52 protein-coding genes and 1 pseudogene (1 of these 53 running past the window's edge) are annotated in these 56,188 nt (G+C 71.0%); 31 read left to right on the top strand and 22 right to left on the bottom strand.

Annotated elements, in window-relative coordinates; translation table 11 throughout:
• Window positions 1-135 precede the first annotated feature (135 nt).
• The 5 genes from ACIBJG_RS29120 to ACIBJG_RS29140 all read right to left on the bottom strand — a co-directional run bounded on the left by ACIBJG_RS29120 (window position 136) and on the right by ACIBJG_RS29140 (window position 4,028).
• Window positions 136-630, bottom strand: a complete 495-nt coding sequence (locus tag ACIBJG_RS29120; RefSeq protein ID WP_399311890.1) for an FBP domain-containing protein — start codon at window positions 628-630, stop codon at window positions 136-138.
• 56 nt (window positions 631-686) lie between these two features.
• Window positions 687-1,199, bottom strand: coding sequence for an NUDIX hydrolase (locus ACIBJG_RS29125; RefSeq protein ID WP_399311892.1), 513 nt, complete (start codon window positions 1,197-1,199; stop codon window positions 687-689).
• A gap of 72 nt (window positions 1,200-1,271) precedes the next feature.
• The gene (locus ACIBJG_RS29130; protein WP_399311894.1) at window positions 1,272-2,171 is read right to left on the bottom strand and encodes a hypothetical protein; all 900 of its coding nucleotides are present in this window, start codon (window positions 2,169-2,171) and stop codon (window positions 1,272-1,274) included.
• Window positions 2,168-3,181, bottom strand: a complete 1,014-nt coding sequence (locus tag ACIBJG_RS29135) for an SPFH domain-containing protein (protein WP_399311895.1) — start codon at window positions 3,179-3,181, stop codon at window positions 2,168-2,170. Before ACIBJG_RS29135 ends, ACIBJG_RS29130 begins: the two co-directional genes overlap by 4 nt.
• A 217-nt stretch (window positions 3,182-3,398) precedes the next feature.
• Window positions 3,399-4,028: a TetR/AcrR family transcriptional regulator gene (locus ACIBJG_RS29140; RefSeq protein WP_399311897.1), complete on the bottom strand. Its 630-nt coding sequence runs from the start codon at window positions 4,026-4,028 to the stop codon at window positions 3,399-3,401.
• Window positions 4,029-4,190: 162 nt separating this feature from the next.
• On the opposite strand from ACIBJG_RS29140, the gene ACIBJG_RS29145 reads away from it, so the two are divergent.
• Complete coding sequence (locus tag ACIBJG_RS29145; protein WP_399311899.1) at window positions 4,191-5,030, top strand: phosphatase PAP2 family protein; 840 nt, start codon at window positions 4,191-4,193, stop codon at window positions 5,028-5,030.
• Complete coding sequence (locus tag ACIBJG_RS29150; RefSeq protein ID WP_399311901.1) at window positions 5,027-5,992, top strand: hypothetical protein; 966 nt, start codon at window positions 5,027-5,029, stop codon at window positions 5,990-5,992. Before ACIBJG_RS29145 ends, ACIBJG_RS29150 begins: the two co-directional genes overlap by 4 nt.
• Window positions 5,993-6,017: 25 nt before the next feature.
• On the opposite strand, the gene ACIBJG_RS29155 is transcribed toward ACIBJG_RS29150, so the two are convergent.
• Both ACIBJG_RS29155 and ACIBJG_RS29160 read right to left on the bottom strand, forming a co-directional pair.
• On the bottom strand, window positions 6,018-6,569 hold the full coding sequence (locus ACIBJG_RS29155) for a PadR family transcriptional regulator (protein ID WP_399311903.1): 552 nt from the start codon (window positions 6,567-6,569) through the stop codon (window positions 6,018-6,020).
• Between the two features lie 63 nt (window positions 6,570-6,632).
• A complete protein-coding gene (locus ACIBJG_RS29160; RefSeq protein WP_399311905.1) occupies window positions 6,633-8,648 on the bottom strand; it encodes an FAD-dependent oxidoreductase in 2,016 nt (671 codons plus the stop codon).
• 235 nt (window positions 8,649-8,883) lie between these two features.
• On the opposite strand from ACIBJG_RS29160, the gene ACIBJG_RS29165 reads away from it, so the two are divergent.
• Window positions 8,884-9,408 carry a DoxX family protein gene (locus tag ACIBJG_RS29165; protein ID WP_399311906.1) on the top strand — a complete coding sequence of 175 codons (525 nt, stop codon included), beginning with the start codon at window positions 8,884-8,886 and terminating at the stop codon, window positions 9,406-9,408.
• Window positions 9,409-9,441: 33 nt separating this feature from the next.
• On the opposite strand, the gene ACIBJG_RS29170 is transcribed toward ACIBJG_RS29165, so the two are convergent.
• From ACIBJG_RS29170 to ACIBJG_RS29185, 4 genes and pseudogenes are all read right to left on the bottom strand, one after another.
• Window positions 9,442-11,088, bottom strand: a complete 1,647-nt coding sequence (locus ACIBJG_RS29170) for an FAD-dependent oxidoreductase (RefSeq protein WP_399311908.1) — start codon at window positions 11,086-11,088, stop codon at window positions 9,442-9,444.
• A gap of 115 nt (window positions 11,089-11,203) precedes the next feature.
• Window positions 11,204-12,118, bottom strand: a complete 915-nt coding sequence (locus tag ACIBJG_RS29175) for a diiron oxygenase (RefSeq protein ID WP_399311910.1) — start codon at window positions 12,116-12,118, stop codon at window positions 11,204-11,206.
• 950 nt (window positions 12,119-13,068) lie between these two features.
• Window positions 13,069-13,300: pseudogene (locus ACIBJG_RS29180) on the bottom strand (transposase family protein); the annotation flags it as partial.
• A gap of 70 nt (window positions 13,301-13,370) precedes the next feature.
• The gene (locus ACIBJG_RS29185; protein ID WP_399311912.1) at window positions 13,371-14,948 is read right to left on the bottom strand and encodes a PQQ-binding-like beta-propeller repeat protein; all 1,578 of its coding nucleotides are present in this window, start codon (window positions 14,946-14,948) and stop codon (window positions 13,371-13,373) included.
• 760 nt (window positions 14,949-15,708) lie between these two features.
• Between ACIBJG_RS29185 and panD the strand changes: the two genes are divergently transcribed.
• The 3 genes from panD (at window position 15,709) to ACIBJG_RS29200 (ending at window position 17,286) form a co-directional block, all read left to right on the top strand.
• Window positions 15,709-16,134, top strand: coding sequence for an aspartate 1-decarboxylase (gene panD, locus ACIBJG_RS29190; RefSeq protein ID WP_399311914.1), 426 nt, complete (start codon window positions 15,709-15,711; stop codon window positions 16,132-16,134).
• 30 nt (window positions 16,135-16,164) lie between these two features.
• A complete protein-coding gene (locus ACIBJG_RS29195) occupies window positions 16,165-16,527 on the top strand; it encodes a GNAT family N-acetyltransferase (RefSeq protein ID WP_399311916.1) in 363 nt (120 codons plus the stop codon).
• A gap of 120 nt (window positions 16,528-16,647) precedes the next feature.
• A complete protein-coding gene (locus tag ACIBJG_RS29200; protein WP_399311918.1) occupies window positions 16,648-17,286 on the top strand; it encodes an arylsulfatase in 639 nt (212 codons plus the stop codon).
• Between the two features lie 337 nt (window positions 17,287-17,623).
• Here ACIBJG_RS29200 and ACIBJG_RS29205 read toward each other — a convergent pair whose 3' ends face one another.
• The 5 genes from ACIBJG_RS29205 to ACIBJG_RS29225 all read right to left on the bottom strand — a co-directional run bounded on the left by ACIBJG_RS29205 (window position 17,624) and on the right by ACIBJG_RS29225 (window position 22,027).
• Complete coding sequence (locus tag ACIBJG_RS29205) at window positions 17,624-18,139, bottom strand: hypothetical protein (protein ID WP_399311920.1); 516 nt, start codon at window positions 18,137-18,139, stop codon at window positions 17,624-17,626.
• A complete protein-coding gene (locus tag ACIBJG_RS29210) occupies window positions 18,136-18,621 on the bottom strand; it encodes a MarR family winged helix-turn-helix transcriptional regulator (protein ID WP_399311922.1) in 486 nt (161 codons plus the stop codon). The genes ACIBJG_RS29205 and ACIBJG_RS29210 overlap by 4 nt, the downstream gene beginning before the upstream one ends.
• Window positions 18,622-18,683: 62 nt before the next feature.
• On the bottom strand, window positions 18,684-20,048 hold the full coding sequence (locus ACIBJG_RS29215) for a diaminopimelate decarboxylase (RefSeq protein ID WP_399311924.1): 1,365 nt from the start codon (window positions 20,046-20,048) through the stop codon (window positions 18,684-18,686).
• Between the two features lie 111 nt (window positions 20,049-20,159).
• Window positions 20,160-20,957 carry a family 1 encapsulin nanocompartment shell protein gene (locus ACIBJG_RS29220; protein ID WP_399311926.1) on the bottom strand — a complete coding sequence of 266 codons (798 nt, stop codon included), beginning with the start codon at window positions 20,955-20,957 and terminating at the stop codon, window positions 20,160-20,162.
• Entirely contained in the window at window positions 20,957-22,027 is a 1,071-nt protein-coding gene (locus ACIBJG_RS29225; RefSeq protein WP_399311928.1) for a Dyp-type peroxidase, read from the bottom strand. The genes ACIBJG_RS29220 and ACIBJG_RS29225 overlap by 1 nt, the downstream gene beginning before the upstream one ends.
• A 192-nt stretch (window positions 22,028-22,219) precedes the next feature.
• Here ACIBJG_RS29225 and ACIBJG_RS29230 point away from each other — a divergent pair, with 192 nt between their 5' ends.
• Window positions 22,220-23,218 carry a MerR family transcriptional regulator gene (locus ACIBJG_RS29230; RefSeq protein ID WP_399311930.1) on the top strand — a complete coding sequence of 333 codons (999 nt, stop codon included), beginning with the start codon at window positions 22,220-22,222 and terminating at the stop codon, window positions 23,216-23,218.
• A 19-nt stretch (window positions 23,219-23,237) separates the two neighbouring features.
• Here ACIBJG_RS29230 and ACIBJG_RS29235 read toward each other — a convergent pair whose 3' ends face one another.
• Complete coding sequence (locus tag ACIBJG_RS29235; protein WP_399311932.1) at window positions 23,238-24,197, bottom strand: LysR family transcriptional regulator; 960 nt, start codon at window positions 24,195-24,197, stop codon at window positions 23,238-23,240.
• Between the two features lie 140 nt (window positions 24,198-24,337).
• On the opposite strand from ACIBJG_RS29235, the gene ACIBJG_RS29240 reads away from it, so the two are divergent.
• From ACIBJG_RS29240 to ACIBJG_RS29250, 3 genes are all read left to right on the top strand, one after another.
• A complete protein-coding gene (locus tag ACIBJG_RS29240) occupies window positions 24,338-25,033 on the top strand; it encodes a type 1 glutamine amidotransferase domain-containing protein (RefSeq protein WP_399311934.1) in 696 nt (231 codons plus the stop codon).
• Window positions 25,034-25,137: 104 nt separating this feature from the next.
• The gene (tnpB, locus tag ACIBJG_RS29245; protein ID WP_399311936.1) at window positions 25,138-26,658 is read left to right on the top strand and encodes an IS607 family element RNA-guided endonuclease TnpB; all 1,521 of its coding nucleotides are present in this window, start codon (window positions 25,138-25,140) and stop codon (window positions 26,656-26,658) included.
• Between the two features lie 212 nt (window positions 26,659-26,870).
• Window positions 26,871-27,533 carry a hypothetical protein gene (locus tag ACIBJG_RS29250; RefSeq protein ID WP_399311938.1) on the top strand — a complete coding sequence of 221 codons (663 nt, stop codon included), beginning with the start codon at window positions 26,871-26,873 and terminating at the stop codon, window positions 27,531-27,533.
• A 67-nt stretch (window positions 27,534-27,600) separates the two neighbouring features.
• On the opposite strand, the gene gndA is transcribed toward ACIBJG_RS29250, so the two are convergent.
• Window positions 27,601-29,040 (bottom strand): NADP-dependent phosphogluconate dehydrogenase, encoded by a 1,440-nt coding sequence (gndA, locus tag ACIBJG_RS29255; RefSeq protein ID WP_399311940.1) that lies wholly within the window; start codon window positions 29,038-29,040, stop codon window positions 27,601-27,603.
• A 319-nt stretch (window positions 29,041-29,359) separates the two neighbouring features.
• On the opposite strand from gndA, the gene ACIBJG_RS29260 reads away from it, so the two are divergent.
• Window positions 29,360-29,953 (top strand): TetR-like C-terminal domain-containing protein, encoded by a 594-nt coding sequence (locus tag ACIBJG_RS29260; protein ID WP_399311942.1) that lies wholly within the window; start codon window positions 29,360-29,362, stop codon window positions 29,951-29,953.
• A 29-nt stretch (window positions 29,954-29,982) separates the two neighbouring features.
• Here the strand turns inward: ACIBJG_RS29260 and ACIBJG_RS29265 are convergent, their stop codons facing one another.
• The gene (locus ACIBJG_RS29265) at window positions 29,983-30,690 is read right to left on the bottom strand and encodes a TetR/AcrR family transcriptional regulator (protein WP_399312128.1); all 708 of its coding nucleotides are present in this window, start codon (window positions 30,688-30,690) and stop codon (window positions 29,983-29,985) included.
• Between the two features lie 93 nt (window positions 30,691-30,783).
• Window positions 30,784-31,710: an NADP-dependent oxidoreductase gene (locus ACIBJG_RS29270; protein WP_399311945.1), complete on the bottom strand. Its 927-nt coding sequence runs from the start codon at window positions 31,708-31,710 to the stop codon at window positions 30,784-30,786.
• 165 nt (window positions 31,711-31,875) lie between these two features.
• Between ACIBJG_RS29270 and ACIBJG_RS29275 the strand changes: the two genes are divergently transcribed.
• Together ACIBJG_RS29275 and ACIBJG_RS29280 are read left to right on the top strand one after the other, a co-directional pair.
• Window positions 31,876-32,973 carry an NAD(P)/FAD-dependent oxidoreductase gene (locus tag ACIBJG_RS29275; protein WP_399311947.1) on the top strand — a complete coding sequence of 366 codons (1,098 nt, stop codon included), beginning with the start codon at window positions 31,876-31,878 and terminating at the stop codon, window positions 32,971-32,973.
• A gap of 143 nt (window positions 32,974-33,116) precedes the next feature.
• On the top strand, window positions 33,117-33,920 hold the full coding sequence (locus ACIBJG_RS29280; protein ID WP_399311948.1) for an SDR family NAD(P)-dependent oxidoreductase: 804 nt from the start codon (window positions 33,117-33,119) through the stop codon (window positions 33,918-33,920).
• A 99-nt stretch (window positions 33,921-34,019) separates the two neighbouring features.
• On the opposite strand, the gene ACIBJG_RS29285 is transcribed toward ACIBJG_RS29280, so the two are convergent.
• Window positions 34,020-35,555 (bottom strand): FAD-dependent oxidoreductase, encoded by a 1,536-nt coding sequence (locus ACIBJG_RS29285; RefSeq protein ID WP_399311949.1) that lies wholly within the window; start codon window positions 35,553-35,555, stop codon window positions 34,020-34,022.
• Window positions 35,556-35,995: 440 nt separating this feature from the next.
• Here ACIBJG_RS29285 and ACIBJG_RS29290 point away from each other — a divergent pair, with 440 nt between their 5' ends.
• From ACIBJG_RS29290 to ACIBJG_RS29375, 18 genes are all read left to right on the top strand, one after another.
• Window positions 35,996-36,325 carry a TcmI family type II polyketide cyclase gene (locus ACIBJG_RS29290; RefSeq protein ID WP_399311951.1) on the top strand — a complete coding sequence of 110 codons (330 nt, stop codon included), beginning with the start codon at window positions 35,996-35,998 and terminating at the stop codon, window positions 36,323-36,325.
• Window positions 36,322-37,593, top strand: a complete 1,272-nt coding sequence (locus ACIBJG_RS29295) for a beta-ketoacyl-[acyl-carrier-protein] synthase family protein (RefSeq protein WP_399311952.1) — start codon at window positions 36,322-36,324, stop codon at window positions 37,591-37,593. The genes ACIBJG_RS29290 and ACIBJG_RS29295 overlap by 4 nt, the downstream gene beginning before the upstream one ends.
• Window positions 37,590-38,828: a ketosynthase chain-length factor gene (locus tag ACIBJG_RS29300; RefSeq protein ID WP_399311954.1), complete on the top strand. Its 1,239-nt coding sequence runs from the start codon at window positions 37,590-37,592 to the stop codon at window positions 38,826-38,828. Before ACIBJG_RS29295 ends, ACIBJG_RS29300 begins: the two co-directional genes overlap by 4 nt.
• 95 nt (window positions 38,829-38,923) lie before the next feature.
• Window positions 38,924-39,193 carry an acyl carrier protein gene (locus ACIBJG_RS29305; RefSeq protein ID WP_399311955.1) on the top strand — a complete coding sequence of 90 codons (270 nt, stop codon included), beginning with the start codon at window positions 38,924-38,926 and terminating at the stop codon, window positions 39,191-39,193.
• Window positions 39,194-39,209: 16 nt separating this feature from the next.
• Window positions 39,210-40,007 (top strand): 3-oxoacyl-ACP reductase FabG, encoded by a 798-nt coding sequence (fabG, locus tag ACIBJG_RS29310; protein ID WP_399311957.1) that lies wholly within the window; start codon window positions 39,210-39,212, stop codon window positions 40,005-40,007.
• Window positions 40,008-40,083: 76 nt separating this feature from the next.
• A complete protein-coding gene (locus tag ACIBJG_RS29315; protein ID WP_399311959.1) occupies window positions 40,084-41,031 on the top strand; it encodes an aromatase/cyclase in 948 nt (315 codons plus the stop codon).
• A gap of 1 nt (window position 41,032) precedes the next feature.
• Window positions 41,033-42,520: an FAD-dependent monooxygenase gene (locus ACIBJG_RS29320; RefSeq protein WP_399311961.1), complete on the top strand. Its 1,488-nt coding sequence runs from the start codon at window positions 41,033-41,035 to the stop codon at window positions 42,518-42,520.
• A 79-nt stretch (window positions 42,521-42,599) separates the two neighbouring features.
• Entirely contained in the window at window positions 42,600-43,280 is a 681-nt protein-coding gene (locus ACIBJG_RS29325; RefSeq protein ID WP_399311963.1) for an antibiotic biosynthesis monooxygenase family protein, read from the top strand.
• 5 nt (window positions 43,281-43,285) lie between these two features.
• Entirely contained in the window at window positions 43,286-44,821 is a 1,536-nt protein-coding gene (locus ACIBJG_RS29330) for an FAD-dependent monooxygenase (protein WP_399311964.1), read from the top strand.
• A gap of 63 nt (window positions 44,822-44,884) precedes the next feature.
• A complete protein-coding gene (locus ACIBJG_RS29335) occupies window positions 44,885-45,373 on the top strand; it encodes a nuclear transport factor 2 family protein (RefSeq protein WP_399311965.1) in 489 nt (162 codons plus the stop codon).
• 156 nt (window positions 45,374-45,529) lie between these two features.
• Window positions 45,530-46,552: a methyltransferase gene (locus ACIBJG_RS29340; protein WP_399311967.1), complete on the top strand. Its 1,023-nt coding sequence runs from the start codon at window positions 45,530-45,532 to the stop codon at window positions 46,550-46,552.
• Window positions 46,553-46,680: 128 nt separating this feature from the next.
• Window positions 46,681-47,595 (top strand): LLM class flavin-dependent oxidoreductase, encoded by a 915-nt coding sequence (locus tag ACIBJG_RS29345; protein ID WP_399311968.1) that lies wholly within the window; start codon window positions 46,681-46,683, stop codon window positions 47,593-47,595.
• Window positions 47,596-47,708: 113 nt separating this feature from the next.
• A complete protein-coding gene (locus ACIBJG_RS29350) occupies window positions 47,709-49,313 on the top strand; it encodes an ABC transporter substrate-binding protein (RefSeq protein ID WP_399311970.1) in 1,605 nt (534 codons plus the stop codon).
• A gap of 14 nt (window positions 49,314-49,327) precedes the next feature.
• Window positions 49,328-50,287 (top strand): ABC transporter permease, encoded by a 960-nt coding sequence (locus ACIBJG_RS29355; protein ID WP_399311971.1) that lies wholly within the window; start codon window positions 49,328-49,330, stop codon window positions 50,285-50,287.
• A complete protein-coding gene (locus ACIBJG_RS29360) occupies window positions 50,284-51,213 on the top strand; it encodes an ABC transporter permease (RefSeq protein WP_399311973.1) in 930 nt (309 codons plus the stop codon). Before ACIBJG_RS29355 ends, ACIBJG_RS29360 begins: the two co-directional genes overlap by 4 nt.
• Window positions 51,210-53,003: a dipeptide ABC transporter ATP-binding protein gene (locus ACIBJG_RS29365; protein ID WP_399311975.1), complete on the top strand. Its 1,794-nt coding sequence runs from the start codon at window positions 51,210-51,212 to the stop codon at window positions 53,001-53,003. The genes ACIBJG_RS29360 and ACIBJG_RS29365 overlap by 4 nt, the downstream gene beginning before the upstream one ends.
• Window positions 52,994-54,046, top strand: coding sequence for an LLM class flavin-dependent oxidoreductase (locus ACIBJG_RS29370; protein WP_399311976.1), 1,053 nt, complete (start codon window positions 52,994-52,996; stop codon window positions 54,044-54,046). The genes ACIBJG_RS29365 and ACIBJG_RS29370 overlap by 10 nt, the downstream gene beginning before the upstream one ends.
• The gene (locus ACIBJG_RS29375) at window positions 54,039-54,890 is read left to right on the top strand and encodes a sulfurtransferase (RefSeq protein WP_399311978.1); all 852 of its coding nucleotides are present in this window, start codon (window positions 54,039-54,041) and stop codon (window positions 54,888-54,890) included. Before ACIBJG_RS29370 ends, ACIBJG_RS29375 begins: the two co-directional genes overlap by 8 nt.
• 78 nt (window positions 54,891-54,968) lie before the next feature.
• Here ACIBJG_RS29375 and ACIBJG_RS29380 read toward each other — a convergent pair whose 3' ends face one another.
• Window positions 54,969-56,188: the 3' portion of an LLM class flavin-dependent oxidoreductase gene (locus ACIBJG_RS29380; protein ID WP_399311980.1), read on the bottom strand. 358 nt of this gene lie beyond the right edge of the window; the window shows 1,220 of its 1,578 coding nt (coding positions 359-1,578); the start codon falls outside the window, past its right edge; the stop codon is at window positions 54,969-54,971.

Here is a 56,188-nt window from a genome sequence, read left to right on the forward strand (position 1 = left end):
CGGGGGCCCCGGGGGGGGGGGGGGGGGGGGGGGGGCCCCGGCGGGGGGGGGGGGGGGCGGCGGGGGGGGGGGGGGGGGGGGCCCCCCCCCCCGGGGGGGCGGGGGGGGCCCCCCCCCGCCCGTCCGGTATCCGGCTCAGCCGAAGAGCTTGGCGACGTACGCCGAGAGGTTGGCCCTCGTACGGTCGATCTGCTCCTCCACGGTCAGCGACTCCTTGAAGCGGGCGCCCGAGGCCACGGCCTTCTTCCCCCGTACGTAGAGCGAGCAGGCCAGGTCGGTACACATGTACAGGCCGACCGAGTTGCCCTCGCGCCCGGCCGGGCCCGCCTTGCGGGCGGTCTGCAGGGACACCCCGCTGCCCGGGTGCGTGGTCAGACAGAGTGAACACATGCTGCGGTGGAGGAAACCCCGCTGCTGGGAGGGGTAGCGCAGCGAGATGCCGGTCAGCCTGCCCTCGTGTTCGGTGACGATGTAGCTGCGCCCGGGAGCGGAGAGATCACGCCACCCCAGGAAGTCGAGATCGTCCCACGGCAGCTCGTCGAGATTGCGGGGCATCGGCAGGCGCCCGGCTTCTCCCTTGGAACAATTGACGAACGATGTGCGGATGTCCTGCTCGGTCACGGCCTTCATACCGACGACGCTAACTCTGCCTATGAGCCCTAGGCAAATGATTAATGGATGTAGGGCTATGCCTGTGAAGTATCGGTACTCTCGGTCACGATGTCCAGCCGGTGCACGGGCGGGTGCGCGATGCCGAGGTCGGGGCGCCAGGCCGCGAGGATCTGCGCCGAGGGGTCGAAGAGCGGCACCGGCAGGTCCTCGGGCCGGATCCATCGCCAGGTGCTGATGAGATGGGGTTCGGTCACCCGGGCGGTGACGTCCCCGACGGTCACCAGCGCGGCCATCGTCACCCGGTTGATCCCGTGGACCGCGTCGTGCAGCATCGCGAGGACGCGCACCTCGTGCTCGGCCGCCTCCAGCCCCGTCTCCTCACGCAGCTCACGCACGGCCGCCGCCGCGATCGACTCGTGCGTCGGGTCGACCTTGCCGCCGGGCAGCTCCCAGGTACCGCTGTGATGCCGCCCGAGCAGGATCCGCCCCTGCCCGTCCTGCGCGATCACGCCGACGCCCAGCGCCGCCTGGGCCAGGGGCGGGCGGGAGTTGCGGGCGGGGACCGGGGGTGTGGCGGTGCTGTCCATGGTGCTCCTCATGAGGTTCGGCAGCCGGTACGAGGCGTAGAGCTTACGGGCGGGGCCGGCGTCCGAGCGCGGTCATCCGGCCAGCCGCAGTGAGGTGGCCGAGATGGAGAGCCGTACGGTCTGGCCCCAGGTCAGCTCCAGCGCGTCCGCCTCCATGCCGTCGCCGAAGACGACGAGGCGGTCGGACTCGACGGTCAGCCGCAGACCCTGCTCGCGGCCCAGCTCACCCGAGACGAGCGAGGTGCCCGTCGCCGGTGACGGCCAGGCTTCCCGGACGAACCAGAGCAGGCGGGGGTCGGTCGGGCCGGGCAGGGCGAGAGGGCTGTGGCGCTCCTGCCACAGGGAGCGCAGCCACCCGGTGGCGCCGGTGCCCGTGCCGACCAGGACCCCGGACGAGGCCTGCGACTCGGCGGGGGAGTCCGCCGGGCCGGTGCCCAGCCGGTAGCGGGCCGTCTGGTGGCCGGAGGGGCCGAGGTAGATCTCGTTGAGAGCCAGGAGCCGCTGGGTGTCGTCGGCCACCGCCTCGACCATGGTGAGCTCGTCCGCAGGGGCGCCCGGCGCCACGGCCGCCCGCAGCAGGGCCGCCGCGTCGGCCGGGCGGTGGCGCACCAGGACGCCGGGGTTGCGGCCGGGGTCGGTGTCGATGCCCACGACCGGCTGGCCGGAGAGGTACTTGGCGGAGTTGGCGACCAGCCCGTCCTGGCCGACGACGACCACCACGTCCTCGGGTGCGAACAGGAACCGGTCCAGGTCCGCCCGCTCCACCCGGGAATGGCGCCACTGGAGCGGAACGGCCGCCGCCACATCCGCCAGCGCCTGCCGGGTCCGCTCGTGCCGCCGGGCCACCTCGTCGATGGACCGGCCCCGGCTGGAGAGGAAGAACGCCGCCTGGCCGTGCGTCCCGTGCCGGGCCAGCAACTCCTCGTACTCGGTGGTGCGGTGCACCAGGACCGCCCGCGGGGCCAGGCTCACGCCCGGGTCTCCGGCGCGGGCCGGCCGAGCTTGGTGAGCAGACCGGTGAGGACGTCGGGGGAGAGGGTGAGGCTCTCGATGCGCGGCAGGTTCTCGGCGAGCCGGGTCGCGGCCAGCGCGTGCAGGGTCGCGGGGGCCGCCTCGCCGTGCACCCGCAGCCACGCCGCCTGCGACTCGGCACGGGCCGCGCCGATCTCACGGGCCGCTTCCGCCTCGGCGCGGGCGAGGCGCACCTTGCGCGCGGCTTCGGCCTCGGCGCGCACCCCGTCGGCCGCGGCGTGCTCCTCCGCCTCGCGGCGGGTGTTGGTGCCGCGCTGCTCGACCAGCTGCTCCTCGCGGCGGGCGAGCTCGATCTGGCTGGCCAGCTCGTTCTCGGCGATCGTCCGCTCGCGCTCGACGGCCACGGCCCGGCGTTCGTAGGTGGCCCGGTCGGCCTCCTGCTGGATCTGCTCGCGGGCGGGCGTGCGCAGTGCGCGTTCGACCTCGGCCTCGGGGCGGATGGCGACGACGCGCACCGCCACCACGTCGATGCCGGTGGCGGGCAGCCGGGGCTCGCCGCCCAGGCCGGCGGCCACCCGTTCGCGTACCGCGGCGACACCGTCCACCAGCGCGGCGGCCAGCGGGGTGCGGGCCAGGACGTCCAGGGTGTGCTGCTGGGCCGTCTCGGTGAGCAGCGTCGCGATCTGCTCCAGCGGGGCGCCGCGCCAGGCTCCGGTGTCGGGATCGACAGAGAAGTCGAGGCGGGCGGCCGCCTCGGCCGGATCGCTGATCCGGTAGGTGACGGTGGCCTGCACGGTGACGTCCTGGAAGTCGGCCGTACGGGCGTGGAACGCCATGGCCAGCTCGCGGTCGTTGACCGGTACCTCGGAGAGCGCGGCGCTCAGCGACCGGTACCAGAAGCTCAGCCCCGCCCCGTCGTGGGCCAGCTGCCCGCGCTTGTGGTGGCGGATGTGGGCGGTGGGAGCTGAGCGCAGATGACGCCAGCCGAACCGCCGGGTGATGTCGGCCATGATGGATCCCCTCGTTTTCGTCATGACGACGATAACGCTGCTCGCTCTATATCGTCAAGAGGACGAGAAGGGGTGGGTTCAGGGGCCCGGCGGGCAAACGCGGGCGGCCGGTGGCTTCCGTAGAAGCCGCCGGCCGGCCGGGTTGTGCGCCGCCCCCGTCCCCACGGTGCGGCGCAGGCGGACCGTCGTCATCCGCTGGGACGACGGCCCACGTCCTTCAGGATCCGGACGCCTGTGCGTCCAGACCGAGTGCGGGAAAGACCGCGCCCTCCACGAAGCGGATGAGGAACGTCTCATCCGCGTAGGCGCACTCCAGCAGCGGGCGGGCGCGCATCACGCCGAGCAGCTGGGCGGAGACGAACTCCGTGGCCGGGTTGTCCGCACCCACCTCGCCCCGCTCCACGCCGCGCGCGACCATGGCGTCGATCGCCGCCAGCTCGGGCAGGATCAGCGACTCGCGCAGCGCGCACAGCAGCTCGGGGCTCTGCAGTGCGGCATGGCTCAGCGCAAGCATCAGGGGCGTGTCGCGCCCGGATCCCTCGCCGATGGCGCGTGCCGCCTCGCGCAGGTCCCCGGCCAGGGTGCCCGTGTCGATCCGGCCGAGCAGCCCGCGCCGGGTCCCGTGCAGCGCGGCGACGACCAGTTCGGGTTTCGAGCCCCACTGGCGGTAGAGCGTGGACTTGCCGCAGCGGGACCGGGAGGCGACCCCCTCCATGGTGAGCGATTCGTAGCCGCTCTCCCTCAGCATGTCGAGAACGGCCGTGTAGAGCTCCTGGGCCCGTTCCGGCGTGATCTTCGAGCGGCGCGACGCGGTGGCCCGCTCGGGCTCCGTTTCCAGCGACGACATGCGCTTTCCCTCTCTGCGACTCTGCGACGAGGTCCATCGATACGCCAGTGTACCGATACGCGAGTGTTCCGATACGCCTCCGTATCGGTACACTGGCGTATCGATACGGCACGGACCCGTCCCTGCCACCGAAACACCGCTTCGTCAGCAAAGGGGCACCGGATGATGTTCGCCGGTAGCAGGCCCGCCGATCGGGAGCCGGACAGTTCTGCCCGACCGCCCCTCGTCCGCGAGCTTCTTCTCGTCGTAGGACTCTTCGTGATCTACAAGTTCGGCCGCCAGGCGGCCAACGGTCACGTCGACGAGGCGTTCCACAACGCCGGACGCGTATGGGATCTCGAACGCGCCGTGCACCTGCCCGGCGAAGGCGCCGTACAGGGGCTGCTGCTCCACGACGGGACGCTCATCCACCTCGCGAACACCTACTACGCGACCGTGCACTTCCCGGCCACCCTGCTCTTCCTCGGCTGGCTGTACTGGCGCCGCCCGCGCCACTACGTCTGGTCGCGCCGCATCCTCGCCGTGCTCACCGCCGCCGCGCTGGCCCTGCACCTGCTCTTCCCGCTCGCCCCGCCGCGCCTGCTCGCGGCGACCGGCCTGATCGACACCGGCCAGGTCTACGGACCGACGGTGTACGGGTCCACGCCCGCCACGGACTCCATGGCGAACCAGTTCGCCGCCATGCCCTCGCTGCACTTCGGCTGGGCGGTCATGGTCGGCGTCGGCCTCGTCGTCGCCACCCGCTCGCGGTGGCGCTGGATTTGGCTGCTGCACCCGGCGATCACGCTGCTCGTCATAGTCGGCACCGCCAACCACTACTGGCTGGACTCGATCGTGGTGGCCGCGCTGCTCTCCGTGGCGTTCGCGGCGCTGCGGCTGCCGCGCGCGGAGCCGGTCCGGGCCCACCTGCCGTGGCCGACCACGGCCGGCGTCGCCACCCATGTCGTTGCCGCGCCTCGCGTTTCCGCTCGTTCCTACGCTTCCTCCGGGGCCGGGCGATGAACGCCACCCTTGTCGCGGTCGCGCTGTCACTCGTCTCCGCCGCCGCGTACGCCTCCGCCGCGGTGGCACAGGCGCGGCTCGCGGGACGCACGGCACCGGGCACCGGGACACTGCGCCTGCTCGGCAGCGGCGCGTGGTGGTCGGCCGTCGGGCTGAACGCCGGCGGCGCCCTGCTGCACGTCGCCGCACTGAAGTACGGTCCGCTGACCCTCGTCCAGCCGCTCGGCGCACTCACCCTGGTCGCCGCCGTACCGCTGGGCGCACGGGCCGCGGGCCGCAAGGTCTCGACGATCGAATGGCGCGGGACGCTCCTGACCCTGCTGGGCCTGGGGGCCCTGCTGACGACGGCCGGCGGATCCGCCCCGCACGAGACGCTGAGCCTGGCCGAGGCGCTGGCCGTCGGCGCAGCGACCATGGCCGTCGTCGCCGGACTCAGCCGCCCGGGCACCCGCCCCGGTCTGCGGCACGCCGCCGCCTCCGGCATCACCTCGGGCGTCGCCTCCGCACTGACCCAGACGCTGACCGTCGCCGTCACCGACCACACCACGGGCCCGCTGTTCAGCTGGCGCCTGGTGGTCGTCGCGGTGCTCGTGTCGGCCTTCGCGATGGGCGGACTGCTCCTCTCCCAGACCGCCTACCGGGGCGGCCTCGGCGCACCGCTCGCCGTCGTCACCCTCGCCAACCCGGTCGCCGCTGCGGCCATCGGCCTGGCCCTGCTGGGGGAGCGGTTCCAGGGCGGGACGATCAGCCTGGTTCCGGCGCTGCTCGGCACGGCCGCCGCCGTACGGGGCGTGATCCTGCTCAGCCGCGCCCAGGCACAGACCGCGCCCGCCGCCGAGGCGGCCGTGGCAGGACCGGCTCCGAGCGTTCCGTCGAGGGTGGTCATCAAGAGCCCGCGGGCCGTGCTCCACCAGGAGCACGGACACGGACACCTGCGGCGGATCCGGGCCGGTCGCTCGTAACGACCCCGAACGCGGTCACCGGAACCTACCCGAGGTCGGCCGCCGCGGCGCCGGCGTCCTCGGCCAGCGCCCTGGTCAGCCAGCCGATCCAGAAGTTCTCCAGATCGATGCCGCCGCGCAGCACGAGATGGCGCAGCCGGTCCTGGGCAGCGTCGCGCCCGGGCGGGAAGTCCCGCTCCTCGATCTCCAGATACTCCGCGAGCCGGAGCCGGTGCAGAGCGAGGTGGCGGCGCAGCTCCGCGTCAAGACCGGGCGCACCGACGACCGCCGCCGCCCGCATCCGCAGCAGCAGGGGATCGCGGATCTGCTTCGGGTCCTCCGGGCGGGCCACCCAGGCGGACAGCGCCTCGCGGCCCGCGGGCAGCACCTCGTACTCCTTCTTCTGTCCCCGGGCCGGCTGGGCGGTCGCCAGCGCCCTGATCTGCCCGGCCTGCTCCAGCTTTCCCAGCTCCCGGTAGATCTGCTGGTGCGTGGCCGACCAGAAGTAGCCGATCGACCGGTCGAACCTACGGGTCAGCTCCAGCCCCGACGAGGGCTTCTCGAGCAGGGCGGTCAGGATCGCGTGCGGGAGTGACATGGGGTGCATCCTAAGGACAGGACCGCAGCGGCGGACGGACCGTCCGCCGCTGCGGTGCCCCGGTCAGAGTGAGGCGGCGAGTTCCGTGCCCTGGCGGATCGCCCGCTTCGCGTCCAGCTCGGCCGCGACGTCCGCACCACCGATCAGATGCGCGGGACGGCCCGCGGCGAGCAGCTCCTCGTACAGCTCCCGCCGGGGCTCCTGGCCCGCGCAGAGCACGATCGTGTCGACCGGCAGCAGATGCTGCTCGCCGTCGACCGTGACGTGCAGACCGTCGTCGTCGATCCGGTCGTAGCCGACTCCCGCGATCATGGTGACGCCGCGGTGGCGGAGTTCGGTGCGGTGGATCCATCCCGTCGTCTTGCCGAGACCTGCGCCGACCTTGCTCGCCTTGCGCTGGAGAAGATGGACGGTGCGCGCGGACTTCGGGCGCTCCGCGGTGCCGAGTCCGCCCCGCTCGCGGTACTCGGTGTCGACGCCCCACTGCCGGAAGAACGCCTCCGGGTCGAGGCTCGCCGCGTCCCCGCCGTCGGTCAGGAACTCGGCCACGTCGAAGCCGATCCCGCCCGCCCCGACGAGCGCCACCCGGTCGCCCACCGGGGCCCCGTGCCGCAGCACGTCGAGGTAGCTGACCACGCTCGGGTGGTCCACGCCCGGGATTGCCGGCGTACGCGGGGTGACCCCCGTCGCCAGGACCACCTCGTCGTAGCCTTCGAGCTCCCCGGCGCCGACCGGGGCGCCCAGCCGTAGCTCGACCTTCTCCTCCGCCAGCCGGGTACGGAAGTAGCGCAGCGTCTCGTTGAACTCCTCCTTGCCCGGCACCCGGCGCGCCACGTTGAGCTGCCCGCCGATCTCCTCGGCCGCGTCGAAGAGCGTCACCGCGTGACCGCGCTCGGCGGCCGTCACGGCGCAGGCGAGTCCGGCCGGACCGGCACCGACGACCGCGACGCGCTTACGGGTGCGGGTCGGCGACAGCGTGAGTTCCGTCTCGTGGCAGGCGCGCGGGTTGACCAGGCAGGAGGTGACCTTGCCGCTGAAGATGTGGTCCAGACAGGCCTGGTTGCAGCCGATGCAGGTGTTGATCGCGTCCGCGCGGCCCTCGCTCGCCTTCGCGACGAAGTCCGGGTCCGCGAGGAACGGCCGGGCCATCGACACCATGTCCGCGCGGCCCGCCGCCAGGATCTGCTCGGCGACCTCGGGGGTGTTGATGCGGTTGCTCGTCACCAGAGGTACGGAGACGGCGCCGCGCACCTTCTCGGTGACCCAGGTGAAGGCGCCGCGCGGTACCGACGTCGCGATGGTGGGGATGCGGGCCTCGTGCCAGCCGATGCCGGTGTTGATGATGGTGGCCCCGGCCGCCTCGATCTCCCGGGCCAGCTGCACGACCTCCTCCAGCGACGATCCGCCGGGCACCAGGTCCAGCATCGAGAGCCGGTAGATCAGGATGAAGTCGCTCCCGACCCGCTCCCGGACCCGGCGCACGATCTCGACGGGGAAGCGGATGCGGTTCTCGTACGAGCCGCCCCAGCGGTCCTCGCGGTGGTTGGTCGCCGAGGCGATGAACTCGTTGATCAGGTAGCCCTCGGAGCCCATGATCTCGACGCCGTCGTACCCCGCGCTCTGCGCCAGCGCGGCCGCCGTGACGAAGTCCTCGATGGTCGACTCGACCTCGTCGTCGGTCAGGGCGTGCGGGACGAACCCGCTGATCGGCGCCTGGATCGCACTCGGTGCCACCAGACCGGGATGGTGCGCGTAGCGCCCGAAGTGCAGGATCTGCATAGCGATCCGGCCGCCCGCCTCGTGCACGGCCGACGTCACCGCGGCATGCTGTGCGGCCTCCGCCTCGGTGGTCATCTTGGCACCGCCGGGCAGTGAGCGGGCCCGCTCGTTCGGCGCGATGCCACCGGTGACCATGAGGCCCACGCCGCCGCGGGCGCGGGCGGCGTAGAACGCGGCCATGCGCTCGAAGCCGTTCTCGACCTCCTCCAGGCCGATGTGCATCGACCCCATCAGCACCCGGTTGGGGAGGGTGGTGAACCCGAGGTCGAGCGGGCTCAGCAGATGCGGGTACGGGCTCATGCGGGGGCTCCTCGCGCGGTGTGGTTACGCCAGTTCTAGACCACCGAATCGTCATTGTGCAACAAGTTGCATAATGACGTACGTCGCACTGTGGCCCGGGTCACGTGCCGCTGCGGCCTGCCCGGACGGCGTAACAACGTGACCCGTCGGCACCCCGGTGCGCGGAGAGTGGTTTGCGTACTGCACCCGGGGCACCGCCTTCCGGCCGGGCCCCCGAACCCTCCCGGAGACCCTCATGGGCAGCGTCAACCGTCGTGACCTCGGCCTGCTTGTCCTTCGCGTCGGCACCGGCGCGGTGCTGGCCGCGCACGGCAGTCAGAAACTCCTCGGCTGGTTCGGCGGCGGGGGCATCGAGGGCACCACGGCCGGGATGGAGGCCATGGGCTTCCATCCGCCGAAGCACAGCGCGATCGCGGCCGGTCTCGGCGAGGCGGGCGGCGGCGTCCTGCTGGCCCTGGGCCTGGCCACGCCCGCGGCCGGAGCCGCCGCCGCGGGCGCCATGGCGGGAGCCGTGGCCGTCCACGCCCCCGCCGGGTTCTTCGCGCAGGGCGGCGGCTACGAGTACCCCGCCTTCCTCGGCTTCACCGCGGCCGCGATCGGCCTGACCGGCCCCGGCCGCTACTCGGTGGACCACGCCACCCGGCATGCGTTCAACCAGCCCTGGATGGTCGCCCTGGCCTTCGTGGGCAGCGCCGCGGCCGCGGCCGCCGTCGTCGGCAAGCGGGCCAAGGGGCAGGCCGCGGAGCCGGACGAGGGCTGAGCCCGGCCCCGCGGGTGGGACCGGGCGCCCGGGTCAGCGCGGCGACCTCCACAGGCTTCCCTTCGACGCGGCGATCAGCGCGGGGACCGTGTCGAACTTGATCCGCGGCCGGCCCTGTTCGCGCCCCCGGGCCTGCTCGGCGCGGTCGATGGCGGCCAGCCCCCGGGCGTCGACCACCCGGCGGCCACGGCTCCGGGCCAGCCGCCCGAACGCCCTCGCCGGGTACGCGGGCGAGCGCAGGGCGCCCGCGACGGCGTCGGCCAGGAGGGTGCCGACGGTCTCGGCGGCGCAGGTGCGGTTCGCCCCGATGCCGCCCGAAGGGCCGCGCTTGATCCAGCCCACGACGTAGCTGCCCGGCATGCCCGCCACCCGGCCGCCCTCGTGCGGCACGGTGCCGGTCGCCTCGTCGAAGGGCAGACCGGGAACCGGCACACCCCGGTAACCGATCGCCCGCAGGAACAGGCCCGTGGGTATCTCCTGGTCACCGGCGGCGGCCGTCACCCGCACCGCCTCGACGCCCTCGTGGCCGAGCACCTCCACGGGCGCGGAGTGGAAGCGGAAGACGATACGACGCCCCGGCGGCGGGGACTGCGACCAGTCGACCGTCTCCCGGGTCAACTCCCGCAGCAGCGCGGCCTTCTCGCCCGCCGCCGCTCCGTCGATCGCCACGCCGGTCCGCGGGTCGCCGTCGTCGACCACCAGGTCCACGCCCGGCAGATGGCGGAGGGCGAGCAGCTCGGACCCGGTGCAGGCGAGATCGTCGGGGCCGCGCCGCCCCAGCAGGACGACCTCGCGCACCTTGGATTCCCGCAGCGCCGCCAGCGCGTGGCCGGCGATATCGGTGCCGGCCAGTGCGGCGGGATCCGTGACGAGGATGCGGGCCACATCCAGCGCGACGTTCCCGTTGCCGGTGACGACCACCCGCTCCGCGGTCAGATCGACGGTCTCCGGCGGGACTTCCGGGTGGGCGTTGTACCAGGACACGAACGACGTGGCCGGAATGCTGGCCGGCAGATCCTCGCCCGGGATGCCGAGCCGGCGGGAGGCGGAGGCGCCGACCGCGTAGATCACCGCGTCGTGATGGGCGGTGAGCTCCTCGACGGTGAGGTCCTTGCCGACCTCGACCCCCAGGTGCATCCGGACCCGGGGGTGGGAGTGGAACCGCGAGAAGGTCTCGCCGACCCCCTTCGTCGCGGGGTGGTCGGGCGCCACGCCGTACCGGACGAGGCCGCCCGCCACCGGCAGCCGGTCGATCAGCGTCACCTCGGCGTTGGTGTGCAGCAGCAGGTCCTCGGCCGCGTACATCCCGGCCGGGCCGGTGCCGACGACGGCCACCCGGATCGGAGCGAAGTCGGACGGCAGACTGCGGACGAACGACGGCTCTCCCCAGGCGTGGAAGTTCGGCCCGGCGGCCGGCTCCGGCTCCCGGTCCGCGTAGTACGCCGCGTTGATGCCGGCGTACTCCTTCTGCGCCCCGGACAGGCTGTCCACAGGGAAGACCGCGTCGACCGGACAGGCGTCGGCGCAGGCACCGCAGTCGATGCAGGTCGCCGGGTCGACGTAGAGCATCTCCGTACTGCCGAAGGCCTGTTCCTCCGGAGTGGGATGGATGCAGTTGACAGGGCACACGGCGACGCAGGTGGCGTCGCTGCAGCAGGTCTGGGTGATGGCGTAGGTCATCGCGTCAGCTCGGGCTCTCGGCTCGGATCAGATCGGGGCGGCGCGCTTGCACAGGGCTCTGGTCGGATCAGGTGGGCAGGCTCGCAGAGGGCTGCCTCCGGTCGGACCAGGTGGGTCAGATCAGGTGGGCGCGCCTGTAGAAGAAAAGGGCCGGTTTGGTGAGGAGGCGGGCCGAGGCCAGGAACTCCATCAGGCCCGAACAGCTGGAACGCATCAGGGACTTGTGGTGCTCATTGGCCCTCGCCTCGGCACGGGCGCGTGGACTGTCCAGCCCCGCGTTCGCGTAGACGTCCCGGTTCACCATGCTCGTGACGATGTAGTACGAGGCGATGGCGACCACGAGCGAGTTGATCTGCCGGCGAAGCGGCCCCGCGTTGCGCAGGCGCCTGCGGGTCTCGTCGCGGGCGAACTTCATGTGCCGCGACTCCTCCACCACATGGATGTTGTTGATCGTCCGGACGAACGGTGCCACCCGCTCGTCCCGCATCCAGTCCCGCTGCATCACGTCCAGCACCTCCTCCGCCACGAGGATCGCCGCGTACGCCGCCTCGCCGAAGGCAAGTGTCTTGAAGGCGCGGCCCAGTTCGACCACCGCGCGGCGCGGCCGGTAGGCAGGGGCGCCCAGCTTCGCGGCGCCGCGCGCGAACATGATGGAATGTCGGCACTCGTCGGCGACCTCGGTGAGCGCCCACTGGAACCGCGGGTCCGTGGGGTCCTTGGCGTACATATCCCGCAGCACCATCTGCTGGAGGATCATCTCGAACCAGATGCCGGTGCTGGCTACGGACGCCGCCTCCTGGCGTGTCAGTGCCTTGCGCTGACTGTCGGTCAACTCCTGCCAGTACGCGGTGCCGTAGAGGGTGCTCCACTCAGGGCTGGCGCCGTGGTGGCCGGTGTCCAGCGGTGTGTTCCAGTCCACCTCGGTGGCCGGGTCGTACGACAGCTTCGCGGCCGAATCGAGCAGGCGCCGGGCGACGTCCTGCTCGGCGAGCCGGTCCTGGTCCTCCGGCCGAACGGTGCTGCTTGCCATGCTGCTGCTCCTTGAATCGAGACAGATCGACCCGACGGCTGCCCGGCCTCTTCTCCCATCCCGTGTCTGCCCGATGAGATCGACGGCCGCCGGGCGCCGCCCCGCTTGTTAGACGTCGCGTCTAGCAAGCTGTTAGACGGAAGGTATAGCAAGAGGGGTGCGCGGGCCTACCCCCGCGTAGCGAATCCGTACGATCTCTCCACGACGAGGCGTACTTCGGGGCCTCGAGCGGGTCCTTGCGGCCCATGTCTGCCGGACCCGCACCCGGGGGGCTGTGCCGCTCGCTCCAGGGCGCCCGGCCGTCATGCGGGGCGGGCGCCGGACCGGACCCAGCCTGGAGAGTCATGGCTATGGCTGTCGTCTGCTTCGTCGTCGCTGTGACCGCGGCCTCGGGTTTCGCCATGGTCCTGGACCGGCGCCCCAGGGGTCGAGACTGCGCACCGCCTGGGACAGCCTCATGGCTCATGCCCGGGTGCGGGGGTGCGTACGGGGGAGACCCGGGACGCCGAGGGTCTCCCGAGAAAAGGCTGTTCAAGCAGCTCAAGTCCCTACATCCGCGACACCACCTTCACCGAAGACGCCTCACACCTCCGGACCGGCAACGCACCACGCGCGATGGCCACCTACCGGCGCTCTCCGGACGGCCGGAACGAAGAACATCGCGGCCGGCCTCCGCCGTAATGCCCGCGACACCCCCGCCGCCCCCTCACCTGCCTCGGGATCACATGATCACGAACTGGACATCACGCGACAACGCCGAAGCCTTGGGGGCTGGGTCCGGCCCTGCCGGACAGTCACCCATAAGACCGAAACCGACTGCCCCTGCTCCACCGCCGAAGCCATAAGCGCGCACCCCGGCAGCTACTTCCGCCTGCGAGCTCTCCGCCGCGGGGCGGGCCCTGTGCGCGCCCGCGGCGCGCGACTTCCACCAGCAGGCGCACAAGGTTGTCGAGCGCGGGGCCGAGGTGGTCGATGATTCGATCGGCCGCAGAGTTCGATGCACCGGAGAGCGGAGCGAGTTGGCGCATCGTCAAGTTCGTGCGCCAGTACGCTGCCACGAGCAGCACCCGATCCTCCAGGAAGACCCCACGGTCGGCGCTCGGGAACCGGATCCGCACTTCGTGGCGCAGCGCGGTCCCGAACTTGCCGGGCTGTCCAGGACAGCTCCGACGCCGCGATCACACACCGGAAACCGCGAAGTCATCTCACGTGTGCCCGGCGTACGTGGGCGGTCGGCCCGCCCGGTGCCCGGTCAGGGCGGGCCGGGAGCGAAGGACAGCATGCGGGCTTCATGCTGATCGTCGTCGCCGCTCACGCCCGCCGACGTGAGGACGACCCGTCCGCCGACATAGGCCAGCCGCCCGCCGGCCATCTCGAACTCCTGCGTCGTGGTCGATGCGGGGTGTCGCAGCACCACCTTCTCCGTACCTGCGCCACCCGGGCCCATCAGGAAGGTCCGGCCGGGGCGGCTCGGTGTGGCCGACTCGTAGACGAGCACCGCCTTGCCCTTCTCCGCACGCAGGGGGTGCAAGGTGCGCAGCTCGTTGCTCTTGACCCCCCAGAGGAACTTCCCGGTGGCCAGGTCGTACAAGCGGATCCTGTCGTTGCCGCCCAGAATGATGTGGCCGTGACCGACCGCGGTGCCGCGACAGGGCTGGATGTCGCCGCCGCCGGTCCCGTCCCCGGCGCATCGTTCGAGACTCGTGCCCCGTGGGTCGATGGTGGCGCCGGGCTTTCCTCCCGGACCCAGGGTCACGACTCGCCAGTCTTCGAGGCGGTCCACAGCGTTTTCCGTGGTGAAGACGACCGGATCGACGGAGATCATGTTTCCGACCTTCCATCCGGTCCTGGTCCGGTGGCGCCACAGGACCTTGCCGGTGAGTGGGTCGATCTCGCGGAGCTGGCTGTAGTTCTTGCTCGAGTCGATGGCGATCGCGCAGTCGGACTTCACCAGAAGCCGGGAACCGCCCGCCACGTCGTCGGGGAAGCACTTCCCCGGGTTCTCCCAGGGGATGTCGAACAACTCGGTACCGTCATCGACCCGATAGGCGGTCGCCTTCATGCTCCGGGCGATCGCGAAAGTACCGGCGCTGATGGCGCTGTGCACGATGAACGTGCTGTCCCCGTCACCGGTCTCGGGAAGCTCCTTGTGCCATCCCGGCTTCCCGGTCTTCAGATCGATCATCTGCAGTTGGTTGCACCGGTTGTTCCTCCCGGAGTCGGCCCTCTTGTGGTGGACGAGCACGACCTTGCCGTCGGGCGTGGGGTTGACCGGTGTCTCGCAGACGGGAGTGGGCAACGGCATGCTCCAGACCTCGGCGCCGTCCGAGAGACGGTAGGCCGCGACCTTTCTGTGCAGGGCCTGGACAACGGTGTCGCCGACGATCCACAGGTCGTAGAGCCTCCGGCTCCCCCCGGGAAGATCGGTCTTGTCGTCGACGATCCACGTTGCCGCGTCCCCCGGCTTCCGTGCGGCATTGATCTCCTCCGTGGTCGGGATGTGCTTCGCCTGCGGGGTTCTGACCGCTGGGGAACTGGGCGGGGCCGTCGGCGCGGAGGGGCCGGATGATTCTTTCGCCACGGGGGTGGCGGGCCCGTCCTCTCCCCGGTCGACGAGGGCGTACACCCCTCCTCCCACGGCCACGAGCAGGAGCGCGACGGCGGCGGCGATGACCGGTGCTCCGCCGAAACGCCGCCGACGCGGTCCGGGCGGTGGCCCGGGCCGACGCGGTCCGGGCGGTGGCCCGAAGCCTTCCGAGGCATACGGGTTGCCGGGAACGGGCTGCTGCTGCGAGCCTGGTGTGTACCAGGGCTGCGGCGGGTTGGGCATGGGTCTTCCCCTTAAGACGTGCCACTCGGTCAGGAAACTACTTCTCGGGCTCATGCTCGGGAGACGCCGGGCGGAGGCCTGCTCCGTCGTCGCACGAGGCCGCCCGCGAGAATCGCTGGTATGGACGCGCTACGCGCCGATGCGGTTCTCCCGCAACGGTAAGGGACCGCATGTTCGCTGAGAAGCCGTCAACCACCGTCGCTAGAGCGTGTATCCGGTCGTGATCACTGAGTGGTTCGCGTGAGGCCCTTGATGCAGATCATGGAGTCGCGGAGGTGAAGTCCGGCTTGACAGCGCTCGGACGTCCTTATACACGCCCGCCTCCGGATCGAGGACCATGCGGGCGTCAGGACTTGCGCTGCGGGGAGAGGCAGGCGGTGGGCTTTGCCCGGGGCCGTGGCGGTCACCCTCGGGGGTGACCGAGGATCGCAACTCCGAGATCATGTCGCGCTGGAACTCCAGCACGGAGACAGAGCCCTCGTATGCGTCCGGGGAGAACCCTGGCGCTGGGGTGAAGATGATCATGAGTGCTCTTGAGGGGAGCGCTGCGTAGGTGTTGAGGGTCGTGGAGTGGAGGTCGGGAGAGCAGCCGGGTCCTCCATCGCTGCCTGATGATGCGTCAGGAAAGTCGGCAAGTGGTCAGCATGAGTCCTGGAAACCTAGGTACAGCTGCCTGAACCTGCGATTCGTTGTAGAGTGCGAAAATAGCACTTGACCTGCAAAAACGCAGGCAGGGAGCCTATGTCCAGGAGTACCTCAAATGATGCGAACGATATTCAAGTCCAAAATCCACCGTGCCACCGTGACCCAGGCCGATCTGCATTACGTCGGCTCCGTCACGGTCGACGCCGCGCTGATGGAGGCCGCCGACCTGCTGCCCGGCGAGCTCGTCCACATCGTCGACATCGACAACGGTGCCCGGCTGGAGACGTACGTCATCGAGGGTGAGCGCGGCTCCGGTGTCATCGGGATCAACGGCGCCGCCGCCCACCTCGTGCACCCCGGTGACCTGGTCATTCTGATCAGCTACGCACAGGTCGACGACGCCGGGGCGCGCGGGCTGATTCCGCGTATCGTCCATGTCGACGCGGGCAACCGGATCGTCGAGCTCGGTGACGACGCCTCCGCACCCGCGCCGGGGACCGACGCCGAGCGCAGTCCGCACGCCGTACCCGCGGCGCGCTGAAGCCCTTCATCGAGCGAGGGAGCATCCGCCATGGCAGAGCAAGCCGAACAGGCAGGGCCCGACATCCGTGACGACCGGGCGGCCGGCAAGCTGCTCGCGTACGTCGACGGCGAGGCCGCCGGAGTCATCGTGTACTTCGTGATGGACGGGGCACCCGCGGCGCTCGTCGCCGTGCACACCGTCGTCGAGCAGGGGCACGAGGGCAAGGGCATCGGCGGTTCCCTGGTCAGGGAGTTCTACGCCATGGCCGCCCGCGAGGGTGTCCCTGTCGTCCCGCTCTGCCCGTACGCCGCGAAGTGGGCGTCGCGCCACCCGGACGAGGCTCCCGAGGCCCCTGCGGAGCTGGTCGAGCGGGCCAAGCAGGAACTCGCCTCCCACCCTGAGCTCTACTGACTCCGCCCGGCCGGGCAGGCGGCGGACACCTGCCGGGCGGGGACCGGCCCGGCACCGTGTCGCCCGGGCAGGCGGCGGACACCTGCCGGCGTGGGCCGGCCTGCCGATACCGTGTCGCGGATGAGCCTCGCACTCCTGCACACATCCCCGGTCCACGTCCCGGTTTTCGACGCCTTGCGTGACGCCCACCATCCTGGTCTCGTCGTGCGCCACCTCGTGTACGAGGACCTGCTCGACCGGGCGGGTGTGCTGGGGCCGGAAGCGGTGACGGGCGATGTCGAGGCGCTGGTGAGCGGTGCCGTCGCCGACGGGGCCACCGCGGTGCTGTGTACCTGTTCGACGATCGGCGGGGTCGCCGAGTCCGTCGGAGCGCGCCTCGGCATCCCGGTCCTGCGCATCGACCGGCCGATGGCGGCCGCCGCCGTCCGCGCGGGGAGGGTCACCGTCCTGGCGGCGCACCACGCCACGCTGGAGCCGACGTGGGCCCTGCTCGCGCAGGAGGCGGAGCGGGCGGGGAAGCAGGACCTGGACGTGCGCACCGTCCTGGTAGACGGCGCCTGGGCACGCTTCGAGGCCGGGGATCATGACGGCTACCTGGACCTCGTGGCGGCTGCGGCCGACGCCGTGACGGACGCGGATGTCATCGTGCTGGCCCAGGTCTCCATGGCGGGAGCGGTCACCCGTTCGGTCACGCGCATCCCGGTCCTGTCCAGCCCCCGGCCCGGTCTGGACGCCGCGGCGGTCGCGGCAGCGGGCTGACCGGCTCCAGCCCGCTGCCGTGGGCCGACCGGAGCATCCGCAGCCCGTACGTGTGGACTCGCCGGGCGCGGGCAGCCGCTCCGGGAGACGGTGGAGGAGATCCACCCCGACCGTTCGGAGGCCCGAGATGACCCACCCGTTCCCCGACCCGGTACCGACGCCGCCCACCCCCGGGCCGATGCCGGGGCCGCCCCGGCCGCTGCCGGAGCCGACGCCGGTTCCGCCCGGGCCGGGACCGACGCCGCCCGTGCCCACGCCGCCCGGCCCGGCTCCGGACCCGATCCCGCAGCCGCCCGCGCCGAACCCCGAGCCGGTGCCGTCGCCCGAGCCGGAGCCTTCACCGGTCGGCTGACCGGCACCGGCACCGGCACCGGCACCGGCTGCGGCCCCCGGCCTCGGTACCGACCGGTTCAGCCCTCGGCCAGCACGCGTTGGCCCGTGCCGTGACCTCGGTCAGGACCCGGCCCGCCGCCGCCAGGTCCTCGGCCGGCAGGTCCGCGTACAGCCGGGCGGTGATCTCGGCGAGGGCGGCCCGGTGCGTACGGTGCAGTGCGCTGCCCGCGGCCGTCTGGGCCAGCCGGTCCACCTCTCCCGGCTCTTCCTCCAGCAGTCCTTCCGCGATCAGCCCGGCCAGCACCGTCTCGACGGCCGCGGCGTCGATCTTCAGCGTGGAGGTCATCCGGTCGACGAGCCGGTGACGCTCGATGCTTCCGCCGCTGTCCGCCGTGGCGTTCAGTGCGACGGACTGGTGGAAGGTGGTGCCGGTGGTGGCCAGCAGCCCTTCGAGAACGGCGCGCGTGGCGTAGTGCGCCTGTCCGATGACCTGGCCGTTGACGGTCGGTGCGGTGGTCATGATGACTCCTCCGTGGAAGAAGCGGTGACTGCGGGGACCGGCACGTCGAGCAGTGCCGTGAGTGCTTCGGTGAACGCCTCGGTGCCCGGGCCGTCGAGGCCGCCCAGGGGAGCGAGCAGCCCGTCGACGAGCCGGTGTACCACCTCGACCGCACGCCCGGTGACCGAGAGGCCCTCGTCGGTCAGGGACAGCCGGACCGCCCGGGTGTCGGCGGGGTCGGCGGCCCGCTCGACGAGCCCCGCGGCCTCCAGGCCGCGGGCCAGTTTCGAGACGTAGAGCGCTTCGAGTCCGGTGTGGTCCGCGAGTGCGCGCTGGCTCGGCCGGAGCCCCGCCCGTTGCATCCCCAGCAAGGACCCCAGCAGCGAGTACTGCGCGTGCGTCAGCCCGAGCGGCGCCAGAGCCCGGTCGATGGCCACCCGCCATTTCATCGACAGGCGCCAGACCAGGAAGCCGGGGGTCGGACCCTCAGGTGCGTTGCTCATGACCGATACTGTACATGGCTACTATGTCCATGGCTATTGAATTGAGGGATGTGGAACGGACGTCAGGCGTCCAGCTCCAGCAAGGCCTCGACGTGCGCCAGTCCGCTCTCCGCCGCGATCGAGTCCAGCGACTGGGCGTCCCGCACCGGGGCGAAACGAACCGCTGGGCCGTCCCGCCCCGCGCCCGCAGCCGTGCGGAATCCGTACACGGCCGGCCGCGGCAGGCTGTTGTAGGCCCACGGGGTGGAGAAGTAGTACGCGCCGGTGTCGTACAGCACCACGTAGTCGCCCGCCCTCAGTTCGGGCAGCTCCCGGGCGTGGGCGACGACGTCTCCGGCGAAACAGCACGGCCCCGCGATGTCCTGAGCGAGCGCCGGTCCGGTCTTCGGGAGCCCTTCGGCGTCGAACGCGCCGACCCGCAGTGGCCAGGCGTCCGGCATGAAGACGGTGCGGGTGGCGGTCTGGGCGCCCGCGTGGGTGAGCGCGATCCGCCGGCCGCCGGCTTCCTTCGTGTACTCCACCAGTGCGCCGATGAACCCGTTCTTGGCGAGCAGCGACCGGCCGAACTCGGTGACGAGCTCGTACCGTCCCTCGAACAGCCCCGGCACCTCCCCGCGCAGCGTGGCCACGTAAGCGGCGAAAGTGGGGCGGGCCGTGTCGTCGGCGAAGTTGACCGGCAGCCCGCCGCCGATGTCGAGGCCGGTGATCTGCCGGTGGCCGAGCCGGGCGTTGATCTCCTCGGCCAGCAGGTACGTCTCGCCGATGCCCGCCGCGATCAGCTCCAGGGAGCAGCCCTGCGAGCCCACATGGGCGTGCAGGCGGGTCAGCCACGGGTGTGCCACGAACGCCTCCACGACCCGCTCCCGCGCGTCGGGATCGCCCAGCGCCACGCCGAACTTGGAGGTGGCCGTGGCCGTACTCATCGCACCGATGGACCCGCCGCCGACCTGAGGATTGACCCGGAGCCCGATCGCGGACACCGCGTCCGAGCGCCGCAGTGAGGCGATCCGGTCCACCTCGTCGAAGTTGTCGGCGTTGAGCGCCACACCGAGCGCCAGGGCCCGCCGGATCTCGTCACGCGTCTTGACGGGGGAGTCGAGGACGATCTTCGACGGCGCGAACCCGGCGTCGAGGGCGATCCGCAGTTCGCCGGGGCTCGCGACCTCGCATCCCATGCCGCACTCTGCGAGGAGCCGTAGCACCGGCACGAGCGAAGCGGCCTTCGCGGCGAAGGTGTGGAGCACACCGGGTACCCCCGCGAACGCCTCGTGGAGAGCGGCGATGGAGTCGCGTACTCCGTCCGTGTCGACGAAACCGGCGACCGGTTTCGTCTCGCAGAGCAGACCGGTCGCGACGGCGTGGCGGACCGCGGCCGCGACACGCGCGGCGGAGGAGGGCGGGGACGCGGGGGAGGCGGAAAGGCTCATGGCATCGGAGTCGGTGATGGTTGCCCCCCAGTCTCTGTCCGGCAGGACAGCCTCGGTGCGGGCCCTCGTCGGTGTCGGGGTCGTCCAGGTCCGGTCCACGCCCGCCGCCGGTCACGCGATGATCGGGACCACGGCCTCCGGAGTCAGCATCCGGAAGGTGAACGACTGATGGAAGTACAGCCGGATGTCCGTCGCGTCGTGGTCCTGGTAACCGATGGACAGGTCCTCGCCCAGGCACAGTTCGAAGTCGCCGCCCCGGGTGGACAGCAGCACTCCGCCCGCGACCGCCGGCGCCCACAGGATCTGGTCGTCCAGCAGCCGGGCCAGGTGCGTGGAGACCGGGTAGCCGTGGTCGGACGTCTCGGTCGCCTCCGTGAACGCGTCCGCGCCCAGCAGCAGCCGGTACGGGCCGTCCACACCGGCAAGACGCAGCCGGGTCAGCGCCTGGCTGACCGTGGCCGGATAGTCGCGCGCATCGGCCGGCAGTGGCAGCGGGGTGTGCGAGGAGCCGTCCCGCAGACCGGCGATCCCGGCCGAGGCGTAGCCGTCGATGATGGCCATGTCCTCGGCGAACGCACAGGTACGGGCCGCGTCCTTGACGGGCTGCCAGTCGCTGTCGTCCGAGCCGCGTTCGACATCGTCGACGGCCGCCCGCGTCACGGTGAACGGCACCCGCCACTCGATGACCGGCATCGACGTGCGGGCCCGGGCGATGACGTCGGGGGTCGGCGGATCGATGTCGCGCAGATGGCCGTCGCCGACCGCCGCCAGCCGCGGACCCTCCGGGCCGCTGACGTCGACGACGCGGCGCCCGGCCAGATGGCGGCTGAAGGTACGCCGGGCCTCCTCTTCGATCTGGTCCCAGGCGGCCTGGGTGACAGGGGCGAGTTCGCGATGGAGGTTGTTCATCACTGGGCGCTTTCTTGCAGGCTGCCGATGCGCAGCGAACCGTCGCGGACCACCGGCGCGACCAGGGCCCTCGCCACCGGCGCGGACGCCCGTTCCGGCTGGGGTGTGGCCTCGGCCGAGGCGGGCGACGGCGGCGGGGCGCCGAGGAAGTCGGCGCCGGGGGCGTGGAAGAGCGTGCCGGTGACCGCGGTCGAGAAGTCGAGGATGCGGTCGTGGGTGCCGGGCGGATCGCCGAGGAACATGTTGCGGAGCATCCGCTCGGTGACGTCCGGGTCGGCGGCGAACCCGATGAAGTACGTACCGAACTCGCCCTGCCCGAAGCTCCCGAAAGGCATGTTGGCGCGCAGGATGTCGCGCTCCGTTCCGTCCGGGTCGGTGATGGTGTTCAGCGCGACGTGCGAGTCGGCGGGTTTGACGTCGTCGGCCAGCTCGATGTCGGTGAACTTGGTCCGCCCGATGACCCGCTCCTGCTCCTCGGTCGACAGCGCGTTCCACGAGGCCAGGTCGTGCAGGTACTTCTGCACGATGACGTAGCTGCCGCCGGCGAAGTCCGGGTCCTCGTCCCCCACCAGGGCCGCCGAGCGGGCGTCGTCGCCCACCGGGTTCTCGGTGCCGTCGACGAACCCGAGCAGATCCCGGTGATCGAGGTACCGGAACCCGTGTGTCTCGTCGACGATCTTCACTGCCCCGCCGAGCCGGTCCAGCAGTTGCGACACCCACTCCCAGCAGACGTCCATCCGCTCGGCCCGGATGTGGAACAGCAGGTCGCCCGGAGTGGCGGGGGCGTGATGCCGGGTGCCGTGCAACTCCTGGAAGGGGTGCAGCGAGGCCGGTCGTGGGCCGGAGAACAGCCGGTCCCAGGCATCGGAGCCGAATCCGGTCACACACACGAGCCCGGCCTCGGGGTAGCGGAACCCGATGGAGCGGGCGAAGGCCGCCAGATCCGGCAGCGCCTCGCGGACGACGGGCTCACCACCGGGCTCGATCGTGGCGACCAGGATCAGGGCCGCACTGGTCAGCGGCGCGACGACGGGCTGCGCCGCGGCCCGTTCCTCGGTGATCTCGGGCATGCGGCGGCTCCATGAGCTGGCTCGGGTACGACGCGGTGGAACACGGCCCCGTCGCGGGTGCGGCGAGTCGGGATCCCGTTGCCACTTACCCACACCCCGGCCCTTGCCGCACCCCGGGTCACCCGACCGGGCGACGCGGTGCGGGCCCGACTGGTTGCGTCTCCCCCCGGGGGAGACGGGAGAGTGGGGCGCATGAACGGCGACACAGATCTCTCGATCGGCGAGCTGGCACGGCGGACCGGGCTCACGGTCAAGGCCGTCCGCTCGTACTCGGACCGCGGGATCGTGCCGCCCGCCGGCCGCAGCCCGGCCGGCTATCGCCGCTACGGCCCCGAAGCCGTGGCGCGGCTGCACCTGGTGCGGACACTGCGCGCGCTCGGACTCGACCTGTCCACGATCCGCGAGGCCGTTGAGCGGGACACCCCGCTCGCCGAGGTCGCCGCCGCGCACGCGGAGGCGCTCGCGGTGCAGATCCGGGTGCTGAGTATGCGGCGCGCGGTGCTCATGACCGCGGCCGGACGCGGCTCGACCCCTGAGGAGATGGATCTCATGCATCGACTGGCCAGGCTCTCGGAGAGCGAACGAATGCTGCTCACAGAGGAGTTCCTCGCTGATGTCTTCGGCGTCCCCGAGGCGGGGACGGGCTTGGCAGGCGTCATGAGGTCGATGACACCGCAGCTGTCCGACGACCCTGCCGAGGAGGAGATGGAGGCGTGGATCGAACTGGCCGAACTGTCCCGGGACCTTGGCTTCCGGGCGCTCATGCGGCGCACGATCGCTCACCACACCGCCGACCGGACCCGTCCCGCGGACCCTGACCCGGACCGAACCGGCCCCCGGCGCCCTGCTTCGGACGTGGCTGCTCAAGGCATCGGCGTCCTCGTGCGTGACCCGGAAACGGTGATCCGCGACCACACCGCCCCGGCACGCGCAGCGGGCGTCGACCCGGCCTCCGCCCAGGCAGGTCCCGTCGTCGAGGCCGTCACGGCCGCGTACGCGAAACTCTGCGGCCTGCCGGACGACTCCGCTCTCCGGGAGCGGCTGCTCGCCCGTCTCGACACCGTCGACGATCCGCGCAGGGAGCGCTACCTCCAGCTGCTCGCCGTCATCAACCGATGGTCCGCCCCGGATCCGCTCTCGCCCGAACTGGGCTGGTTCCGCGCCGCGTTGCATGCACGGAAGGCCGCGTGATCCGGCCGGCCGGGAGCAACTACCAGCTGAGGCCCGCTCGTACGAGGCTGTCGCGGACCAGGGCGACATGGGGGTTGGCGGCGGAGCCGGGCCGCTGCACCAGATAGGCCGTGTTGATCGGCGGGTCCTCCGGGTCGGCGAGCAGCGTCAGTGCGCCCGAGGCGAGTCCGGCAGCGCAGAGATAGCGGGGCAGCACCGAGAAGCCCGCGCCCGAAGCGACCACGGCGAGGACACCGCGCAGGTCGGGCACGGTCACGGCGGCAGGACAGCCCAGCCGCCTGCCGAACACATGCCGCCAGTAGCGACGGGCGATCGGCAGGTCCTCCGCGTACGTGATCAGCGGGAGCCCGTGCAGCACGCCGGGCCCGTGGGCGGCGAGCGACGACGGGCCACCGACGCGCTCGGCGACGACGGGCGCCGCGACCAGGACGAACTCCTCGTCCATCAGCGGGACGGCGCTCAGGGCGCGGCCGCGCGGACGGGTGGTGGAGATCACCAAGTCGTGTTGTCCCGAACGGAGTTCGTCGAGCAGTGGATCCGTCAGGCCGGTGGACGCGCGCAGTTGCACGCCCTCCGCCACGAGCGGCGCGAGTGCCGGCAGCGCGCGCAGGCACAGCAGCTCGGCGGGCCCGGCCAGCCGGACGGGACGGGCGGCCGGCGCACCGGCCGCCCCCTCGTCCCCGGTGACCACCGCCAGCTCGTCGAGGGGGGCGGCCACACGGGCGGCGAGAGCATCCGCGAAGGGCACGGCCACCACACCGCGCGCCTGCCGCTCGAACAGCTCGCGCCCCAGCCGGCGCTCCAGGGCACGGATCTGCGTGGTCACCGTCGGCTGGGACAGGCCCAGCAGGCGGGCGGCGGCGGTGAAGGAACCGGAGCGGTGGACGGCAAGAAAGGTACGCAGCAGATGGAGATCCGCCGGGCCGGTGGCCGCCGTCTGCCCCATTCCCGTCATCCCATTGGATTCCCTATCGCTCATGCTTGCGATCCTATTGGAGTCCCGCGGTGGTGCGGACGTACCGTCGAATCCATCGGCGTGACGGCGGCCCGGAGGAGCGGGGCCGCCGGAGCGCGCAACCCACGGGGCGCCGGCCGCCCCGGCTCTCCGAAAGACGTGACATGGCAAAGATCCTTTTCGTGGTGACCGGATCCGACCACTGGACGCTGGCCGACGGCACCGCGCACCCGACCGGCTTCTGGGCGGAGGAGGTCGTCGCCCCGTACGAGAGGTTCCGGGCCGCCGGACACGAGATCGTCGTCGCCACCCCCGGTGGAGTGGTGCCGACCGTGGACCGGGGCAGCCTGGCCCCCGAGTTCAACGACGGCCAGGAGAACGCCGACAAGGTGGCGGCGGCCGTCGCGGGCATGGCCGAGCTCGGCCACCCGCTGAAGCTGGAGGACGTGGACCCGGCGGACTATGCGGCGGTGTTCTACCCGGGCGGGCACGGCCCCATGGAGGACCTGGCGGTGAACGCCGACTCCGGCAGGCTGCTGACCCGGACGCTGGACTCGGGGATGCCGCTCGGCATCGTCTGCCACGCCCCGGCCGCCGTGCTCGCCGCCACGAAGGACGACGGCACCAACGCCTTCGCCGGCTACCGGCTCACCGGATTCACCAACACCGAGGAGAGCCAGGCCGGTTTCGCCGACCGGGCCAAGTGGCTCCTCCAGGACCGTCTCGTGGCGGCCGGCACCGACTTCCAGGAGGGCGAGCCGTGGGCCCCGCACGTGGTCGTCGACCGCAATCTGGTCACTGGCCAGAACCCGGCATCGGCCGGTCCGCTCGCCGACGAACTGCTCAAGAAGATCGGCTGACGGCGCCGGCCCGCAGTGGGCGCGCGCCGGAGGGTAAACAACTGTTCCCATTTCTTTGAGTAGTTGTGCGGTGTTGTCTGTGAATATGCTGATGTGGTGAAGCTATGGAGCTGTTGCCGCTGCCCCGACGGGGTGACTGCGTGAAGAAGAAGTTCACGCCGCGACCGGGCTTCACCGTGTCCGCGCACAGGCTGGCCCTGGATCCGAATGCCACGGTCGTGGGTCGTCTGCATTCGCATGCGGGTGCGGCGCGGGCTGCGTACAACTGGGCGGTCGGGTATGTCACGGCTGTGTGGGGGCAGCGCAGGGCCGAAGCCTCGTACGGCATTCCCGAGGATGAGCTGACTGCGTGGCGGTCGTGGTCGTTGCCGTCGTTGCGGAAGGCGTTCAACGAGGCCAACCGGGCCGACCCGCGGTTCGCGGGGTGGTGGGAGGAGAACTCCAAGGAGGCCTACAACACCGGCCTCGCGAATGCATCAGCCGCCTTCGACAACTACGCCAAGTCCAAGAGCGGCAAGCGCAGGGGTGCGCGGGTGGGTGTTCCGCGTTTCAAGTCGAAGCGGAAGGCGCGGCTGACGTGCCGGTTCACGACCGGCACGATGCGTATTGAGGCGGGCGGCAGGCATGTGACCCTGCCCAGGATCGGAACGGTCCGCCTCCACGAGGACGTCTCCGGCCTGCGCGCACGTGTCGACACAGGGCACATGCGGATTCTGTCCGCGACTGTGCGTCTGGACCGGGGACGTTGGTTTGTCGCCTTCCAGGTCGAGGAACAACAACCTCTGGTGAAGGTCGCCCGCCCCGATGCTGCTGTCGGGATCGACCTGGGCATCAAAACCCTCGCGGTCCTCGCCGACAGCGACGGGAAGGTGACCGAGGAACCCAACCCCCGCCACCTCGACCACGCGCAGAAGCAGTTGCGCCGTGCCAGTCGTGTCGTCTCACGCCGCCGGGGCCCCGACCGGCGCACCGGGCGGAAGCCGTCGAAGCGCTGGGAGAAGGCGAACCGGGTCCGGAACAGGGTGCATCACCGGGTGGCGAACCTTCGCGAGGACACGCTCCACAAGCTGACGACCCGCCTCACCGCCGAGTACGGCACGATCGTGGTCGAGGATCTCAACGTGGCGGGGATGGGCCGTAACCGGCGGCTGTCGCGCCGGGTCGCGGACACGTCGTTCGGCGAGATCCGCCGCCAGCTCACCTACAAGACCCGTCGGCATGGGACACGCCTTGTCGTGGCCGACCGGTGGTTTCCCTCGTCGAAGACGTGCTCACGCTGTGGTGCGGTGAAAGCCAAGCTGCCCCTGAGCGTGCGCGTCTTCGAGTGCGATACCTGCGGGCTCGTCCTGGACCGGGACGAGAACGCGGGACACAACCTGCTCGCTCTCGCAACTACCCGCAATAGCAGCACGATCCGCAGTACAGGTACCGGAGTGGCCGGAGACCTGGACCCCACCACCGTGGTGGGGTCGAAGCCCCGTGGAGCCGACCGCAAGACCCGCACCACCCACCCACGCCTCACGGCGTGTGCGGGGCGGGCAGGTGGCACAATCCCCAGCCCCCGGGCCGGGACAGAAACGGGAGACCGTCAACAGGACACCAGGACACAACTCGCGCTCTGGTGACACCGTCACGGACCATTCCGGCAGAAACGCCGGAATTGCTGAGATCTACTGATACCCAAAGCAACGGCATGTGCTGAGCCTCGGCGAGCGCCGTCGCGGCCGGTCGGTGCGCAAGCCGTCGTCGTACGAGAGTGCCGCGGCGGACCCGAGGGCCGGCGCCCCACCGCACTCCAGGTGTGCTGAGCGGGGGCTGGGCCGATAGCGTGACCGGCATGTCCGAGGGGATCGCCTGGATAGGTGAGTACAGCTGCACGAACGCGGGAGCTGTGCCCGGGATGCGAGGCCGTATCTCCCTGACGGCGGCCCGCGGAATCGGGACCGAGGAGTTCCTGATGGCTCTTGGCGCCGACCTTGCGCAACTGGAGGACGAGCGGCCGTACAGGGATTGGCGGACGCTGACCGCCGGCGGAGGTACGGCCTTGAGCGATGCCAACCTGGCGATGTACGGCACGCACGGGGAGTGGACGTACGTACTGGAGGACTGGGGCATGTCGACCTGGTCCACGGGCTTCCTGAAGGTCGAGGGAATGGCCCCCTACCCGGACGAAGAGATCATCTGCCTCACGATGAACTCCCACTGCCCGCCGAGCCGGATCATCCATGCGCCGGGGGACGCCGAGGACCGGCAGGCCGAGTTCGGGGAAACCACAGGAACCGGATCGACACTGGACGACGCGCTTCACGCCGCGGGCGCCGTGATCCCGCCACGGCCGGATGGCCGTGACGAGGAAGCGATCGCACGCTACGAGGCGGAGATCGAGGCGCTGCCGCGGGCGGTGTTCGCCGCGGCCGGGCAGTACACGGGGCTCGTGATCGACCGGGCCGCGGTCGAGGCCGGTGATCTGCCGCTGGCCGTCCTGCCCATGGTGAGGTGACCTGGCGGCCGGCAGGGACGAGCGGCGCCCGTGACAGGCGGCTTCCAGGGGTACGCCCTTCCTTCAGTCAGCTTTCGACTTCGGTCTTGTCGCCGCCCCAGAGGGTGTGGAAGGTGCCGTCGCGGTCGGTGCGGTGGTACGTGTGCGCGCCGAAGTAGTCGCGCTGGCCCTGGGTGAGGGCGGCGGGGAGGCGTTCGGCGCGCAGGGAGTCGTAATAGGCGAGGGTGGCGGCGAAGGCGGGGGTGGGGACGCCCTGGGTGACGGCGGTGGCGATCACGGTGCGCCAGTCGTCCTGCGCGGCGGCGATCTCTTCGGCGAAGCTCTTGTCGGACAGGAGGCTCGGCATGTGGGTCTGGGCTTCGTAGGCGCTGGTGATCCGGTCGAGGAAAGCGGCCCGGATGATGCATCCGCCGCGCCAGATCGCGGCGACCCTGCCGAGGTCGATGTCCCAGTCGTACTGCTCGCTGCCGGCCGCGATCTCGTGGAAGCCCTGGGTGTAGGCGACGATCTTCGAGGCGTACAGCGCCTGCTCGACCCGGTCGGCGAATGCGGCGGCCTCGTCCTCACCGAGCTTGTGGGCAGTCGGTCCGGCGAGGTGGCGTGAGGCCTCACGGAGGTCGGCGTGGCCGGAGACGGAGCGGGCGAAGACGGCCTCGGCGATGCCCGAGACGGGAACGCCCAGGTCGAGGGCGATCTGCACGGTCCAGCGGCCGGTGCCCTTCTGCTCCGCCTGGTCGAGCACGACATCCACGAAGGGCTTACCGGTCGCCGCGTCGACGTGGGAGAGCACCTCTGCGGTGATCTCGATGAGGTAGGAGTCGAGGCGGCCGGTGTTCCAGGAGCGGAAGATGTCCGCGATCTGCGCGGGGGAGTACCCGGCGACCCCGCGCAACAGGTCGTACGCCTCCGCGATCAGCTGCATGTCCGCGTACTCGATGCCGTTGTGCACCATCTTGACGAAGTGGCCGGCGCCGTCGGGCCCGATGTGCGTGGTGCAGGGCGTGCCGTCCTTCGCCTTCGCCGCGATCGCCTGCAGCAGCGGCCCCAGCGATGCGTACGACTCGGCCGAACCACCCGGCATGATGCTGGGCCCGTTCAGCGCACCCTCCTCACCGCCCGAAATGCCGGCGCCGACGAAGTGGACACCGCGCTCGCGCAGTTCCTTCTCGCGGCGCCGGGTGTCCTCGAAGTGGGCGTTGCCGCCGTCGATGATGACATCGCCCTCGTCCAGCAGCGGTGCGAACTCCTGGATGACCGCGTCCGTCGGCTCACCCGCCTTCACCATGATGACGAGACGGCGTGGCCGTTCCAGTGCGCCGACGAACTCCTCGGGCGTGCGCGCGGCCACGAAGGTTCCCTCGTCGCCGAACTCCTCGACCAGGGCATCCGTCTTCGCCGTCGTGCGATTGTGTACCGCGACGGTATAGCCGTTACGGGCGAAGTTGCGGGCCAGGTTGCGGCCCATCACCGCAAGTCCGGTGACGCCGATCTGCGCGGTGCCGCTCATCTGTCTGCTCCTGCAATCTGTCGGGGAGACGGGGGAAGGCCGGGCTGCGGGGGCCCGGGGTGCCGCGATGTCCAGTATGGATACGGGGGCGGAGGACGGCCTGTTCAGCGTCGCCAACCCTTGACACTCGTTGCGGGGCGCAACGTCCCGGTCCCCGCCGTCGGCACGGTGCACCGGCCCCCGGTGGTCACGTCGATCCGTGACCGCTGCGTGCCGATGGCGTTCTCGGCGCGGCCGTCCGCCTGTGTATATGCGGCCGTTCGCCTGTGTATATTCGGAGAAAGCTAATGGTCCTAGGCAGCACATGGTGGGGGCGGGGATGGTTCGCGCGGGGCTCACGACCGACCGGGTCGTGGCGGCGGCTGCCGACCTGGCCGACTCGATCGGCTTCGACAAGGTCACCATCTCCGCGCTGGCCCGCGGCTTCGGCGTCAAGGACGCCAGCCTGTACTCCCACGTCAAGAACCTCCATGACCTGCGCACCCGGGTCGCGCTGCTGGCAGCGGGGGAGTTCATCGACCGGATCGAGGCAGCCGTGGCCGGCCGCGCCGGGCGGGACGCCCTGATCGCGTTCGCCGGTGCCTACCGGTCCTTCGCGTTGGAGTGCCCGGGCCGGTACGAGGCGACGCGGATGCGGGTCGACCCCGCCGTCGTAGCCGAAGCGCCCGCGTACCACCGGACCATCGAGACCACCTCATCGATGCTGCGTGCCTACGGTCTGACCGAACCCGACCTCACGGACGCGGTACGGCTGCTCCGCAGCACTTTCCACGGGTTCACCTCGCTGGAGGCCGACGGCGGATTCGGCGCGCCGCGCTCCGTGCAGGTGTCCTGGGAGCGCGCGGTCGAGGCCCTCCACTTCCTGCTCGCCCACTGGCCGTCTGCGACCGTCGGGGCCGGGCGCGGCGTGTGATGCGGTAGGCGGACTCCGCCGGGCCACGCTCACTCCGTGCTGCGCGCGGCCCCGTACCCGTGGAGGAAGGTGTCGACGGCCCTGGTGACACAGTCGTGTGTCTGAGCCGGGCTCAGCGCGGGGCTTCCGTGAGGGCGGATGGTGATCTCGGACGTCACCAGGGCGATGAAGTGCACGGTGCCCAGCGCCGAGTCCTCGATGCGCAACAGCCCGGCCCCCGTGAGCTGTTCGAGCTGCCGGGCGACCTCGTGCTGTACCCGCAGGGGGCCGGCTTGCTGCCAGGTGTCGATCACGGCTGCGGGGAAGTGCTGCACTTCGGCCATGATCTGCTGGATCATCGCGAAGTGCTCGGGGAACTGGGTGCGCTGGCCGACGAAGGCGCGGCCGAGAGCGAGCAGGTCGGCCTGCGGGTCGGTGCCGGTGACCTGCTTGTCCACGGTTGCGATGAAGGCGTCCGCGACCTGGCTGGCGCTGTCGTGCACCACGTCGGAGAAGAGCTGGTCCTTGCCGCTGAAGTGGTTGTAAATGGTGCGCGTGGACACCCCGGCCTCGGCGGCGATGGCCTCGATGCTGGTGCGGCTGTACCCCTCCCGGCCGAAGACGGTGCGCGCACCCTGTGTGATGGCCCGGCGCTTCCCTGCCCTGACGCCGGGGCGGCCCGGGCCTGACGTGCGAGGCGACGCGTCCGCTTGCGGCTCGGCGGGCGCCGTCGGTGTGGTGTTCAGGGAAGCCTCCAGCTGGTCAGGTGATCCGTGCCTGTTTACCGTGCACCTTGTACTTTACTTTCCAGTCCTTCGCCACTCGGCGGCACGTGCGTCCGGCGCCGGCCTTCACCCCCGGGGCGGCATTACCAGGACGGTCTTGCCCCGGCTGTGTCCGCCCTCCACCGCCCGGACAGCCAGTGCGGCCTGCTCGAACGGGACCACCCGGGTCACTTTCGGGTCCAGGGCGCCGGTCCGGACCAACTCCACCACGGCGCCCAGTATCGCGGGGTCCCGCACCGGCCCCACCGGAGCCCCGCCGAGTGCGGCGACGGCCTCCCGGTCGGCGCCGCTCACCAGCTTCGTACGGTCCGTCACGAGGGCGGCGACCTCCTGCAGCACCTCTCCTCCGACCAGGTCGAGGACACCGTCCACGCCTTGCAGAGCGGCTGCCCGGATCCGTGCGGCAAGACCGGGCCCCGAGGCGACGAACCGTACGCCGAGCGTCTGGACGAACTCCCTCTTGGCCGGGGCCGCCGAACCCACCACGGTCAGCCGGCTGCCCACGGCCACCTGGGCGGCCGCCACCCCGACCCCTCCCGCGACCCCGGTCACCAGCAGCGTCGCCCCCGCCGGCAGGCCGAGCCGGCGCACCGCGCCGTAGCCGGTGGCGGCGGCGATCGGCAGCGCGGCGGCGTCGGTCCAGGAGACCTCCGGCGGCTTGTGCACCGCTGCCCGCGCGGCCAGCAGTGTGTACTGGGCGTACCCGCCGGTCAGCGGCCCGCCGAGGACCGCGTCCCCCACGGCGAAGCCGGTGGTGCCGGGGCCGATCGCGACCACCTCGCCCGCGGCCTCGCCGCCCATGACCGCAGGAAGCTCCACCCGTGGTGCCCCGGCCGGCCGACGGCCCGAACGGCGCTTCCAGTCAACCGGGTTGACACCCGCCGCGCGCACGGCGATCAGCAACTGGCCAGGGCCCGGGGACGGTTGCGGGAGATCCGCGAAGTGCTCGACCTCGGCTCCGCCGAACCGGTCGTACACATAGGCCATGGGCATGCGATACCTCGCCACTTCTGACTCGTCGAGACTCGGCCGTGCCGACTGTCACTAATTGCCATGCAGATTGCATTTTACCTGAACGGCCCCTTAGGCTCGGCGGACATGGGCGGAGCCCCGTTCCTGACAGTGGATTCCACGCGGTAGGCACAAGGAGCGCAACGTATGGGCAGCACGGTCGCGATCGTCGGCGGTGGATACGGCGGGGTCGCTCTGGCCCGTCAGCTCGACCCGGACTTCGACGTCGTCCTGATCGACCCCAGGGACGCCTTCGTTCACGCGGTGGCGGCCCTGCGCGGGCTGGTCGACGCGGACTGGGGGCAGCGGATCTACTTCGGCTACGAGGGCTTGTTCACCCGTGGCCGCCATCTGCGCGACCGCGCCGTGGCAGTGGAGGCGGGCGGTGTCGCCACTGCCGGCGGCACCTGGATCGATGCCGACTACGTGGTCCTGGCCACCGGATCCTCCTACCCCTACCCTGCCAAGCCCGACACCGAGGACAGTGCCGACTCGCAGGCTCGGCACGCCGACACCAGGGCCGAACTGGCGTCGTCCTCGCGGGTGTTGCTGCTCGGTGCCGGTCCCGTGGGACTGGAGCTCGCTGGGGAGATCACCGAACAGTGGCCCGACACCGAGGTCGTGGTGGTGGATCCCGCCGATGACGTGCTCGGTGGCCGCTATCTGCCCGAACTGCGCCGATCGCTGAGCGAGCAGCTGACCGCCCGGGGGGTGCGGCTGGAGCTGGGCAGCGCGCTGACGGCGCCGCCGTCCGTGCCGCCGGGTATCCATCAGCCGTTCTCGGTCACGACGCAGGCAGGCGTACGGATCGACGCGGATCTGTGGTTCCGCTGCTATGGCGTGGTGCCGCTCAGCGACATGCTGCGCGGCGAACTCGCCGCCGCCCGGCGCCCGGACGGGCATGTGGAGGTCGACGACCATCTACGGGTGGTGGGCGCGTCGAACGTCTTCGCCGTCGGAGACGTCACGGCCGTTCCCGAGCCGAAGCGGTCCAAGGCCGCCTCCGACCACGCGGTCGTGGTCGCCGCCAACATCCGGGCGCTGGCCGCGGGCCGGCCGGTGGAACAGGTGTACCGGCCGGGCGGTGACGCGGTACTGGTGCCTCTGGGCTCGACCGGCGGAGCCTCGCAGGTGCCGGGGCCCGATGGTCCCGTGGTACTGGGCGCCGCGGAGACGGCCCGGTACAAGGGCGACGATCTGCTGCTCGGACGGTTCGCCGAGCTGTTCGCCGCCTCGGCCCCGTAGGCACAAGTGCCGTGACGGTATGTCAAATATGTTCATGAAAAGTGTAGTTCGATTGATCGCGACATGATCCCGCAGCACCGTCTTCACGTACGTCCGCCAGGATCGGGGGCAGCTCCCCGTCCCGAACGAGAGGTCGATGCCCGATGGCTGACGGAACGCTGTCCCTTGCCGGCAAAGTGGCTGTGGTCACCGGAGGTGCGGGAGGGATCGGTGTCGCCACTGTGGAGGCGCTCGCGACCGCGGGAGCGGATGTCGTACTCGCGGATGTCGCCGAAGCGGCGGCCCGGGCAGCAGCCGCGGAGCTGGCGGCCAAGGGGCTTTCGGTGGTCGGGCGCGGCGTCGACATCGCCTCGGAGGACAGTGTCAAGAACCTGGTGGACTTCGCCGTGGACACCTTCGGCGGCATCGACGTACTGGACAACAACGCGGCGCTGACCTCCGCGATCCGGCAGGACCGGGACGTGGTGTCGATGTCCGTCGAGCTGTGGGACCAGGTACTCGCGGTGAACCTGCGCGGCCCCATGCTGCTGTGCAAGCACACCGTGCCGGTGATGATCGAGCGCGGCGGCGGGTCGATCATCAACATCACCAGTGGCCAGGCCCTTTCGGGGGACCGGGTGATGGTCGCCTACGGCAGTTCCAAGGGCGGGCTGGTCGCACTGACCCGTTTCGTGGCCGCTGCGTACGGCGCGGACGGCATACGGTGCAACGCCGTCGCGCCCGGACTGGTGAGCACTCCGGCCCTGGAGGCGGACATGCCCGTACCGGTACGGGAGATGTTCCGGAGCGCGAACCTCATTCCACGGCTGGGCACGCCGGACGACGTGAGTCAGCTCGTGGCCTTTCTCGCCTCCCCGGCCGCCTCCTTCATCACCGGGCAGGTGCTGTCCGTGGACGGCGGCTTCCTCGCCCACCTTCCTACGCTCTCCCCGCTTCCGCCGCGCTGAGCATGCGACATCCCGCAGCTGAGTGGCCCCGGACCAGTCCGACCTGCACTGCTCCGGGGCCGCTCACTCAGGGCCTCGCGGGCCCACCGAACGGGTCGGTCATCCCACCCAGGGAGTGATGCCCGCCTCGACCGCGGGTCCGTCCGCCGCTCCTGCCCAGGCGTAGTAGCCGTCGGGCCGCACCAGGACCGCCTCGCGAGTGGTGGTGTCGCCACCCGCGCGGTGGGCGAGGATCAGCCGCGTCCGCCGCGCGGCGGTGTCGAACCCGGCACCCGGGGCGGGCTCGCCGGATTCCCCGGTCGCGGGAAGGACCAGGACGAACCGTCCCTCCCGCAGCACCTCGTAGAGCCGACTGCCGTCCAGCTCCAGGTCCGGTGCCCGCTTCCCCACCAGTGCGTGCGTCCTGCGCCCCGCCGGGTAGGAATAGCCGATCCCGGTGATCTCTCCCACCGCCTGCCGGGTCACCGGTCGCACATGCGTGACCACCCACTTCCGTACGGTACGCAGCGCCACCTCCCATGGGCTGTGCGCCATGGCGAGCCGCAGATTGAGGCCGCTGCTGCGCAGCACCGCCCTGCCGACCGGGTGGCGTTCGCTGTGGTAGGTGTCCAGCAGTGCGTCGGAGGCCCAGCCACCCAGCACCGCAGCCAGCTTCCAGCCGAGGTTGACGGCGTCCTGGAGACCGGTGTTCATCCCCTGCCCGCCGGCCGGTGAGTGCTGGTGGGCGGAGTCGCCTGCCAGCAGCACACGGCCCACCCGGTAGTGGGGTGCCTGGCGCTCGTCGCTGTGGAAGCGGGAGAGCCAGCGCGGGTCGTGCATCCCGAAGTCGGAGCCGAAGGCCCGCTCGATGATGGCGCGCAGCTCCTCGAACTCGACGGGCGAGTCGTCGGGTTCACCCCGTCGGGTCCTGTCCCAGCCGCCGACTCGCCAGTATCCGTCGCCGAAGGGCGCGATGAAGCCGAAGGCGTCGCCGGTGCCGTGCACCCGGACCACGAGGCTGGGCTGCTCGGTGAACTTCACGTCGGCGAGCGCCACCGAGCGGATCACCACCTTGCCGGGGAACGGGAGTCCCAGGGCCTCGCGTACCGCGCTGCGCACTCCGTCCGCTCCGACCAGGTAGCCGGCTCGCAGCGTTGTGTCGCCCTGCGTGGTGCGCACCGAAACGGTGACACCCTCGTCGTCCTGGGTCAGGCCGAGGACCTCGGTTGCGTAGCGGATGACTGCGCCGTTCTTCAACGCTCTGCGCAACAACAGCCTTTCCACCTCGTACTGCGGAGTCACCAGGAGGAAGGGGAAACGGGAGGGCAGGGCCCCGATATCGAACGAGACGGCTCCGAACAGCGAGAGTTCGCTGATCACCTGGCCGGTGGTGACGAGTTCGTCGGTGAGGCCGCGGGCGTCGAGGAGTTCGAGTGTCCTGGCGTGCACACCGAAGGCGCGACTGAGATTGCTGATGCCCTCCGGGCGTTTCTCGACCACCACGACGTCCACGCCGGCCGCCGCGAGGTCCCCGGCGAGGAGCAGCCCGGTGGGGCCGGCGCCGGCCACGACGACCGCATGCGAGCCGGGTGCCGGCTCGGGCCCTTCGGCGGCATCGGGCCCGTCAGTGGCGGGGGGTTCGTACGTGTGGGACATCCGGGACTCGCTTCCTGCGGTTGGAATTCCTGCAGTGGGAATCGGGGGCCGTCCGCGTCCGCCGGTACTGCCGGGCGGATCCGCAGATCTGCGCCCGGAGCGGGGCGCGACTGTACCGGGAGGGCACGAGGGTGCTGGGGCGGGTGGGCCCATGGTGCACCAGGACGTCGTCGGCGCGGCCGTTATGCGACTCGCCTGACTCGAATGACCGCAACTTGTCGAACCCCTGCGCGGCTCTGACGTTGTCCGGCGACGGCCTGACTTTGCCGTGCGGTCCCGGAGAGTTCCTGACGAAGCCCTGTAGCGGCCTGCCTTGATCGTGGACACCGAGCCGATGAACCTTGAAGTCGCGGGTCAGTGACGTCACTTGGGGGAATCCCGGGGCGCGACCTGTGTCCGCCGTATGTCATGCACATTACATGACGGAGGAGTGAGTACACATGCACAGCACTTTGATCGTCGCCAGACTGGAACCGGGCGGGAGCGCGGATGTGGCCCGGCTGTTCGCCGAGTTCGACGCCACCGGGATGCCGCACCGGATGGGTACGCGGCGGCGCCAGCTCTTCTCCTACCGGGGGTTGTACTTCCACCTCCAGGACTTCGACGAGCACAACGGCGACGAGCTCATCGAGGCGGCGAAGACCGACCCCCGGTTCGTCGGCATCAGCAACGACCTGAAGCCGTTCATCGAGGCGTACGACCCCGCGACCTGGCGCTCCCCGGCCGACGCGATGGCCTCCCGCTTCTACTCCTGGGAGGCGTCCGCGTGAGTGCCCGCCGCGTCGTCATCACCGGCCTGGAAGTCCTCGCCCCCGGTGGTGCCGGTGCCAAGAACTTCTGGAACCTGCTGAGCGAAGGCCGGACGGCCACCCGTGGCATCACGTTCTTCGACCCCGCGCCGTTCCGCTCACGCGTCGCCGCCGAGATCGACTTCGACCCGTACGAACACGGTCTGACCCCGCAGGAGGTCCGCCGGATGGACCGCGCCGCCCAGTTCGCCGTGGTCGCGGCGCGCGGCGCGGTCGCCGACAGCGGTGTCGAGTTCGGCGACCTCGACCCGTACCGGACCGGCGTCACCGTCGGCAGCGCCGTGGGCGCCACGATGGGCCTCGACCAGGAGTACCGCGTCGTCAGCGACGGTGGCCGGCTCGACCTGGTCGACCACGCGTACGCTGCGCCGCACCTCTACAGCCATCTCGTCCCCAGCTCCTTCGCCGCCGAGGTGGCCTGGGCGGTCGGCGCCGAAGGCCCCAGCGCCGTGGTCTCCACCGGCTGCACCTCCGGCATCGACTCGGTCGGCTACGCGGCCGAGCTGATCCGCGAGGGATCGGCCGACGTCATGGTCGCCGGGTCGTCGGACGCGCCGATCTCCCCGATCACCATGGCCTGCTTCGACGCCATCAAAGCCACCACGCCACGCCACGACGACCCGGCCCACGCCTCGCGCCCCTTCGACGGAACGCGCAACGGATTCGTACTGGGCGAGGGCGCCGCCGTGTTCGTCCTGGAAGAACTGGACAGCGCGCGCAGGCGCGGCGCGCACATCTACGCCGAGATCGCCGGCTACGCGACCCGCTCGAACGCCTACCACATGACCGGACTACGGCCGGACGGAGCGGAGATGGCCGAAGCGATCCGGGTCGCCCTCGACGAGGCGAGGCTGCCCGGCGAGGCGATCGACTACATCAACGCGCACGGCTCGGGCACCAAGCAGAACGACCGTCACGAGACGGCCGCGTTCAAGCGGAGCCTGGGTGCGCACGCCTACCGGACACCGGTCAGCTCGATCAAGTCCATGGTGGGCCACTCGCTGGGTGCCATCGGTTCCATCGAGATCGCCGCTTCGGTACTGGCCATGGAGTACGACGTGGTTCCTCCGACGGCCAACCTCCACACGCCCGACCCCGAGTGCGACCTGGACTACGTGCCGCTCGACGCACGGGACCAGCTCACGGACGTGGTGCTCACCGTGGGGAGTGGTTTCGGCGGCTTCCAGAGCGCGATGGTGCTGGCGGGCCCGGAAAGGAAGCGGGTGTGAGCACACGTACATCCGTCGTGGTGACCGGGCTGGGCGTCGCCTCCCCGAGCGGGCTCGGGGCGCGGGACCACTGGGAGGCCATCCAAGGCGGCAGGAGTGCCATCGGCCGGCTCACCCGCTTCGACCCGTCGGGCTACCCCGCCAAACTGGCCGGTGAGATATCGGGGTTCGTCGCCGAGGAGTATCTGCCGAGTCGGCTCATCCCGCAGACCGACCGAATGACCAGGATCGCGCTCGCCGCAGCCGACTGGGCGCTCGCCGACGCGGGCGTACGCCCCGACGAGCTCGCGGGGTTCGACATGGGTGTGGTCACGGCAAGCGCGTCCGGCGGCTTCGAGTTCGGACAGAACGAACTGCGCAAGCTGTGGAGCCAGGGCAGCCAGTACGTCTCCGCATATCAGTCGTTCGCCTGGTTCTACGCCGTCAACAGCGGCCAGATCTCCATCCGTAACGGCATGAAGGGACCCAGCGGGGTCGTCGTCAGCGACTCCGCCGGCGGGCTGGACGCGGTCGCCCAGGCCCGGCGGCTGATCCGCAGGGGTACCCGGCTGGTCGTCTCGGGAGGCGTCGACGCCTCCCTGTGCCCATGGGGCTGGGTCGCGCAGTTGGCGAGCGGACGGCTCAGCACCAGCGAGCAGCCGGGCCGCGCCTACCTCCCGTTCGACCGCGACGCCCGGGGATACGTACCGGGCGAGGGCGGTGCGATCCTGATCCTGGAGGACGCCGAAGCGGCCAGGGAACGAGGCGCGCACAGCTACGGCGAGGTCCTCGGATACGGTGCCACCTTCGACCCGAAACCCGGCACCGGGCGCCCGCCGGCGCTGCGCAAGGCCATCGAACTTGCCCTGGCCGACGCGGCGGTGGACCCGGCCGGCATCGACGTCGTGTTCGCCGACGCGGCCGCCGACCCGGAGCTGGACCGTGCGGAGGCCGACGCGCTCATCGAGTTGTTCGGGCCGCACGGCGTACCGGTCAGCGCGCCCAAGACGATGACCGGCAGGCTCTACTCGGGCGCCGCGCCGCTCGACCTGGCCACCGCGCTCCTCGCCCTGCGCGACGGTGTGATCCCCGCAGCCGTCAACGTCCGCCTCTCACCCGACTACGACCTCGACCTCGTGGTGGACCGGCCGCGCGAATCCGCGCTGCGCACCGCACTGGTACTGGCCCGTGGTCACGGCGGCTTCAACTCCGCCGTCGTACTGGGCGCCCCGGCGTCCTCCCGCCCCGGGCACTGACCGTCCCGGGCCACCGATCACTTCACGGCCACTGACCGTCCCGGGCCACCGATCACCTCACAGTCACTGACCACCCCACCGGAAGGGCTGTTGCCTTGTCTGCCGAACCTTTCACCCTCGCCGATCTCAAGCAGATCCTCCTGGATGCCGCAGGCGCCGCGGAGGGCGTCGATTTCGACGGAGACGTCCTGGACACCGAGTTCGAAGCCCTCGGCTACGACTCGCTGGCCCTGCTGGAGACCAGCTGCCGCATCGAGCGTGCGTACGGCATCGCTCTCGACGACGACGTGTTGACCAAGGCCGTGACCCCCCGCGCCCTCATCGGCGTCGTCGCCGAACTGCTGACCGCCCCCCGAATCGCCTGAGAGGACCAGGACCACCATGACCGACACCACCACGACCGGGGCCGGCCCCGTCGCTCTCGTCACCGGGGCCACCAGCGGAATCGGCCTGGCTGTCGCCCGGCTGCTCGGCTCCCAGGGCCACCGCGTGTTCATCGGTGCCCGCGACGCGGAGAACGTCGAGGCCACCGTGAAGCAGCTCGCCGCCGAGGGACTCGACGTGTCCGGCTCGGTCCTCGACGTCCGGGATGCCGAGGCGGTACGGGCATTCGTCCGCGCCGCCGTCGACCGGTTCGGCGCGATCGACGTACTCGTCAACAACGCAGGCCGCTCGGGCGGCGGAGTCACCGCCGACATCCCCGACGAGCTGTGGGAGGACGTCATCGAGACCAACCTCACCAGCGTGTTCCGGCTCACCCGCGAGGTTCTCACCGCAGGCGGGCTGCGCCACAAGGACCGGGGCCGCATCATCAACATCGCCTCCACGGCGGGCAAACAGGGCGTGGTGCTCGGTGCCCCGTACTCCGCGTCCAAGCACGGCGTGGTCGGCTTCACCAAAGCCCTCGGCAACGAGCTGGCCCCCACCGGGATCACCGTCAACGCCGTCTGCCCCGGGTATGTGGAGACGCCGATGGCACAGCGGGTCAGGCAGGGATATGCCGCCGCCTACGACACCACCGAGGACGCGATCCTGGAGAAGTTCCAGGCGAAGATCCCGCTCGGCCGGTACTCGACGCCCGAGGAAGTGGCCGGCCTGGTCGGCTATCTCGCCTCGGACACGGCCGCCTCCATCACGGCGCAGGCACTGAACGTCTGCGGTGGCCTCGGCAACTTCTGAGCCGTGCGCCACCGCGCTCGTGCTTCCGAGCCGCACCCCACTCCATATGCCACCCGACTCCGCGAGGAGAAGCGACATGACGACCCGTGAGGTCGAGCACGAGATCACCGTCGGCGCACCCGCGTCGGCCGTCTACCGGCTACTGGCCGAAGTGGTGAACTGGCCCCGGATCTTCCCGCCCACCATCCACGTCGACCGGGTCGAGCAGCGCGGCAACGAGGAGCGCATCCGGATCTGGGCCACGGCCGGCGACGAGGCGAAGAACTGGACCTCGCGCCGCACACTGGACCCGGACGGCCTGCGCATCACCTTCCGACAGGAGGTCAGTGCCCCACCGGTCGCCGCGATGAGCGGCGTCTGGATCATCGAACCGCTCGGCGAACAGCAGGCCCGGGTCAGGCTGTTGCATGAATACCGCGCCGTCGACGACGACCCGGCCGGTCTCGTCTGGATCGACGAGGCGGTGGACCGTAACAGCCGGTCGGAGCTGGCCGCGCTGCGCACCAACGTGGAAGCGGCCCACGCCGCCGCGGATCTGACGTTCTCCTTCACCGACAGCGTCACCGTCACCGGAGCGGCGAAGGACCTCTTCGAGTTCGTCAACGACGCCGACCGATGGGCCGAGCGGCTGCCCCACGTGGCATCCGTACGCCTCACCGAGGACACCCCCGGTCTCCAGGCGCTGGAGATGGACACGCTGGCCATGGACGGCTCCACGCACACCACCAAGTCGTACCGCGTGACGTTCCCCCACCACCGCATCGCGTACAAGCAGGTCACGCTGCCCGCGCTGCTGACCCTGCACACCGGGATCTGGACCTTCGAGGAGACCGCGGACGGCACCGTCGCCTCCTCCCAGCACACGGTCACCCTCGACACCGACACCATCGCAGCTGTCCTCGGCCCCGAGGCCACCGCGGACGACGCCCGGAAGTACGTGCACGGCGCCCTGTCCACCAACAGCCTGGCCACACTCGGCCACGCCAAGGCGTATGCCGAGGGCCTCGACGGAGGGCGGGGCTGACGTGCCGGGCGACCGACTGGACACCCAGGTCATCGTCGTCGGCGCGGGGCCGGTCGGGCTGCTGCTCGCCGGGGAGCTGCGGCTCGGCGGCGCGCATGTCGTCGTACTGGAACGGCGTACGGCGCCCACCACCGAGTCGCGTGCCTCGACCCTGCATGCACGCACCATGGAAATCCTCGACAGCCGGGGGCTGTTGGACGGGCTTCCCGATCCGCTGAACGACCTACGGGGACACTTCGCGGGTATTCCGCTCGACCTGACTCTGCCCGGCAGCCGTCAGGGCCAGTGGAAGGTCACCCAGTTCGACACCGAACGGCTTCTGGGACGTTGGGCGGCCGGGCTGGGCGCCGAGATCCGGCGCGGCCATGAGGTACGGACGGTCACCGATGCGGGCGGGTACGTCGAGGCCGAAGCGTTCGGCGACGGTGGTCCCGTCCTGGTGCGCGGCAGCCACCTCGTCGCCTGCGACGGCGAGGACAGCACCGTCCGTGACCTGGTCGGGGCGGACTTTCCCGGCCACGAGGCGCGACGTGAACTGCTGCGCGCCGACGTCGAGGGCGTCCAGGTGCCCGACCGGCGGTTCGAACGGCTGCCGGACGGCCTTGCCATCGCGGCACGGCGGGCGGACGGTGTGACCCGGGTGATGGTGCACGAGCACGGCGCCCCTGCGCTGCACCGCGACGGAGCGCCCGCATTCGGCGAGATCGCACAGGCGTGGAAACGGGTCACCGGCGAGGACATCAGCGAGGGGACACCCGTGTGGGTGAACGCGTTCGGCGACGCGTCACGTCAGCTCGCGCAGTACCGGCACGGCCGCGTCCTGTTCGCCGGGGACGCGGCGCACCGGCAGATGCCCATCGGGGGCCAGGCACTCAATCTGGGTCTTCAGGACGCCTTCAACCTGGGATGGAAACTGGCAGCCGAGGTCACCGGTCGTGCACACCCCGAGCTGCTCGACAGCTACCACGACGAACGGCACACGATCGGACGGCGTGTGCTCTCGGCCATCGAGGCCCAGGCGCTGCTGCTGCTCGGCGGCCCCGAGGTGGAGCCGCTGCGCTCCCTGATCACCGAACTGATCGCCCACGAGGACGTACGCGCCCATCTCGCCGCGACGATCAGCGGACTCGACATCCGCTACGACGTCGGAGGTCCCGCACACCCGCTCGTCGGAGCCCGGCTGCCACGGACACTTCTCGCGGCGTCCGCGTCCGTGTCGGCGTCCGCGTCGGGTGAGGCGACCAGTACGGACGTCCTGCGCCCCGGCCGGGGTCTGCTGCTCGGCCCCGGTGGCGATCCGGACCCCGGGCCTGTCCTGGCCGGCCGCGGCATCCCCTTCGCCACGCCGGCGGCATCGGACCCCGGGACGGGAGGAGCCGGCTGGACGCTCGTACGGCCCGACGGCCACGTCGTATGGGCGGACCCGGCCGGGACATCGCCGGGGGAGGGACTGGCGGAGGCACTCAACCGCTGGTTCGGCCCCGTCTGACGGAGGCACCCAACCGCCGGTTCGGCCCCGCCCGCCCCGGCACACGTACCCGCAGACCGCACCCGAGAGGAACCCCGCCATGCCCCTGATCTCGCCGGACGACGGCTATCTGACCGTGTTCAACCTCTTCGAGACGGACACCGTGCCGCTCCAGGACGACGTGCTCGCCGCGATGCGCGACATCATCGACAACGCCGACTATCCCAGCTGGATCTCCTCGACGCTGCACGCGGGCGTCGACGAGCCGGGAACCGTCAACTACATCCAGTGGCGCAGCGCCGCCGACCTCCAAGCGCGTTACGAAGGGCAGAAGTTCCAGCAGAGGACGGTGCCGCTGTTCCACAAACTCGCCCGGACCGTACGGCTGTTGAAGACCGAGCTGGCCTTCACCCAGCACCACCCCCTGCTCGACGGAAACACCGAGATCTCTCCGGAGCGCGACGACTACACCGTACTGATCGTGTTCGACACGAAGCCCGAGGACCAGCGGGAGCTCCTGGACACGCTCGCCAAGCCCGACGAGTGGATCACGACGGTGCCCGGCTACCGGTCGCACACCTACTTCCGCGGTGTGGACGGCACCTCTGTCGTCAACTACGCCCAGTGGGACAGCAAGGAGCTCTACGACGCCTTCCACACCCTGCCCGAGGAGGAGCGACCCGCCGACATCCGTGACGGCAGGAACCGTGCACGCTCCCTGGTCACCAACCGCCAGGCCAACACCTACCGGGTGACCCACTCCCGGTCGGCGAAGGACTGACGGGCATGGCACCCGATGCGGAACCCGTGCGGGACACCGACGTCATCGTGGTCGGCGCCGGGCCGACCGGGCTGACACTCGCCGCTGAACTGCGGCTGGGCGGCGCCCGCGTCACCGTCGTGGAGCGGCTGGCGGAGCCCACCGGGCAGTCCAGGGGCCTGGGTTTCACGGCGCGCGCCATGGAGGCGTTCGACCAGCGGGGTCTGCTGCCCCGGTTCGGCCGGGGCGAGACACCCGACATCAGCCCCGTGGGCCATTTCGGCGGGGTCCGGTTCGACTACACCGTGCTGCCGGGCGCCCACTTCGGCGCCCGTGGCATTCCGCAGTCGCTGACCGAGTCGGTCCTGGAAACATGGGCGACCGGTCTCGGCGCCGTCGTCCACCGTGGCTGGGAGTTCACCCGGCTGACCGAGGGCGCCGGGCCGGACGACGCCTCGGTGGAGATCACCGTACGGACGCCCGAGGGCTCACGACGGCTGCGCGCCGCGTACCTCGTCGGCGCGGACGGCGGCCACAGCCCGGTGCGCGTGGCAGCCGGAATCGACTTCCCCGGCGCACCCGCGTCCCGCGTGATGTACCTCGCCGATGTGGTGGGCAGCTCGCTGCGCCCCCGTCCGCTCGGCGAACGCCTGGAGCACGGCATGGTGATGGCGGCCCCGCTGGGCGAAGGGGTGGACCGCATCATCGTCTGCCCGGACGGCGCACCGCCCCGAGAGGACGCGGCGCCCGTGACGTTCGCGGAGGTGGCGGACGCGTGGCTGGGGCTCACCGGCGAGGACATCGGCGGTGCCGAGGCGCAATGGGTGAGTTCCTTCACCGACGCCACCCGGCAGGCAGCCACGTACCGGCGTGGCCGGGTCCTGCTCGCGGGTGACGCTGCCCATGTCCATCTCCCGGCCGGCGGCCAGGGGATGAGCACCGGCATCCTGGACGCCGTCAATCTCGGCTGGAAACTTGCCGCCGTCTGCCGTGGCACCGCTCCCCGGGCCCTGCTGGACACCTATCACGACGAGCGCCATCCGGTGGGCGCCAGACTGCTGGTGAACACCCGGGCCCAGGGGACGGTCTTCCTCGGCGGCCGCGAGTCGGACCCACTGCGTGCCCTGTTCGCCGAGCTCATCGAGTACGACGACGTCAAGCGCCATCTGGCCGGGATCGTCAGCGGGCTGGACATCCGCTACGACTACGACCCCGACGGGGACGACCCACTGCTCGGGCGGCGCGTCGCATCCCGGGTACTGGTCGGGCCTGCGGGGGAGACCAGCACCACCCGGCTCCTGCACCCCGCGCGTGGCGTGCTGCTCGACCTCGCCGAAGACCCGGCGGTACGGAGAGCCGTCGCACCCTGGCACGACCGGGTGGCCGTCACCACTGCGATTCCGAAGCCGCTGGATGCCCGGGACGACGAACTGCGCGGCCTGTGGTCGCTGTTGGTGCGGCCCGACGGCTATGTGGCCTGGGTTTCGGCCGCACCCGGAGGCGACGGCCTGAGCGCCGCCCTGCACCGCTGGTTCGGTCCGCCCGCTCTGCCGGCCCAGTAGTCCCACCGCGCCCGCGGAAAGGCCCCAGTAGTTCACACCACACCACCGAAAGGCAGTGCCTGCATGAATGCTGTCACCTCCACCGAAGAGACCGTGGCCGCGCTGCGGGCCGAGGTCCGCGAACTCACCGACCGGGCCGAACTCACCGCTCTCGGCGACCGCTACGTCACCCACCTCGACCGGGACCGGCACCGTGACGACTGGTTCGGCTCGGTCTTCACCGACGACGTCCATCTCACCTTCCCCATGGGCGAGTACAAGGGGACGGCGGGCCTCGCCGAGTTCCAGAAGCTGGCCCGCACCACGTTCGAACGCACCCATCACACCGCGTCCAACTACACCATCGACCTCGACGGCGACCGGGCCGGGATCCGTGCCCATCTGACCGCCGTACACGTACGTGCCGCCGCCGAACCCGGCACCCACTTCACCATCGGCGGCCACTACGAGGCCGAGGCCGTCCGGACCGCCGACGGATGGCGGATCAGCCGGTTCGTCTTCGAGCTGGTGTGGCACGAAGGGCAGGGCCCGCAGGGTGCTCCGGGTCACTGACCTCGGAACCTGCAGAGATCTGACATAGCGAGCAAAGACCTGACACCGGCGCGCCTTGAACCGTCCAACGACCCGGCAGAGACTTCATCTGGGCCCGACGGTGCGTCCCGGTCCGCATTCCCAGGCCACCTCCGGTACCAAGGAAGAAGCCCCGTCATGCCCTCAGGCTCCACTGAACCACCCCTGCCCGCACAGGTGTTGCAGCTCATCACCGCCGGCTGGCTCGCCCAGGCGGTCAGCGCCGCGGCAGAACTCGGCGTCGCCGACGTCCTGGCCGACGGGCCACGGCCGGTCGCCGAGATCGCCACAGCCACCGACGCGCACGCCCCCAGCCTCTACCGGCTTCTGCGGGCCGGTGCCGACATCGGCCTGTTCACCGAACACGACGGCAAGGTCTTCGAGTTGACCGAGCTGGGCGCCACCCTGCGCGCCGACAGTCCGACCAGTCTGCGCAACTTCGCGATCTGGACCGGGCTGCCCGCCGAACGCCACGCCTGGTCCGGCCTCGCCGACGCCGTACGCACCGGTCACACCGCGTTCACCGAAGTGTTCGGCAAACCCGTCTGGGACTACTTCCACGACCACCCCGATGTGCTCGGTGTCTTCGACCGGGCCATGACCGAGGCGTCCCAGCAGATCATCGCCCCCGTCGTCGCCGCGTACGACTTCGGCCGGTTCGGGACCGTGGTGGACGCGGGCGGCGGACGTGGCGCCCTGCTGGCCGCCGTGCTGGCGTCGGCGCCCGGCGCCCGCGGCGTCCTGTACGACAGGCCCGAGGTCATCGCGGGCGCCGGTCAGCCGCTGCGCGACGCCGGTGTGGATGACCGGGCCGAGCTGGTACCCGGAGACTTCTTCGATTCCGTGCCGTCCGGCGCCGACGCGGTGATCCTGTCCAACATCATCCACGACTGGGACGACGAACAGTCGCGCCGCATCCTCGTCAACGCCCGCGACGCGCTGACCGACGGCGGGCATGTTCTGCTGGTGGAGGCGGTGCTGCCGGACCGGCCCCGCCCCTCGCCCACGGTCTCCCTGATGGATCTCGACATGCTGGTGGTGGCCGGCGGACAGCAGCGCACCGCCGCGGAGTTCGAGACCCTGCTGGCCGACTCCGGCCTCAAGCTGTCACGCATCGTGCCGGGCGGCCACTGCAGCGTCGTCGAGGCCGTACGCGCCTGACATCCGCCCGGCGCGGGGCACACCGAGGCCCTGTCGAGGGGCGTCCGCCGGACCCGCCGAGGCTCTGTCGCGTCCCGCGCCGGGCGCGCTCTCCCGTAACCAGTACAAGGAAAGAGCAGGCACCAGCCATGCCAGAACGGCTCGCGAACAAGCTGTGGTTCGGAATCGGACCGGGGGTCGCGGTCACCGACGCGCCGGAGGTCGTGCGCAGGGTCGAGTACGCGGACCGGTCGGGGCTCGACTTCTTCGCCCTGTCCGACCACCCGTACTACGGCGACCGGCTGGAGGCCTACGCCACTCTCGCGCTGCTGCTCGGCCGGACCCGGAACATCACGGGCATCACCACCGTCACCAATCTGCCGACCCGCCCGGTGCCCCTGCTGGCCCGTACCCTGTCGACGCTGTCCGCCCTCACCGGAGGCCGGGTCGTTCTCGGCCTCGGCGCGGGCGGTTACTGGGACGACATCGCCCGTTTCGGGGCCACCCGGCTCGATCCGGCCACGGCCGTACGCGCCCTGGAGGAGGCGATAGGCCTGGTCAGGGCGCTGTCCGGCGGCGGCGCACCCGTCACCCTGGACGGCGAGTTCACCCGGATCGCCGCACTGGATCCGGCGCCGGATCCGGCACCGCTGATCTGGACGGGTTCCGTCGGACCCAAGTCCCTCGCCGTCACCGGGCGTTCGGCCGACGGCTGGATACCCGGCAATGCGGCGGACTGGCGCAGCGACCGCTACCGGTCCTCGCGGCCCCTCATCGACGAGGCCGCCCGTGCCGCCGGACGCGACCCCGCGGACATCGTCACGGTCTTCAATCTGCCAGGCCGTATCACCGACTCGGCCGTCAACACTCCCCGTGATCCGTCCGGCCGCTGGCTCGGCGGATCCGTCGACCAGTGGATCACCGAGCTGACCGAGGCCGTACTCGGACACGGTGCATCCGGATTTGTGTACTTCTCATCCGGCGATCCCTCGGGACAGACCGGCCTCGGGCGCTGGGCCGAGGAGATCGTGCCCGCCGTCCGCGCGGCGGTCGCCAAGGGCTGACGCGTGTCCACCCGTCGCCGCGCGCCGCCGACAGGCGGCTCACAACCCTCCCCCCTCCGAGCTCGCCACCCCCCGCACGCCCGCACCACAGCACATTCCAGAGAGGTCCTCAGATGTCCACAAGAACCATCGGCTCGCGTCCTCGGCTTCGTCTCGCGATCGCACTGCTCGCGGTCGTCCTGCCCGTCGCGGCCTGTTCGGGCGAGGGGGCCGACTCAGGTGGCAGGAGCGGCGGCGCACCGCGTGACGGCGGCACGCTGCTGGTCGGCAGCGAGGCGGACCCGAGCTGCCTGGACCCGCAGCAGACCGGGCAGTTCGGCGCGGTGGACATCTCCCGTTCCCTCGTGGACGGGCTCACCTCCCAGGACCCGAAGACCGGCAAGATCGTGCCCTGGCTGGCGAAGTCCTTCACCACCAGCGCCGACGGCAGCGCCTTCACCTTCGTCCTGCGTGACGGAGCCACCTTCAGCGACGGCAAGCCCGTCGACGCGGCGGCGGTGAAGACTACGTTCGACAACCTGGTGAAGCTGCCGGCGAACGGTGCCCCCAGCTATCTGATCGGCTACAAGGGCACCACCGTCACCGACGCGCACCGGCTCACGGTGACGTTCGCCTCGGCCAACGCCCAGTTCCTCCAGGCGACATCGACCGCCGGACTCGGCATTCTGTCGCCCGCGACCTTCACGGCCTCGGCCGCTGAGCGCTGCCGCGGAGCGTTCATCGGTTCCGGTCCGTACGTCCTGGACCACTACACCACCGACCAGGAAGTCGTCCTGAAGAAGCGCAAGGAATACGCCTGGCCGTCCTCCATCGCCACGAACAAGGGAGCGGCGCACCTCGACGAGGTGAAGTTCTCCTTCATCCCGGAGGGCGGGGCCCGCACCGGCGCCCTCACCTCCGGACAGGTCCAGATCGCCAAGGCCCTTCAGCCCACCGACGAGGCCCAGTTCAAGGGCAACGGCTTCAGAGTCCTGTCGGCGCCGGGCCCCGGCCTCGTGCCACCGCTCTCCCTCAACCACAAGGGGATACTCGCCGACTACAAGGTCCGTGCGGCACTGCTCAAGGGCGTTGACAGGCAGGAGCTCGTGGACTCCGTCTTCAGCTCCTCCTACAAGCCGGCCACCAGTGTCCTGTCCTCGGGCACCCCGTACTACAAGGATTTCTCGGACAGGCTTCGCTATGACCCGGAGGGCGCCAAATCCCTCCTCGACAGTGCTGGTTGGAAGCCCGGCAAGGACGGCATCCGGGTGAAGGACGGCAAGCCGCTCGCCCTCACCTGGCTGATACCCGCGCCGATGCCACCCGCCGACGAGGCCGTGCAGCAGCAGCTCCGCAAGATCGGCGTCGACGTGAAGCTGAGGCCCGTCGCACCGCCCGTCTATGTCGAACAGCAGCAGAAGGGGCAGTTCGACCTGACTGCCGTCGGTGTGACCCGCGCCGATCCCGACGTCCTGCGCAACATCTTCTACAGCAAGGGTGACAATCTCTGGCACCTGCCGGCCGGAAAGCTGGACACCTATCTGGAGCAGCAGGCCCTGGCGACCGACGCGAAGACCCGCCAGACCGCTGTGACCAACGCGGTCGAGTGGATCCTCGACCACGCCGACACCGTTCCGCTGTACGAGGGTGCCCAGGTCCACGGCGTGTCCGACAAGGTGCAGGGCTTCGGGCTCGATGCCTCCAACCGGCTCGACCTGCACGACGCCTGGCTCGGCTGAGGGAAGGGACACCTGTGCACACGGCCCTGTACGCGGTCACCCGGACGTTGCGCGCGTTGTTCGTCGTCTGGGCCGCGTTCACGCTCACCTTCGTCGCGCTGCGTCTGCTGCCCGGAGATCCGGTGGCACTCATGCTGAGCGGACGCGGCGGCTTCGCCGGGCTGACGCCCGAGCAGATCGCCGGAACACGGGCGGAACTCGGCTTCGACCGTCCGCTGATCACCCAGTACGGATCGGCGCTCGCCGACGCGGTACACGGTGACTTCGGCGCGTCCCTCCAGAGCGGACAGCCCGTCTCCCGCATGATCACCGACGCGATGTCGCCGACACTTCAGATCGGCAGCCTCGCGTTGGTGCTCGCGCTGGCCATCGGCACCCTGATCGGGGTGGCAGCCAACCTCACCGCAAGCCCGACGCTCCGTCAGATCCTGCGCTCCATACCGCCCTTCGCCGTGTCGATGCCGTCGTTCTGGGTCGGGCTCATCCTGATCCAGCTGCTGTCCTTCCAGTGTCACCTCTTTCCCTCACTCGGGAACAGCGGTGTGCAAAGCATGATCCTTCCCGCCTGCACCATGGCGATCCCGGGGTCCGCACTGGTGGCGCAGGTGCTCGGCAAGAGCCTGCACACCACCCTGCAGGAACCGTACGCCGACACCGTCCGGGCCACCGGGGCGGGCAGGGCCCGGCTGCTGTTCGGGCACGGGCTGCGCAACGCGGCCATCCCGGCCGTGACGGTGGTCGGTCTGCTCGTCGGGTACCTGATCGGCGGCGCCGTCGTCGTCGAGACGGTGTTCTCCCGTCCCGGCATGGGCCGCATCACCCAGTCCGCCGTCTCGGCCCAGGACCTGCCCGTCGTCCAGGGTGTCGTGGTCGTCGCGGCCCTCGCCTTCGCGGTGGTGAATCTGCTGATCGACCTGGTGTACCCGGTGCTCGATCCCAGAATCCGCTCCACGGGACGGCTGGTGACCACATGACGAACCTGACGAAGACACCCGTCGCCCCCGGCCCGGAGCCTGCGCCGGAGCCCGGACCCGCGCAGGTCAGGGACGAGCGGCAACTCACCCGGGAGCCCGCGCGGATCCGGCGCATACTGGCCGCGCCGCTGCGCTCGCCCGGCGTCACGCTCTCCGCCCTCGTGCTCCTGCTGGTCCTCGGCTGGGCCCTCGTACCCGAGTGGTTCACCGACCGCAGCCCGCTCACCGGGGTCCCGGGGGAGCGGTTCCAGCCGCCCGGCACCGAGCATCTCTTCGGGACCGACCAGCTGGGCCGCGACATCTATGCGCGCGTGGTGCACGGCGCGTCCCTGTCGCTGCGCGCCACCGTCGCCGCCATCCTGATCGCACTGGGGGGCGGGGTGGTGCTCGGTCTGGTCGCCGGCTTCTTCGGCCACTGGACGGACACCGTCATCATGCGGATCGTCGAAGTCATGCTGTCGGTGCCGCCGATGCTGCTGTCGCTCACCATCATCACCGCGCTCGGCTTCGGGACCGGACAGGTGGCCATCGCCATCGGCGTGACCAGCGTCGCCGCCTTCGCCCGTGTCATGCGCGCCGAAGTGCTACGGGTGCGGACGGCGCCGTACGTCGAGGCGGCGATCCTCTGCGGCACCCGATGGTGGCGCATCCTGCCCCGCTACATCCTTCCCGCGGCGATCGGCCCCGTACTGGCCCTGGCCGCCCTCGACTTCGGACTGGTGGTCCTCGCCATCTCCAGCCTCAGCTTCCTCGGGTACGGGGAACCGCCACCGGCCCCCGAGTGGGGGTCCCTGGTCGCCGAAGGGCGCAACTACCTGGCCACCTCCTGGTGGTTGACCACCTTGCCCAGTCTCACCGTGACCGTCGTCGTACTCGCGGCCAACCGGCTCTCAAGGGTGCTGGAAGCAGAAGGGAGGAACCGGTGAACGTGGTGAACCCGGCTCCCCGAGAAGTGGCGCCGGCCGAAGGGACCGACACCCCGCTGCTGGCCGTTCAGGGCCTGCGGATCGGCTACCGCACTGCCGGCGGCACCCATATCGCCGTCGACGGACTCGACCTGACGGCCGCCGCAGGCCGGATCACCGCTGTCGTGGGCGAGTCCGGCTCGGGAAAGAGCAGTACGGCCCACGCACTGATCGGACTGCTGCCCGCGGGCGGTTCGGTGCTGGGCGGCTCGGTCCGCCTCCAGGGCGAGGAGCTGACCGGACTCGGCGAGCGTGCGTGGAGGGAGGTGCGCGGGCGCCGCGTCGGACTGATCCCGCAGGACCCAGGCGTCTGCCTCGACCCCGTCAAACCCGTCGGCAGTCAGGTCGCCGAGGTGCTGCGTGTCCACGGTCTGGCAACACGCCGGGACGCCGCGGCCATGGCCGTCGACCTGCTGGCCGAGGCCGGGCTGGCGGACCCGGCACAACGGGCCCGCCAGTATCCGCACGAGCTTTCCGGAGGCATGCGCCAGCGTGTACTCATCGCCATCGCCACCGCCGCCCGGCCGCGGCTGCTGGTGGCCGACGAACCCACGTCGGCACTGGATGTCACGGTGCAGCGGCAGATCCTCGACCACCTCCAGGGCATGGTGACCACCACCGGGACCGCGATGCTCCTGGTCACCCACGACCTTGCGGTGGTCGCCGACCGTGCCCAGCAGGTGGTGGTGATGTCGCAGGCCCGCGTGGTGGAAGCGGGCCCCGCGGAACAGGTGCTCAACGATCCCCAGCACCCCTATACGCGCAGGCTGCTGGCCGACGCACCCACCATCGCCGCGCGCGCACCGCGCCGACACGGCACCGACGGCACCGGTCCGGCGAACGCGCCACGCGACGCCACGGACCCGGCAGGCAGGGCAGGCACGGTGAACACGGCGGGCGTGGCGGCGCCGGCCGGCAGGGCAGGCACATCGGTCCCGCTGCTTCGGGTGACCGGGCTGACCCGCGCCTTCCCCGTCCGGGGCGCCGCACTGTCCCGGCGCCGCTCGCGCACAGCGGTGGACGGTGTCGGATTCGAGCTGGACAGGGGCGAAACACTGGGCCTCGTCGGCGAATCCGGCTCCGGCAAGTCGACCACCGCGCGCATGATCCTCGGCCTGGAACGGGCCGACAGCGGCACGGTCCTGCTGGACGGCGCCGACGTCACCACCGTCCGGGGAGCCGCCCGCCGCGCCCTGCACCGCCGCATCCAGGTCGTCTACCAGAACCCCTACGCCTCGCTGAACCCGCGCTTCACCGTCGAGGAGCTGCTCACCGAGCCGCTGCGCAACCACCACATCGGCGCCAGGGAGGAGTGGGGCGGGACCGTGCGGCGTCTTCTGGACGACGTGGCGCTGCCCGCGGGAACCGAGCGTCGCAAGGCTGCCGAACTGTCCGGCGGTCAGCGCCAACGTGTGGCCATCGCCCGTGCGCTCGCCCTCGGGCCCGAACTCCTGGTCTGCGACGAACCGGTCTCCGCACTCGACGTGACCGTGCAGGCCCGCATCCTGGAACTGCTCATCGGCCTCCAGGAGCGGCACGGCCTGAGCTATCTGTTCATCTCCCACGACCTGGCGGTCGTCGCCCAGGTCAGTGACCGGATCGCCGTCATGCGCGACGGCCGGATCGTGGAGAGCGGCCCGGCAGACGAGCTGTTGCGTTCACCGAACCATCCCTACACCGAAGAACTGCTGGCCGCCGTACCCGGCGACCGACGTATCAACAGCGCGACGGAGGAAACCCCATGGAGCTAGGGCTCATCACGTTCGGCAGCCTTCTCCCCGACCCGCTCACCGGCGAGACCCTCACCCAACAGCAACGCCTGCGGGACGTGGTACGTGCCGCAACCGAGGCGGAGGAGGAAGGCTTCGCCTGGTACACCATCGGTGAACACCACTTCGGTGAGCGGGACGTGATCTCCTCGCCCGCGCTGGTGCTGGCCGCGATAGCCGAGCACACGTCGACGATCCGGCTCGCCACCGGCACCACACTCGTCGCCAACCGCGATCCGGTTCTGGTCGCCGAGGACTACGCCCTGGTCGACCTGTTGTCCGGGGGCCGACTGGAACTCATGGCCGGCGGCTCCTTCTTCCCCGAGCCGTACGCGGTGTTCGGCCAGGCCCCGGAGTCGAAAGCGGCGCGCAAGCGTGAGAACACCGAGCTGCTGTTGCGGCTCTGGACCGAGGAACGCGTCACCTGGCAGGGTGAGTTCCGGCCGCCGCTGAGCGAAGTCACCGTCCAGCCCCGACCGCTCCAGTCCCGGCCGCCGTTCTGGATCAGCGGCGGCGTCGGGCTGGAGTCCGTACATCTCGCCGTCGACCACGGACTGCCGCTGGTGGTGGGCACCACCGCCCGTGAACCGGGCACGTTCGCCCCGGTCTTCGAGTCCTATCGCACCTTGTGGAGCGAGAGCGGACACACCGACCCGCCCGGCCGGCTGGGCGCTGCCAGCCATGTCTTCGTCGCCGAATCGTCCCAGCGTGCACGCTCGTTGTGGGCCTCGTACATGAACAACTACCTGACGGTGAAGAAGCCGGGCAACACGCACTTCTCCACCCCACCGGACTTCGACACCTACATCGGCCCCAGCGGGCCCGCGATCTGCGGCAGTCCCGCCGAGGTCGTCGACAAACTGGGCAGGCTGCACGAGCTGTGGGGCCACGATCTGCATCTGCTCGCCATCGATGTGGGCGGCATCCCCTACGCCCAGGTGCAGGCGGCCACCGAACTCACCGCCGCCGAAGTGCTGCCCCACGTCGCGGCACTCGGATCGAGGACGGTGGCAGCCGGTGCCTGACAAGGACGGTGGCGAAGCCACCCTGCCGCCCGTGGTCGACGCCGCATGGGTGCGTGAACACCGCGAAAGCCTCGTACTCGTCGATGTGCGATGGTTCCTGGACGGCCGCAGCGGGCACGACGCCTATCTCGCCGGACATCTGCCCGGCGCGGTCTGGGCCGATGTCGACACCGTGCTTTCCGCGCCGCCGGACGCGAGGGACGGGCGGCACCCGTTGCCCCACCCGGCCGACTTCGCACGGGAGCTCGGCGCGCTCGGCATCGGGGACGGTACGACCGTGGTTGCCTACGATGCCGACGGCGGTCCGTACGCCGCCCGGCTGGTGTGGCTGCTGCGCCGTACCGGACGCGTCGCCGCCCTGCTCGACGGGGGACTGGCCGGCTGGCCCGACGAGACCGAGACCGGTGGCGTGACGCTCCCCGCAGCGCGGCTGACCCCGGTGGAGTGGCCCAAGGAGGCCGTGCGGAGTGCCGACGAGGTCGCTGCGGGCGACGCCGTCGTCCTGGACGCCCGTGCCGGCGACCGGTATGCGGGTGAGACCGTACTGCCGACCGATATCCGTTCCGGCCATATCCCCGGTGCCCGCAGCGCTCCCTGGAGCGCCAACATCACGGCGGACGGGACGTTCGCCACCCCCGGACAACTGCGGGCGCACTACGCGGCGCTGGGAGTTGGCGAGGGGACGGAAGTCATCGTCTACTGCGGCAGCGGGGTCACCGCCTGTCATGACCTGCTGGCGCTGGAACACGCCGGGATCACCGGCGCTGCCCTCTATCCGGGCTCCTGGTCCGCCTGGTCGGCGGACCTCTCCCGGCCGGTGGCGACGGGACAGGAGCCCGGATAGCGCGGAAGTCCGGGGCCGGACAGGCGCATGGCCGGGACAGGCGCCCCGGACAGTGCGGGAACGGGGGCGGGACGCCGGTCACCAACCGGTGCCGAACCTCGCCATCGGCTCGATCAGTTCACTCTCCTCGTACGAAAGGTGCGACAGGAGTGTGTCCGTGAGCAGGTCCATGGCCGCCCGCAGCCCGTTGGGGCTCCTCTCCTCCCCGGCGAAGGCGACCAGCTCGCGGTCGATTCGCTCGATCACGCCCTGTATGGCGTGGTGTTCCTCGGTGAGCCGGTCGAGCACCGAGCCGAGGCGCGGATCGGAGCGGCGCAGGTACGGGAAGAGATCCTCGTCCTCCCTGGTGTGGTGCAGGGTGGTCAACCGGCAGTACGAGGCGCAGTAGGCGCCGAGCGTCCAGATGTTCTGACGCAGACCCAGCTTCTGGATCTCGGAACGGGCGTCGCCCGGGTCGCGGGTGTCGGCCAGTACCTCCCGTACCACCTCGCCCAGTCGGTCGAGATCTGTGCGCAGCTGGTCGTGCGCCGCGACCAGATTGCGGGCCGGCTCCTGTTCGGAGCGCGGATAGCGTCGGCCGGGGCCGGCGGGCGGTCCGGTGGGACGGGTCGCCTCGTCCCACAGCCGTTCGGTGGACCGGCGCACACCGGAGTCAGGTGTGGGCCGTACGGAGAGACGGTCCCCGGAAGCGGTGGCGCTCACCCGGGTCCTGGCCGGTGCGAGGGTGCCCGCCTCGGCGGTCCCTGCGGCGGGCGTGTGCCGCGGGCCCGTCGGATTCGCCGCCCGCCCACGTTCGGCGGCCACCAGCTCCCGGGTGGCGGGGGCCACCTCCGCGGCGAACACCTCGATCAGGGACGGTTGTTGGGCGGGCAGCAGGAACGCGCTCGTCCCGTGCTCCAGAGTGAGCGCCGCCAACTGCTCGGGCCAGGTGTCCGGCGCTCCCCGGGGAAAGCCGCCGACCCCCGGCGAGAGGTTGTACAGCCGGCGTACCGCCGCCGGTTCGCGGCCTGCCGCAACCGCTGCCTCGTCGACGATGCGATGCCCCGCGGCGAGGCGGGCCGGTGGTACGTGCGGAGCGCTGGGCAGCCAGCCGTCGGCCATCGACCCGGCCAGCTCAAGCATGCGGGGACCGACGGCGCCCAGCCAGATCCCGAGGGGGTGCCCGGGGGCGGGGCCGGATGAGGCGCCGTCGAGCGCGTAGTGCTTGCCGTCGAAGCGGACCCGCCGGCCCGGAGCCCACAGGGCCCGGATGACTTCGATGGCCTCGCGGGTCGCGCGGACCGCCTCGCCGGGGGTGC

The sequence above is a fragment of the Streptomyces sp. NPDC050422 genome (assembly GCF_044458665.1).
GTDB lineage: Bacteria > Actinomycetota > Actinomycetes > Streptomycetales > Streptomycetaceae > Streptomyces.

Bases quoted from the DNA above. Each gene is read 5' to 3' on its own strand.
- ACIBJG_RS29120 (WP_399311890.1), bottom strand. From the start codon at position 630: ATGAAGGCCGTGACCGAGCAGGACATCCGCACATCGTTCGTCAATTGT.
- ACIBJG_RS29125 (WP_399311892.1), bottom strand. From the start codon at position 1,199: ATGGACAGCACCGCCACACCCCCGGTCCCCGCCCGCAACTCCCGCCCG.
- ACIBJG_RS29135 (WP_399311895.1), bottom strand. From the start codon at position 3,181: ATGGCCGACATCACCCGGCGGTTCGGCTGGCGTCATCTGCGCTCAGCT.
- ACIBJG_RS29140 (WP_399311897.1), bottom strand. From the start codon at position 4,028: ATGTCGTCGCTGGAAACGGAGCCCGAGCGGGCCACCGCGTCGCGCCGC.
- ACIBJG_RS29145 (WP_399311899.1), top strand. From the start codon at position 4,191: ATGATGTTCGCCGGTAGCAGGCCCGCCGATCGGGAGCCGGACAGTTCT.
- ACIBJG_RS29150 (WP_399311901.1), top strand. From the start codon at position 5,027: ATGAACGCCACCCTTGTCGCGGTCGCGCTGTCACTCGTCTCCGCCGCC.
- ACIBJG_RS29155 (WP_399311903.1), bottom strand. From the start codon at position 6,569: ATGTCACTCCCGCACGCGATCCTGACCGCCCTGCTCGAGAAGCCCTCG.
- ACIBJG_RS29160 (WP_399311905.1), bottom strand. From the start codon at position 8,648: ATGAGCCCGTACCCGCATCTGCTGAGCCCGCTCGACCTCGGGTTCACC.
- ACIBJG_RS29165 (WP_399311906.1), top strand. From the start codon at position 8,884: ATGGGCAGCGTCAACCGTCGTGACCTCGGCCTGCTTGTCCTTCGCGTC.
- ACIBJG_RS29170 (WP_399311908.1), bottom strand. From the start codon at position 11,088: ATGACCTACGCCATCACCCAGACCTGCTGCAGCGACGCCACCTGCGTC.
- ACIBJG_RS29175 (WP_399311910.1), bottom strand. From the start codon at position 12,118: ATGGCAAGCAGCACCGTTCGGCCGGAGGACCAGGACCGGCTCGCCGAG.
- ACIBJG_RS29185 (WP_399311912.1), bottom strand. From the start codon at position 14,948: ATGCCCAACCCGCCGCAGCCCTGGTACACACCAGGCTCGCAGCAGCAG.
- panD (WP_399311914.1), top strand. From the start codon at position 15,709: ATGATGCGAACGATATTCAAGTCCAAAATCCACCGTGCCACCGTGACC.
- ACIBJG_RS29195 (WP_399311916.1), top strand. From the start codon at position 16,165: ATGGCAGAGCAAGCCGAACAGGCAGGGCCCGACATCCGTGACGACCGG.
- ACIBJG_RS29200 (WP_399311918.1), top strand. From the start codon at position 16,648: ATGAGCCTCGCACTCCTGCACACATCCCCGGTCCACGTCCCGGTTTTC.
- ACIBJG_RS29205 (WP_399311920.1), bottom strand. From the start codon at position 18,139: ATGACCACCGCACCGACCGTCAACGGCCAGGTCATCGGACAGGCGCAC.
- ACIBJG_RS29210 (WP_399311922.1), bottom strand. From the start codon at position 18,621: ATGAGCAACGCACCTGAGGGTCCGACCCCCGGCTTCCTGGTCTGGCGC.
- ACIBJG_RS29215 (WP_399311924.1), bottom strand. From the start codon at position 20,048: ATGAGCCTTTCCGCCTCCCCCGCGTCCCCGCCCTCCTCCGCCGCGCGT.
- ACIBJG_RS29220 (WP_399311926.1), bottom strand. From the start codon at position 20,957: ATGAACAACCTCCATCGCGAACTCGCCCCTGTCACCCAGGCCGCCTGG.
- ACIBJG_RS29225 (WP_399311928.1), bottom strand. From the start codon at position 22,027: ATGCCCGAGATCACCGAGGAACGGGCCGCGGCGCAGCCCGTCGTCGCG.
- ACIBJG_RS29230 (WP_399311930.1), top strand. From the start codon at position 22,220: ATGAACGGCGACACAGATCTCTCGATCGGCGAGCTGGCACGGCGGACC.
- ACIBJG_RS29235 (WP_399311932.1), bottom strand. From the start codon at position 24,197: ATGAGCGATAGGGAATCCAATGGGATGACGGGAATGGGGCAGACGGCG.
- ACIBJG_RS29240 (WP_399311934.1), top strand. From the start codon at position 24,338: ATGGCAAAGATCCTTTTCGTGGTGACCGGATCCGACCACTGGACGCTG.
- tnpB (WP_399311936.1), top strand. From the start codon at position 25,138: ATGGAGCTGTTGCCGCTGCCCCGACGGGGTGACTGCGTGAAGAAGAAG.
- ACIBJG_RS29250 (WP_399311938.1), top strand. From the start codon at position 26,871: ATGTCCGAGGGGATCGCCTGGATAGGTGAGTACAGCTGCACGAACGCG.
- gndA (WP_399311940.1), bottom strand. From the start codon at position 29,040: ATGAGCGGCACCGCGCAGATCGGCGTCACCGGACTTGCGGTGATGGGC.
- ACIBJG_RS29260 (WP_399311942.1), top strand. From the start codon at position 29,360: ATGGTTCGCGCGGGGCTCACGACCGACCGGGTCGTGGCGGCGGCTGCC.
- ACIBJG_RS29270 (WP_399311945.1), bottom strand. From the start codon at position 31,710: ATGCCCATGGCCTATGTGTACGACCGGTTCGGCGGAGCCGAGGTCGAG.
- ACIBJG_RS29275 (WP_399311947.1), top strand. From the start codon at position 31,876: ATGGGCAGCACGGTCGCGATCGTCGGCGGTGGATACGGCGGGGTCGCT.
- ACIBJG_RS29280 (WP_399311948.1), top strand. From the start codon at position 33,117: ATGGCTGACGGAACGCTGTCCCTTGCCGGCAAAGTGGCTGTGGTCACC.
- ACIBJG_RS29285 (WP_399311949.1), bottom strand. From the start codon at position 35,555: ATGTCCCACACGTACGAACCCCCCGCCACTGACGGGCCCGATGCCGCC.
- ACIBJG_RS29290 (WP_399311951.1), top strand. From the start codon at position 35,996: ATGCACAGCACTTTGATCGTCGCCAGACTGGAACCGGGCGGGAGCGCG.
- fabG (WP_399311957.1), top strand. From the start codon at position 39,210: ATGACCGACACCACCACGACCGGGGCCGGCCCCGTCGCTCTCGTCACC.
- ACIBJG_RS29315 (WP_399311959.1), top strand. From the start codon at position 40,084: ATGACGACCCGTGAGGTCGAGCACGAGATCACCGTCGGCGCACCCGCG.
- ACIBJG_RS29325 (WP_399311963.1), top strand. From the start codon at position 42,600: ATGCCCCTGATCTCGCCGGACGACGGCTATCTGACCGTGTTCAACCTC.
- ACIBJG_RS29330 (WP_399311964.1), top strand. From the start codon at position 43,286: ATGGCACCCGATGCGGAACCCGTGCGGGACACCGACGTCATCGTGGTC.
- ACIBJG_RS29335 (WP_399311965.1), top strand. From the start codon at position 44,885: ATGAATGCTGTCACCTCCACCGAAGAGACCGTGGCCGCGCTGCGGGCC.
- ACIBJG_RS29340 (WP_399311967.1), top strand. From the start codon at position 45,530: ATGCCCTCAGGCTCCACTGAACCACCCCTGCCCGCACAGGTGTTGCAG.
- ACIBJG_RS29345 (WP_399311968.1), top strand. From the start codon at position 46,681: ATGCCAGAACGGCTCGCGAACAAGCTGTGGTTCGGAATCGGACCGGGG.
- ACIBJG_RS29350 (WP_399311970.1), top strand. From the start codon at position 47,709: ATGTCCACAAGAACCATCGGCTCGCGTCCTCGGCTTCGTCTCGCGATC.
- ACIBJG_RS29360 (WP_399311973.1), top strand. From the start codon at position 50,284: ATGACGAACCTGACGAAGACACCCGTCGCCCCCGGCCCGGAGCCTGCG.
- ACIBJG_RS29370 (WP_399311976.1), top strand. From the start codon at position 52,994: ATGGAGCTAGGGCTCATCACGTTCGGCAGCCTTCTCCCCGACCCGCTC.